This window comes from Corallococcus exiguus, assembly GCF_009909105.1.
GTDB lineage: Bacteria > Myxococcota > Myxococcia > Myxococcales > Myxococcaceae > Corallococcus > Corallococcus exiguus.
On record NZ_JAAAPK010000012.1, the window covers coordinates 278,257 to 319,367 of the forward strand.

Sequence of the window (41,111 nt, forward strand, 5' to 3'; positions counted from 1 at the left end):
CACCAGAACGTGGCCCGCGTGGCGAAGGAGCTGAACGACCTGGGCGTGAGCGTGCAACTGGGCGCGCACGGTCAGCGTGAAGGCCTGGCGGCGCACTGGGAGCTGGCGATGTTCGTGCAGGGCGGCATGTCGCCGATGCAGGCGTTGCGCGCGGGCACGCTGAATGGCGCGCGTCACCTGGGCATGGACAAGGACCTGGGCTCGCTGGAGGTGGGGAAGCTGGCGGACCTGGTGGTGCTGGACAAGAACCCGCTGGAGGACATCTCCAACAGCCGCACGGTGCGCTACACGATGGTGAACGGCCGGCTGTACGACGCGAACACGCTGAACGAAGTGGGCACGCGGCAGCGCACGCGCGCGAAGTTCTACTTCGAGAAGGACGGCAACGAGGGCTGGAGCCCCCGCGCCACCACGCACGCCACGGAGCAGGTCTGCGATTAGGGTTCGTGCTGTTGTTTTGTGGAGCTGTCGCGGGCTGCGCAGGTGGCCCGCGACAGTTCCGGCAGTCCCTGGGCCCTGGGCCCGGGCCGGGCTGCGTCAGCACGGTGGATTGCCAATGCAAGAGCGGCTCGGCGGCGGCGTGCGAGCAAGTGGAGATGATGAAGCCGCCCCGGCCCCGGAATCCGAACCTGTTGCCTCCACCTGGGGCGGACAAGGAACTGGAGAAGACGGAGAAGGAACGGGTCAGGGAGACCTGCACCCAGGACTACGTTCGCTGTGTCGATGCGGGCGGAGACAGCATGCCAGGACGGGTGGAAGGAGAGAGCCGTTGTGACTCGTGTCGGTCTTATTGCATGGCGAACGGGTTCTGGCCTGACGCCGTATATAGCTGGAACGGAATGCCGCTGAGATGCCCGCGAAAATGAGGAACGCGTTCCAGGATCCGCCATTCCGTGACCCGAACTGGCAGGCCTACATCCTGGATGTCGAGGAGACGAGCGCGCTGGCCCCCAGGGACTGGCCGCGCTTCCGTGCGGGACTGAGGCAGGTGGAACGGCGCCATGCGGGACGGGTGCCGTCGGCCTCTCTTCACCGGGATCTCGCCAAGATGGTGTTCTTCTGCGCCGCGCACTGGGGGCAGACCCCACGGATCGTAAGAGGCGCCCTGCGTGCGTACTTGAAGCATCCGGTGGACACCCGGATGTACTCGTACACGGCCGCTGAGTACTGGCAGTGGGCGTTCAAGGTCTCCCCGGCGGACCTGCCCGCCGCGGAGGCCATGCTCGCGGAGGTCCGCGAGTACCTTCCATCCCTGGACGACCACGAGCGCCGCAACACGGAAGGCCTGCTGGCCTTCCTGGAGCGCCAGCGCGGCTGACCTCTCAGCGGGCCGTCGCGGCCACCTGGGCCAGGGCCTGCTGTATCTGCGGCAGTGCGTAGGGCTTCGGCAGCACCACCACGCCCAGCCACTGCTGCGGATCCCCGTCCAGCGCCGCGCGGCCGTGGCCGGACGCGATGATGATGCGCATGGCGGGCTTTCGCAGCGCCACCTCGCGCGCCAGGTCCACGCCGGACATGCCCGGCAGCGTCACGTCCGTGAAGAGCACGTCGAACCGCTCCGCCGCCAGCGCCACCCGCGCCTCCTCCGCGCTCGCCACCGACATCACCGCGTGGCCCAGCAGCCCCAGCAGCTCACCGGCGGACGAGCGGATGTCCTCGTCGTCCTCCACCAGCAGCACGCGCATCCGCCGCGCGGCCTCCTGTGTCGCCGACGTGTCCCCGGCACGAGGCACCTCCGGCCACTGGAGCTTCGGCGTCACCATCCGCTGCTGCCGCTGGTCCAGCAGTGCCCGCACCTTGCGCGCCAGGTCCTCGCGCCGGTACGGCTTGGACAGCAGGCTCACGCCCGGATCCAACCGGCCGCCGTGCACGATGGCGTTCTCCGTGTAGCCGGACGTGAAGAGCACCTCGATGTCCGGCTGCAGCGCCTTCGCCTGCCGCGCCAGCTCCGGACTGCGCACCGGCCCCGGCATCACCACGTCCGTGAAGAGCAGGTCCACCGCCACGCCGCTCTTCAGGATGGACAGCGCGCTCTGGCCGTCCACCGCGCGCAACACGCGGTAGCCCAGCTCCGTCAGCAGTTCCACCACCGTGGCGCGGACCTCCGCGTCGTCCTCCACCGCGAGGATGGTCTCCTTCCCGCCCTCCACGGGCCCCGTCACCACCTCCGTCACCGGCGCCTCCGGCTGGAAGGCGCGCGGCAGGTACACCTTCACCGTCGTGCCGTGACCCAACTCGCTGTAGATCTTCACGTGCCCGCCGGACTGCTTCACGAAGCCGTACACCATGCTCAGCCCCAGGCCCGTGCCCCGGCCCTCCGGCTTCGTGGTGAAGAAGGGCTCGAACGCGCGCTCCATCACCTCCTGCGACATGCCCCCGCCCGTGTCCGACACCGCCAGCAGCACGTACGCCCCGGCCATCACCTCCGGGTGCGCCTGCGCGTAGTGGTCGTCCAGCGACGCGTTGCTCAACTCCAGCGTCAGCTTCCCGGCGCCCCCCATCGCGTCGCGCGCGTTGATGGCCAGGTTGAGGATGACGTTCTCCAACTGGTGCGGATCCGCCATCGTGTTCCACAGCCCGCCGCCGATGACCGTCTCCACCTCCACGTCCTCGCCCAGCGCGCGGCGCAGGAGGTCGTCCATGCCCCGCACCAGCCGGCCCAGGCTCAACGAGCGAGGCTCCAGCGGCTGCCGCCGCGAGAACGCCAGCAACTGCCCGGACAGCCGGGCCCCGCGCTCCACCGCGCCCAGCGCTGACCGAACCCGATTCAAGCCCCGCTCGTTGCCCGCGACATCTCGCTGGAGCAGTTGCAGGTTGCCGCCCACCACCTGGAGCAGGTTGTTGAAGTCGTGCGCCACGCCGCCCGTGAGCTTCCCCACCGCCTCCATCTTCTGCGCCTGCCGCAGCTGCTCCTCTGTCTGCCGCTGCTCGGTGACGTCGCGCCCGCTGGCGTACAGCACGCCGTCCTCCGGCACCGGCACCGCCGTCCAGGAGATGCGCCGGTAGCCGCCGTGCTTGCACCGATAGGAACTCTCGAAGTTCAGCGTGGGATTTCCTCCCTCCAGGCGGTGCACCTCGGAGCGCGTTCGCGAGTAGTCATCCGGGCGCTCCAGCCACTCCGACGTGCGGCCCAGCAGCTCCTCCTCCGTCCACCCCAGCATCTGCGTCCAGGCCGGGTTGACGCTGAGGAACTTCCCCTCCGACAGGCTCCCCACCACCAGCAGGTCCTGGGACACGTTCCACACGCGGTCCCGCTCCCGGGTGCGCTGCGCCACGCGCTGCTCCAGCGTCTCGTTGGCCCGCTTCAGGTCCGACAGCGCCTTGAGCCTGGACAGCGTCGCCCACACGCGGTCGGCGACGTTGCGTGACAGCTCGATCTCCTCCGCGGTCCACGTGCGCGGCTGCACGTCGTGCAGGAACAGCACCGCCACGAACCGGCCGTGCTCCAGCAGCGGGATGTTGAACAGTGCCCGGATGCCTACCTGCTCCAGCGTGGCCGCATGGGGCGCCGTGCGCGGGTCCTTCCGCACGTCCGGGATGGTCACCACCTCGCCCTTCAGGAGGTCTTCCAGGAACACGCCGTAGTCGTGGAAGCGGTGCACGCCCTCCACGCGCGCCACGTCCGGCGAGGCCACCCAGTTCGGGTGCATCAGCACCAGCGCGTGCGCCGCGTCCACCGTGCCGTAGCCCGCGCGCGGCACGTCCAGCATCCGCCCCACCACCTCCATGGCGAGCTTCGCGGCGGCGTCCGGGGACGAGGCCTCGCGCAGCCGGTCCGCCATCTCCAGCAGCGCCGTCTGCCGCAGCTCCGCCCTCTTGCGCGCGTCGATGTCCACCAGCACGCCGGGAAAGCGCAGCGGCGCGCCCTGCGCGGAAAGGTGGCAGTGGCCGCTGGCCTCCACCCACCGGTGCGCGCCGTCGGCGCGGAGCACGCGGTACTCGGAGCGGTACGCACCGCCCGTCTCCAGCACGCGGGCGATGAGCGCTTCCACCCGGGGCCGGTCCTCCGGGTGGATGGCGGCCACGAACTGGGAGATGGGCAGACCTTCGCGCGCCTGCACGGGGTCCAGTGAGAAGGAGTGCGCGAAGCGCTCGTCCGCGACGACGCGGTTGTCGGGCACGTCCCACACCCAGGTGCCAATCATTGCCTCGGCGTTCAGCGCCAATTGCACGCGCTCGTTCGCCTCGCGCAAGGCATCGTCGGCCTGGTGGCGCTCGGTGATGTCCTGGGTGATGCCCACCAGCTGCACCGGCTTGCCGGCCGCGTCGTACACCAGCGACGCGCGCCGGTGGATCCACCGCACGGCCCCGGTGTCATGACGGCGGATGCGGTACTCCACCGACGGCGTGACCCGCCCCGAGGAGCGCGTGCGCGCGTTGGACACGTGGTGCCGGTCCTCCTCCAGCGCGAGCGCCTCGATGACCGATGCGGGCAGCATGTCCGAGACCGGCACGCCGTACAGCCGGCAGAACTCCGGCGTCACCGTCAGCTGGTTGGTGGCGATGTCCAGCGTGAACACGCCAATGCCGCCCGCCTCCTGGGCCAGCCGCAGCTGTTCCTGCCTCACGCGCGCGTCGGCGTTCCCTCCAGGGGGCGCTGGGACGTCGGGGACCGTGCCAGCTCCGTCATCCAGGCCCGCGGCGCGCAGGCGGAATCGCAGACGTTCGACCTCGGCCCTCAGGGCCTGTTCCGTTTCGGAAAGGGGCACGATCATGAGCGGGGGACCGTGGGTCGGGGGGACGACCTCCGGCCGCGGCACTGTCGCCCGGGTCCTCCGGAGGGGGCAACGGAGAATTCCGAAGGAGGCATTCCTCCGGAACCGGAACACCTCCCCGGTGACGGCGTCCGCGCCCGGCTGTTCCAGGTGAACGCCCGAAGGCGCGTCGCCAGTCCCTCGTGCCGGCGCGCGAGCCCCTTTTTCCCGTCGCCTTGACGCAGGGCAGCCAGGGCGTCAGGTCGTCCTGAACCCTGGGGAATACAGCGCGCGGCGGCGTGTCCTGGGCCTCCAGAAGCCGGAAGACGTCACGGGTTACCCAGGGCAAATGCGAGCCATGGGACGTCCCGCGTTGCGGAGAGTCGTGAACACTCACATCACCCGCGGGTCGCAATGCTCACTTCCCGCCTTGACGCTGCCAGGAATTTCTTTAAAGAATGCACGCACGTCCTCTTCTTCTTGGAAGATGGCGTATGTACCGGGCCTCGCGTTCCCCAACCGCGGAACCGGTGCGTGACGTCCCAGTTGAGCCCCGCGCGCCGCGTTCCCCCTCTCGGCGCGCGGTGGCCCCTGGGACTTCCACCCCGCCCCTCCTCACTCATCAAGTCCCCTCGAGGATTCGAGTGTCCACGTCCACCTTCGTCCTGCCCGTCTCGCTGGCCCTGCAGCTGCTCACCTCGGCATCGCCTTCCCCCCAGAACACGGCGACCGCTCCGTCCCAGGAGCCCGCGCCGAAGTCCCCGGCCACGTCGTCGGTGAAGGCCACGCCCCCGGCCGTGACGAAGCTGACCGCCGCGCAGCAGGCCACGGCGGCGAAGCTGGTGGGTCCCGCGCTCGCGGAAGGCCATGCATACGCGCGGCTGGCGGAGCTGACGGATGGCATCGGGCCGCGCCTGTCGGGGTCCGAGTCCGCGGAGGCCGCGGTGCAGTGGGCCCTGCGCAGCTTCCAGGCGGATGGGGTGAAGGCGTGGAAGGAGCCGGTGAAGGTGCCTCGCTGGGTGCGGGGCGAGGAGCACGGCGAAATCCTGGCCTCCGAGCGCACGCGCGGACTGCCACTGGCGCTGCTGGCCCTGGGCGGCAGCGCGCCCACGCCGCCGGAGGGCATCACCGCGGAGGTGGTGGAGGTGAGCTCGCTGGAGGAGCTGGCGGCGCTGGGTGACAAGGTGAAGGGCCGCATCGTGTTCTTCAACCACACCATGTCGGAGGCGGCGGACTACGGCCGCTTCGCGGGGCTGAGAGGCCGGGGTCCGGCGGCGGCGGCGAAGCAGGGCGCGGTGGCCGCGCTGGTGCGCTCGCTGGCCACGGCGTCGCTGCGCACGCCGCACACGGGCTCCACGCGCTTCGACGAAGGCGGCCCGCGCCTGCCCGCGGCGGCGGTGTCGGTGGAGGACGCGCTCACGTTGCACCGGATGCTCCAGGGCGGAGCGGTGAAGGTGCGGCTGGTGCTGGGGTGCTCGGATCTGCCGGACGCGGACTCGTCCAACGTGGTGGCGGAGGTGCGGGGCCGCGAGAAGCCGGACGAGGTGGTGCTCCTGGGCGCGCACCTGGACTCGTGGGACGTGGGCACGGGCGCGCACGACGACGGCGCGGGCGTGGTGATGGTGATGGAGGCCGCGCGGCTCATCGCGAAGCTGCCCCAGGCGCCCCGGCGCACGGTGCGCGTGGTGCTGTTCATGAACGAGGAGAACGGGCTGCGCGGCGGCCGCGCGTACGCGGAGACGCACGCGAAGGAGCTGCCCAAGCACGTGGCCGCGATCGAAATGGACGCGGGTGGCGGGCGGCCCCTGGGCGTGAGCCTGCACGCGGGGCCGGGCGGTGAGGCTCTGATGCGTCCGTGGCTGGCGCCGTTGGAGGGGCTGGGCGCCGCGCAGTTCCTGGTGGGGCACGCGACGGGCGCGGACCTGAGCCCGATGGAGCCCGCGCACGTGCCCTTCGTGGGCGTGCGGGTGGACAGCAGCCGCTACTTCGACGTGCACCACTCCATGGCGGACACGCTGGACAAGGTGGACCCCCAGGACCTGTCGCGCAGCACCGCCGCGGTGACGTGGATGGCGTACGCGCTGGCGGAGTCGCCGGGCACGCTCGTGCGTCCCACCGCGCCGGAGTCGGACACGCCGCCGCCGCCGAAGAAGTAGGCCGCTGCTACGCCTCCGCCGGGGCCTTGCGCGGTCCGCCCCGGCGAAGCGGCAGCTCCGGCAGCAACAGTGTGACGAGCAGGGCCGCCAGCGCGACGAAGATGGCGACGCGGTACACGGCCATCGTCGCGCGGGTGAAGGACTCCTTCATCGCGCGGTCCACGCGGTCCACGGTGGACAGCGCGCGGGCCTCGTCCGCGTCCACTTGCGCGCGGGCTTCGGGCCCTTCTTGCAGGGCCTGCCGCCGCTCCTCGGCGAAACCCTCCCGCAGCTTCGCCTTCACCTGTTCTGGCTGGAACCGCTGGCCCTGCGGCGCGCCTTCTCCTCCGCCCAGGCCCGACGGCGCGGACGCGTGCAATTCCTGTCGTACGTCCGGAGGCAGTCCGCGCGTGGCCTGCTGCGTGCGCGCGTGCATCTCCCGGCCCAGCGTGCCCGCGAACACGGAGCCCAGGAGCGCCACGCCCACCGTCATGCCCAGCTGCCGGAAGAACGTCGTCGCGGACGTGGCCACGCCAATGCGCTGGGGCGGCACGGAGTTCTGCACGGCCACGGTGTAGAGCGGGATGGACGGGCCCAGGCCCAGGCCCACCAGCACCATCTTCACGGTGACCTCGGCCTGGGTGGAGTCGGGCGTCAGCGTGAAGCCCATCACCGCGAAGCCGCCCATGAGGAACAGCAGCGCCCCTACCATCAGCGCCTTGTAGCGGCCCATCCGGGACACCAGCTGCCCGGACAGGACATTGCCCGCCACCACGCCCAGCGTCAGCGGCGTCAGCGTCAGCCCGGAGTGCGTCGCGGACAGCCCCACCACGTTCACCATGAACAGCGGCAGGAAGGTGACGGACGCCAGGAACACCGCGCCAATGGTGAACACCGCCGCGTTGCCCGCGGAGAACGCGCGCAGGCGGAACAGCGACGGCTCCAGGAGCGGCTCCTTCGCACGGCGCTCCCGCCACACGAAGAGCCCCAGCCCCACCGCCGACAGCGCGAACAATCCCAGGATGGGCGCGGAGCCCCACGGGAACCCGCCCGCCCTTGGCGACGCCGCGCCATGGCCCATGCTGAGCGCGAGCAGCAGCGGCACCACGCCCACCGCCAGCGCCACCGCCCCCAACACGTCCAGCTTCCCGCCGTGCACGCCCTCCGGCTTGAGTGGCGGCATGCGCAGGAAGATGAGCGCCAGCGCGAGCGCGCCCACCGGCAGGTTGATGAAGAACACCCAGTGCCAGCCCAGCGAGTCGGTGATGAAGCCGCCGGCCAGCGGGCCAATGACGCTGGACAGGCCGAACACCGCGCCGAACAGGCCCTGGTACTTGCCCCGGTCGCGCGGCGGGAACAGGTCCGCCACCACCGCCAGCGAGCCGGTGAAGAGCGCCGCGCTGCCCAGCCCCTGCACCGCGCGGCACAGGATGAGCACGAGCGTGGAGCGGGCCGCGCCGCACAGGAAGCTGCCGGTGAGGAACACGGCGATGCCCGCCACCAGCACCGCGCGGCGGCCCAGCAGGTCGGACAGCTTGCCCCACACGGGCACCATCATCGTGGACGCCACCAGGTACGCGGTGGTGAGCCACGGGTAGTGCTCCGGCGCGATGTGCAGGTCCGCCTGGATGGTGGGCCCCGCCGTGGCCACGATGGTCTGGTCCAACGCCGCCAGCAGCAATCCCAGCAGCGCTCCCGCCAGCGTGAAGGCCTTCTGTGAGCGGCTGAACCGCTCGGAGGCCGGAGCGGCGCGGGAGTCCAGGGCGGTGTCGGCGGCGGTGTCGGCCATGGCTCGGGCACGCACTCAGGGCGCGCGCATTCGCGCGAATCTGGGGACGGCGTCGGGGGCTGGCCACGTCCGCCTGCCCGGCTGCTCTCCGTCCGGAAGGCAATGCGCCGTCGGGCAGGTGTCGGAAGCACCGTTCATTCAGCAAGGGCCTTTCGGGGAACGGAGCGCGCCGCTCTATCCTGCGCACCCCTTCATGCCGGACATCGGATGCGCTGGGGGCGTGAGCGCGTCCTGCCCAGGAGTGAACATGCGGACCCGTGGAGCGCTGGCCTGCGCCGTGGTGATGTTCCTGACGGCGGGCTGCAAGGACGACCCCAAGCCCCAGCCCGACGCGGGTGTCCCGGACGCGGGCTCTCAAGACGATGCCGGCACCGCCGGGCCCACCCTCTCCGAAACGCCACGCTGGCAGGTGGAAGGCGATGGCCTCGACGCGAAGGAGTGCTTCGGCCGTGGCGTGGCGCTGGGGGACCTCGACGGTGACGGCCGCAAGGACCTGGTGGTGATTTCACCGCCGTGCACCAGCGGCCCCACGAACCCTGGCCGCGTGATGGTGTACTCGGGGCAGGCGTCCTACTTCTCCCAGACACCCGTCACCTCCACGCTGTCGTGGGTGCATCCCAGCCCGCGCACGTCGGGCTACCAGATGACGGTGGGCACGGGCGACGTCGACGGGGACGCGTACGCGGACGTGGTGGTGAAGAGCTACTACGGCGTCAGCGTGTACAAGGGCGGACCGGACCTGTCCCAGGTGTTCGCCCAGCCGCTGTTCCGCGTGCCGGACTCGTCGACCACGCGCTTCGCCATCGGGCGGTTGCTGGACGTGGATGGCGACGGGCTGGACGACCTCATCGTCTCCACCTTCACCGGGAGCACCACGATCTACCGCGCGACGCCCGGCGGGAAGGAGGGCCCCTTCACCAACGTGCGCGTGCTGTCCGGCTACGCGCAGCCCGCGGGAGACACGGACGGGGACGGCGCCCAGGACCTGCTCATCCCCGTGTACGACGAGGAGAACAGCCAGGGCCTCTTCCTGGGCTGCAAGGCGGACAGCACGCGTGTCTGTGATGGACCGCTCACCGCGCAGCCGGTGTGGAAGGGCAAGGCGGAGAGCGTGAGAGGGATTCCGGACCTGAACGGAGACGGCCGTCCGGAGCTGCTCGCGGGGCTGAGGGGCAGCGTGCGCCTGCACCTGTCCGATGCCTCCGTCCAGGGCTACTCCGCCACGCCCGTGTGGACGTTGATGGACGACCCGGCCTTCCCCAGCGTGGCCGCCCAGAGCCTCACCGTGGGCTCCATGGCGGAGGGGAGCACGGGCCACGACTTCGTGCTCGCCTCGCTGGGGCGCGTGTACCTCTTCCGCCCCACGGCGAACGTGTCCGGTCCGCTGGAGCCGGTGTGGTCGTGGCCTCGCGCCAACCGCCTCCTGCCCCAGACGATGCTGGGCTTCACCGTCCCCAGCGTGGCCAGCCCCGGCGACCTGGACGGGGACGGCTACGACGACCTGGTGGTGGGTGTCTCGCAGGAGAGCGACGGCACGCGCGCCCCGGGCCGGGTGCGGGTGTACGGCGGCGGCGTGGTGCCGGACTCGGAGGAGCCCGCGCCCGCGCTGATGCCCACGAAGTCGTGCAACCTCCAGGTGGATCCGGTGAACGGCAAGCCGGACCTCACGGTGGACCGGGACGTCATCGCCCGCTCGCTCTACATCGAACGGCGCTCCTTCGCGGCGGACGCCTGCGAGGTGCGTGAAGGCTGCGTGCCCGCGGGCGGCGAGCGGCGCCTGCTGCGCTTCACCACCTCCATCGTGAACATGGGCACCGCGCCCGCGGTGGTGCCCTCGCCGGAGGAGCGGCCGGACCTCTTCGTCTATGACGAGTGCCACCAGCACGACCACCTGGTGAACTTCGCGGGCTACGACCTCAAGGACGCCTCCGGCAACTCCCTGTCCGTGGGGCGCAAGCAGGGCTTCTACATGATCGACTTCACCCAGTACTGCGCGGACGGCACCCCGTTCGCCTGGTACGACCCGGGCACGGGCATCTCGCCGGGGTGGTCGGACGTCTACACGGCGGACACCGCCTGCCAGTGGCTGGATGTCACCGACACTCCGGACGGCGACTACACCGTGCGGGTGGGCGTGGATGAGAATCACATCATCGACGAGCTCGACGCGCTCCCCAACGAGGCCACCGTCAAGGTGCGCCTGAAGGGGGACACCGTGACCGTGCTGCCCTGAAGCGAAAGGGCGGGCCGAGCGCATCGTTTCACCGCGAAGGGACTCCTGGAGATGGGGCCGGTGCAATGCCGGCCGGCTTCATTCCGGGGAGAACGACACGATGCGGATGCGATTCGCGCGGTCCTGCGCGGTGGTGGGGCTTTGGGTCCTGACGGGCTGCAAGGGTGATCCGAAACCCCAGCCGGATGCGGGCACGCCGGACGCGGGCCCCACCCTCTCCGAAACGCCGCGCTGGCAGGTGACCGGTGACGGCGCGAGCCCCCGCGAGTGCTTCGGCCGCAGCGTGGCGCTGGGCGACGTCAATGGCGACGGGCGCAAGGACCTGCTGGTGACGTCCGCGCCCTGCTCGAGCCTCAAGACGGACCCCGGCCGCGTGATGGTGTACGCGGGCGAGGCGCGCGACTTCTCGAAGACGCCCGTCACCACGACGCTGACGTGGGTGCACCCCAGTCCCCACGCCTCCAGCTACAAGATGACGGTGAGCACGGGCGACATCGACGGGGACGCGTACGCGGACGTGCTCGTCGCCACCTCCTACGGCGTCAGCGTCTTCAAGGGCGGACCGGACCTGTCCCAGGTGCTGACGCAGCCGGTGTTCCGCGCGCCGGACTCCGCCACCCTGCGCTTCAGCGGCGCGCGGCTGGTGGACCTGGACGGGGACGGGAGGCACGAGCTTGCCGTCTCCATCGCCGCCAGGGAACTCACCGTGTACCGGTCGACGCCGGGCGCGCCGGAAGGGGCCTTCACCGCCGTGCGCACGTTGACCGGCATCCCCAGCCCCGCGGGAGACGCCGACGGGGACGGGGTCCAGGACCTGGCCGTGGCCCACAACGACTCCACGGCGGAGCTCTTCCTGGGGTGCAAGCCGGGCAGCGCGCGTGTCTGTGAAGGGCCGCTCACGGCCCAGCCCGTGTGGACGGGCCAGGCCGAGTCCTTCATCGCGCTGCCCGACCTGAACGGAGACGGCCGCTCGGAGGCGCTGCTGCTCCTGGACGGCAGCCAGCGCCTGCACCTGTCCGATGCCGCGAGCCAGGGCTACGCGCAGCAGGTCACCTGGCAGCCCATGGACGACGCGGCCTTCCCTCTCTTCGGACAGTCCTACCTCACCTTCGGCGAGACCGTCGTCTCCGTGGGCGCCATGGTGGAGGGCGGCACGGGCCACGACTTCGTCATCGGCGCCGTGGGCCGCGCGTACCTCTTCCGCCCCACCGCGAACGTGTCCGGCCCGCTGGAGCCGGTGTGGGCGTGGCCGCGCGCCAACCGCCTCCTGCCCCAGATGTCGCTGGGCACCGACTACCTGGGCCTGGCCTCCGCGGGCGACCTGGACGGGGACGGGTACGACGACCTGGTGGTGGGCGTGCCCCCGGGACTCAGCGGCACACCCTCGGGCGCATCTTCGGGAGACGCCGCCCTGGGCCGGGTGATGGTGTTTGGCGGCGGCGCGGTGCCGGACTCGCCGGAGCCCGCCCCCGCGCTGGCGCCCACGAAGTCGTGCAACCTCCAGGTGGATCCGGTGAACGGCAAGCCGGACCTCACGGTGGACCGGGACGTCATTGCCCGCACGCTCTACCTGGAGCGGCGCTCCTTCACGGCGGACTCGTGCGAGGTGCGCGAGGGCTGCGTGCCCGCGGGCGGTGAGCGGCGCCTGCTTCGCTTCACCACCTCCATCATGAACATGGGCACGGGCCCGCTGGTGGTGCCTTCACCCGAGGAGCGGCCGGACCTCTTCGTCTACGACGAGTGCCACGACCACCACCACCTGACGAACTTCGCCGGCTACGACCTGAAGGACGCGGCGGGTAACACCACGTCGGTGGGGCGTAAGCAGGGCTTCTACATGATCGACTTCACCCAGTACTGCGCGGACGGCCAGCCCACCAGCTGGTACGACCCGGGCACGGGCATCTCGCCTGGCTGGTCGGACGTCTACACCGCGGACCTGCCCTGCCAGTGGCTGGACGTCACCGACACCCCGGACGGCGAGTACACCGTGCGCGTGGGCGTGGACGAGAACCACATCGTGGACGAGGCCGACGTCCTGCCCAACGAGGTCTCCGTCAAGGTGCGCTTGACCGGTGACACGGTGACCGTGCTGCCCTGAAACGGGAAAATCCCGCCGTGAAACGCCGTCCGATGAAGGCCGCGTGCAATGGGCGGCCCTCCTGGGCGTAGAGTGCCTGACGCGGCCCGTCCGCCGGGGTCCCTCCCGGTGCGGTGGGCCGCATGGCTTCCATCGTGAAGGGGTGGTTTCGTGAACTTCCGGGTCGACGTGTGGGAGGGCGCGCGCATCGCGCTGACCTCGCTGCGCTCCAACCGGCTGCGGACGGTGCTCACCACGGTGGGCATCGGCGTGGGCGTGTGCACCCTGCTGGCCATCGTCGGCATCATCCAGGGGTTGAACAGCTCCTTCGCGGACCAGCTCAACAAGATTGGCTCCAACACGCTGCAGGTGTCCAAGTTCCCCTGGGTGATGAACGGGGACTGGTGGGCGTACCGCAACCGCAAGACGCTCTCGCTGGACCTGGTGGAGCCCATGCGCGCCGCCTCCGAGCACGTCATCGCGGTGGCCCCCATGATGTTCGTCAACGCGGAGGTGTCCTTCCAGAGCCGGAAGCTCGCCTCCGTGCAGACCATGGGCACCAGCCCCGACTACGCGATGACGTCCTCCGTGGAGATGGGGCAGGGGCGCTTCCTCACGCAGGCGGACGTGGACAACCGCTCCCCCGTCGTGGTGATTGGCGCGGAGGTGGGCAAGGTGCTCTTCCCGGGCATCAACCCGGTGGGCCACCGCATCCTCGTGGACCGTCGCCCCTACCGCGTCGCCGGCGTCATCGTGGAGCGAGGCACGCTGCTGGGGCAGAACGTGGACCTGGTGGTGATGCTGCCGTACACCGCGTTCCAGGGGCACTTCGGCACCCTGCGTGACGTGACCCTGGTGCTCGCGGTGGACCAGCAGGAGAACGTCCCCCGAGTGCAGGACCGGCTCACGGAGACGCTGCGCCGTGAGCGCAACACCAAGCCCGGCGCGCCGGACGACTTCGCCATCAACCGGCCGGATCAGCTGGCCAACATGTACGCGCAGCTCACTGGCGCGCTCTACGGCGCGGCCACCGGCGTCGGGCTCATCACGCTGCTGGTGGGCGGCATCGGCATCATGAACATCATGTTGGTGTCCGTGCGCGAGCGGACGCGCGAGATTGGCGTGAGGCGGGCGCTGGGCGCTCGCAAGAACACCATCATCTTCCAGTTCCTCATGGAGGCGGCCAGCGTGTCCGCGGTGGGCGGCGCGATGGGCACCGCGGTGGGCATGAGCCTCGCGTGGCTGGTGAACTACCTCACGCCCCTGGCGGCGGCGGTACAGCCCATGACGGTGGTGCTGGGCGTGGGCTTCTCCGCGGTGGTGGGCCTGCTGTTCGGCATCTGGCCGGCGGCGCGCGCCGCGAACCTGGACCCCGTGGAAGCGCTCCGCCACGACTAGGCGCGAGCGGGAGACCTGACCATGTGGATGGCTTTCTGGGACACGGTGCGGCTGGCGTTCGGCACGTTCCGCTCCAACCCCCTGCGCTCCTTCCTCACGCTGCTGGGCATCGTCATCGGCGTCACCACGGTGGTGTCCATGATGGCCCTCATCGAGGGCCTCCGGAACCAGGTGAACGAACAGATGTCGGACCTGGGCAGCGACTGCTTCCAGGTGCAGCGGCTGCCCTTCGGCCAGGGTGAGCTGTCCATCGCGGAGCTCGCGCGCCGGCCGCGCTTCACCTACGCGGACCTGGACGCCATCCGCACGCAGCCCTCCATCGCGCAGGCGGCCGGCGAGGACTCCAAGGGCGGCCAGAAGGCCTCCACCGCCGACCGCGAGTCGCGTCCCAACGTGAACGTCTGGGCCGGCACGGCGGAGTACTTCAACACCAACTCGGTGAGCCTCTCCACCGGGCGGCCCTTCACGGACGCGGAGTTCGTGGACGGCCGGCGCGTGGCGGTGATTGGCCAGGACCTGGCGGACACGCTGTGGCCCGGCCTGGACCCCCTGAACCGCGAGTTCCGCCTCCTGGGCCGCACCTTCCAGGTGGTGGGCACGCTCAAGCGCCGGGGCGGGTTCCTGGGCGGCGGCAGCCAGGACAACCAGGCCATGATTCCCCTGTCCACGTTCGCGGGCATGTTCGGCGTGCGCGACTTCCGCATCAGCATCCAGGCGCAGTCCCCGGAGGTGCTCCAGCGGGCCCAGGATGAAGTGACGCTGCTCATGCGCCGCCGCCACGGGCTCAAGCCGACCGACGCGGACGACTTCTTCCTCTACAACAATGCGAGCGCCACGCAGATGTTCAACAGCCTCTCCGCGGCGGTGTCCGCGGCCAGCTTCGGCGTGTGCATCCTGTCGCTGCTGGTGGGCGGCATCGGCATCCTGAACATCATGCTGGTCGCCGTGACGGAGCGGACGCGGGAGATTGGCATCCGCAAGGCGCTGGGGGCCAAGCGCTACCGCATCCTCGCGCAGTTCGCGCTGGAGGCGGTGGTGCTGTCGCTGGTGGGCGGCGCGGTGGGCGTGGCGCTGGGCGTGGGCCTGGCGCACCTGGCGCGGTGGATGATCAACCTGCCCACGGAGGTCCCCATGTGGTCCGTGGTGGTGTCGCTGGTGATGAGCTGCGGGGTGGGGCTGGCGTTCGGCATCTACCCGGCGGCGCGCGCGGCGAAGCTGGACCCCGTGGAGGCGATGCGCTCGGAGTAGCACGCGCACTTCGCGCAGGAAGAAGGCCCCGACCCGGCATGAAGCGGGTGGGGCCTTTTTTCATCACGGTCGTGGCCGGCCCGGGACTACGGGCAGGGGTACGTACAGGTGATCTGCCCGGAGATGGGGTTCTTGAAACACTGGGGCGTGCAGTCCTGCGCGTCGGCGGAGGACGGCGTGGCGGCGATGCCCAGGCCCATCACGGTGGCGGCGGCGGCGAGGACGAAGGCGATGCGACGGACGTGCTTGCGAGCCTGCATGGTGTCGTCTCCCTGCGATGTGTTGGCGCTGCACGGAGCACTCTAGGGACCGGGGCTGACAACGCCACTGGCGAGATTGCAGGTACGCGCGCACGCGCGGAGGGCGGGGTGCCAAGGCGCCGCACGCGGGAAGAAATTTGAAACACCGATGCGGCGAAACAATGCGTCAACGCCTGGGAGTGCGGCTCCACTGATAGCCCACCGTCGCGCCGCTGCCGATGAGCGAGAACGCGAGGTACTGGCGCAGGAAGTCCAGCCGTTCGCTGGAGCCAGCCAGGTGGCGCAGGCCTTCATGCGCGGCGATGCCCAGGAGCATTCCCACGGTCGCGCCGCCGAGTGCGCCCAGGTACGCGTGGCCGCGATCCTGGCTGTCGCCGAAAGCGATCTCGCCCATGCCCCAGGTGCCGAGCGCCGCGATGGGAGGCGTGACGACCATCGCCGCGCCGAACGCGCCCACCTCCAGCTCCATCCACCGTCCTTGCGGATAGGAGGGATGGACGAAGAGGATGCGTCCCGGAAGCGACGCGAGCACGGTGCCCGCGGCGGCCTCCGCGGCGGAGGCGCCCAGGCGCGTGTCACCGCCCACGCGGGTCGCGGCCCAGACGGTGCCCAGGGGCAGCAGCGTGACACCGCCATGCGCGACCCAGGTGCCGGCGGACAAAGGTGCCTCCGTGTCGGGCTCGCCATGCGGAATGAACGGCCGCAGCTGGCGAGGAGGCACGGCGGGAGGCGGAGGATCCGCGTCCAGGAACGGCGCATCCAGGACGGTGGGCCTCAGCGGAGGGGGCGGAGGTTCAGGCTCGGAGGACGGAGGCCGGTCCGAGGGCGAAGCGGAGGACGCAGGCGCATCCGCTTCGCGCGGTCCATCGCGAGGCGCGAGGATGTCGCCAGCCTGTGGCGCGGGCGTGTCCGTCGTGGGCGGCTGCTCATCCCGAGGCGCGGATGAAACATCCCCCGAGGGCGGCACGTCCTGCATCCACACCGAGGCGGACGCGGCCGGTGCCCCCAGCAGGCCCATCCACAGGAGCGCTCTGTACGCGGGTGCCATCCCCTGTCGCCCCATGCCGTGTCCGTCCTCCCCGAGTGTTCGCCGTGAGCACCCAGCAGTGCGCACGCGGCGCGTCCGGCACCACCGGCCTCTCGTGCCACGGGGCTCAAGCGTCGGCGGGTGGACGGTGTTCGTGTCCATCCACGCGCTTCCGCCACTCGGAGACACACGGCGGATGCGGAAGGGCGGGGGCTGCCCTAGCTTCCGGACCGTGCGGCTGGTCTGGCCCATCCTGCTCGCCCTGCTCACCGCGGGGTGTCCCTACCCGAACCACCGACAGGACCTGCGCCTGCGCGCGCTGCCGGAGGACCCGGCGGAGAGGGAGCTCGCCATCGAGCAGACGCTGGGCATCCCGATGGAGCCCGGCAACGGCGTGGAGTTGGTGCAGAACGGCCGGGTCTTCGACGTCATCGAGGAGGAGATCCGCGCCGCGCGCTCCAGCATCCACATCGCCAGCTACATCTGGCGTCCGGGCATCCCGTCGGACCGGTTGCTCATCGCGCTGCGAGAGCGGGCCCCTGGAGTGCAGTGCCGGGTCATCGTGGATCCGCTGGGCAGCGTGAACTTCGAGGTCGTGGCCCCGGTGCTCGCGGACGCGGGCTGCGACGTGCGCATCTACCGTCCCTATCAGGGCGCGGTGACGTCCCTGGACGCGGTGAGGATCCGCGCGCGCATGCACCGCAAGATGGTCATCCGCGACGGCGAGGTCGCGTTGACAGGCGGCTTCGGCATCTGGCGCAGCTGGCTGGGCAACGGCGACGCGGCGGAGACCTGGCGCGACACCAACGTGCGGGTTCGAGGCCCCGTCGTGCGAGGCATGCAGCTCGCCTTCGCGCAGAACTGGCAGGAGGCTGGCGGCGCCTTCCTGCCCCCGGAGTCCTTCCCGGAGCTCGCGCCCGCGGGCAACGCGCGGGCCCTCTTCGTCGCCAGCACGGGGCACCGCTTCCTGTCGGAAGCCACGAAGATGTGGCTGCTGTCCATCGCGTCCGCGAAGCACCGGCTGTGGATCGCCAACTCGTACTTCATCCCGTCGGAAGCCATCAGCGACATGCTCATCCTCAAGGCGCGCGAGGGCGTGGACGTGCGGGTGCTGGTGCCCGGCCGCTACCACGACGTGAAGCCCGTGTTCAACGCGCAGCGGGCGTCCTACGCGAGGCTCCTCGCGGCCGGCGTACGCATCTACGAGTACGAGATCTCGATGATGCATTCCAAGACGCTGGTCGCGGACGACACGCTGAGCATCGTGGGCTCCACCAACCTGGATCCGCTGGCGCTCAGCCACACCGACGAGGGTTCGGTGATGGTGGAGGATCCGGTGCTGGCGGAGGAGTTGGCGAAGTCCTTCGAGGCGGACCTCAAGCACTCGGCGGAGGTCCACTGGCACGGCTGGAAGCGGCGAGGCCTGCTTCAGAGGCTGAGCGATCAGTTGCCGTGGTTCATCGGCGACTTCCTCTGAGCCCACCATCCGAGGCGTAGAGCCCCCGGCCGTCTGCCTGTCCGGCTGACAAGGAACATCCGGGGCGGGAAGGCAGGCGGGGCCGGGTCGCGTTGGTCTCTTCATGCCTTCGATTCGACCGTTCCGTGCCGCCCTGTTGTCGCTGACCGTGGCCCTGCCGGTGTACGCGGCCGGGCCCGCCGTGTGGGGCGAAGGGATGATGGTGAAGGTGCGGCCGGGGACCGCCGCCCGGAGCGCCACCGAGGTGCGGCTCACCGCCGCGCGCAACGAGTTCGTCTCCTTCCAGGTCGCGCTGCAAGGCGGAGACACGGGGCTGAAGGGCGTGCGCGCGAAGCTGCCCGCGCTGGAGGGCCCGGGCTCCACGACGCTGACGGGGCCGGACGTGACGCTGTATCGCGAGGCGCTCGTCACGACGAAGCAGGCGTCGGTGGCGGGAGAGTCCGTGGGTGCGTGGCCGGACGGGCTGGTGCCGGACACGGACGAAATCGCCGGTGAGACGCGAAGCGCCTTCCCCTTCGACGTGCCCGCGAAGGAGGCACGAGCCATCTGGGTGGACGTGCACGTGCCGAAGGACGCGCCGCCCGGGGACTACACGGGCACGGTGACGGTGGAGGCGGACGGAGGCTTCCAGCGGCAGGTGACGGCGAGGCTGACGGTGGTGGACGCGGCATTGCCGAGCACGTCCTCGCTGTCCTCGGCGTTCCTGCTCTGGCCGCCGCACGTATGTCGCGCGCACACGGGCCGCGAGGACTGCACGCCGGAGGAGTTGCAGCCGCTGCTCACGCGCTATCAGCGGATGGCGTTGGAGCACCGCTTCACGCTCTCCAGTCTCTTCCCGCGCAAGCCGTGGCCGCCGGAGTGGAGCACCTTCGACGCGACGTGGGGACCTTACTTGGACGGCACGGCGCCAACGCGGTTGCAGGGCGCGAGGATGACGAGCCTGGAGTACGTGGGTCCGCTCGACGCGGCGAACCTGAAGGACTTCACGGCGCACATGAAGGCGAAGGGCTGGCTGGACCGGGCCTACGTGCAGCTGGGGGACGAGCCGCCCTACGGCACGCCCTTCGCGCAGGTGCGCGCGACGGGAGAGCTGGTGCGCCAGGCGGCGCCCGGGCTGCGCACGGTGCTGACGACGAACTCGCGCGAGCTGAAGGCCAACAACCTGGAGGACGCGGTGGACACGGCGGTGCCGCTGGTGAACCACCTGGACGGCACGGACGCGAACTTCCGGGGCGACCAGCGGGGCACGTACACGAACTTCCTGGAGCGTCCGGGAACAGCGTTGTGGATGTATCAGAGCTGCATGAGCCACGGCTGTGCGTATGGGACCAACGCGCCGGAGAACAAGCCGGGCGCGGGCTGGCCGTCGTACATGCTGGACCGGTCGGCGGCGAAGGCGCGCGCGATGGAGTGGGTGACGTTCCTGGAGGGCGCGACGGGCGAGCTCTACTACCAGTCGGTGGGCATGCTCTCCACGGCATGGACGGACCAGTACCGCTTCAACGGCAACGGGGACGGGACGCTCTTCTACCCGGGTACGCCGCAGGCCATCGGTGGCAAGACGGACGTGCCGGTGGCATCGCTGCGGCTCAAGCTCATCCGCCAGGGCATGCAGGACTACGAGTGGCTCAAGGCGGTGAGTGACGCGGGAGACCCGGACTTCGCGCGCAAGGTGGCCAGGGACCTGATCCCGGCCGCATCGCGAGTGACGGACGACGGCGCCGCGTTCGACGCAGCGAGGCTGAAGCTCATCCAGCGTTACGAGGAACTGACCGCGACCCCGACGCCGGACGCGGGAACGCAGCAGCCGGACGCGGGCACGCAGACGCCGACGGACGGAGGCACGGAGCCCACGCCGGACGAAGCCGCGGGAGGCCCCTCGCAGGGATCACCCGGCTCCACTTCCGATGTGACGCCGGACGCAGTCGATGACGCACAGGCGGGAGGCTGCACCACGGGCGGAGGCGGAACGGCGGCGGTCGCGGGAGGCCTGCTGTTCGCGGCCTGGGCGCTCGGAGGCATGCGCCGTCGTCACGCTCGCGTAACCGTGCCCGCCCGGAGGAGGTAGGCGCACGCGGAGCATGCCCCCACGTGCCTGCCGCAACGCGCCAAGACGGCGAGCCCGCCCTGTCGGAGGCACAGCGCACAAACCTGTCCGACAGTCGGACAGGTTTTGGAGCACCGCGTCCCGGACCCCCGGTCCTGGTAGCCAGGTCGGGCCCGTGTCGGACGGGGGAGGTACAACCCTGGCTGTCTGCCCGGAAGCGCCGCGCGGGCTCCGGGGCGTCATGCTAGAGGGCGGCGCATGAGCACGGACGTGGTGAAGCGAGCCGTCATCCGCGAGGCGCGGCCCGAGGACGACAAGGCAATTGGCGACCTGTTGGTGGAGGCCTACGTCACGCAGTACGCGAAGAAGCTGCCGGAGGTCGTCTACTCCGAGGAGCGCAAGGCGTTCCTGCGCGACGTCGCCTCCAAGCGCAAGGTGTGCACCATCATGGTGGCGGAAGTGGACGGAGAGGTCGCGGGCACGGTGGCCCTGTACCCGCCCGGCGCGCCCGGCACAGAAGCCTGGTTGCCCCGCACAGCGGACCTGCGCGCCCTGGCCACGTCGGTGCGCTACCACGGCCAGGGTCTGGCCCAGCCGCTGCTGGCGGAGGCGGAAGTCCTCGCGAAGCGCTGGGGCGTGGACGCCATCTCCCTCCACGTGCGCCAGGGGGCGTTGGGCGTCGCGCGCATGTACCAGCGCCGGGGCTACCAGCGTACGCCGGAGGGCGACATGGACCGCCGTCCGGACGTGTTCCTCGAGGCGTACCTGCTGCCCCTGAAGTAACGCATGTCAGGTGGGAACGCGTTCATCCGTGGATTGCGCATCCCGTCTGACGCCGGAGGGTCCGCGAAGGCTCGCGTGACCCGGGCACCGGAAGGGATCGCGCGCCGGAGTCGTGGCGTGCGCCCTGCCCCGGAAGGGGCGCCGGTCGGTACGCCGACCCCCACCCCGGTGTTCCCATCATGATGATTCCTGTTCCCGAGCAGTCGCTCGTGCTGCTCCTGGGCCCATCCGGCTCCGGCAAGTCCACCCTCGCGAACACGCACTTCCTCCCCGAGGACGTGCTGCCCGGCACGGGCAATGAAACGAAGCTCCACGACGAGGTGGCGCGAAGGCTCGCGAAGGGCACGCTCACCGTCATCGACGGCGTCCCGCTCAGCGCCGAGTCACGTCGTCACTACGTGACCCTGGCGCGCGAGCACCACGTCGCCCTGGTCGCGGTGGCCATGGACACGCCGGAAGCGCTCTGTCTGGAGCGCAACCGCACGCGCTCCGGGTCGCACGCCAGTCCCCGAGCTCTGCGCAACCAGGTGCAGCAGCTGCAGAACGCGCTGAAGGGGCTGACGAAGGAAGGCATCCGGCACGTGCACGTGCTCACGCCGGAGACGGCGGGCGCGGTGGCCTTCGAGCACCGCCCGCTGCCGTGCCACCGCCAGGACGAGCACGGCCCCTTCGACATCATCGGAGACATCCACGGATGCTTCGACGAGCTGAAGGCCCTGCTGACAGAGCTGGGCTACACGGTCGCGCCGCGAGCGGACGGCAGCCCCGGCTTCGACGTGAGCACGCCCCACGGGCGCAAGGTCGTGTTCCTGGGCGACCTGGTGGACCGTGGGCCCGGCGTGACGGACGTGCTGCGCCTGGTGATGGGAATGGTCGAGGCGGGCACCGCGCTGTGCGCGCCGGGCAATCACGAAATCAAGTTGCTCAAGAAGCTGCGTGGCAAGGACGTGCGCGTGGCGCGCGGGCTCGCGATGACGCTGGAGCAGCTGGAACGTGAGCCGCCCGGATTCTCCCATGCGGTCGCAGACTTCATCGAAGCCCGCTCGCCACACTACGTCCTGGATGACGGTCACCTCGTGGTGGCGCACGCGGGCCTGAAGGAGTCCATGCACGGCCGGGACACCCCGGAGGTGCGCGACTTCGCCCTCTACGGAGAGACCACCGGCGAGGCGGACGCCTACGGTCTGCCGGTGCGAGCCGACTGGGCCCGGGACTACCGTGGACCGGCGACGGTCGTGTACGGCCACACCCCCGTCACGGAAGCCGAATGGGTGAACAACACCCTCTGCGTGGACACAGGCTGTGTGTTCGGAGGGAAGCTGACCGCGCTGCGCTATCCGGAGCGGCAGCTCGTCTCCGTGCCCGCGCAGCGCGAGTACTGGAAGTCACGGAGCCACGCGGCTCCGTGACCGTCCGGGAAGACGTCAGGCCGCCGCCGCGGTGACGCCGCCTACACTCCGGCGCGCCGCCTCCATGCAGTCGTCCAGGAAGCGCAGGTAGCAGTCCAGCCCGCGCGAGCCGAACGCCGCCAGCCGCCGGCCTTCCTCGGGATGGGTGCTCAGCATCCCCTCCATCATCCGCTCGTTGAGCGCGGTGTGGCCCACGTCCACCTCCGCGTGCTCGCGCAGGAAGGTGAGCGTGTCCAGCGTCCCCTGTCCCAGCACCTCGCGCACGCGCGCCAGGATGCGCGGCACCAGCACCACCGCGAGGTAGCCCACCTCGTACTCGATGGCCGCCTGGCCCAGCGGCAGGTCGCCGGTGATGGCCTCGTCGTGCACCTGCCGATACTCACGCATGGCGGCCGTGGGCGCCTGGGCGACCAGTGCATCCGCGTCCAGCTTCTGCGAGTGGCTCGCGTTCCACTGCGCCGTCAGCACGCGAGCGTCCTGGAGGGTCATCAGGTGATGGCCGGCCTCGTGCTTCGCGTGGGTGATGAGCTGCCGGCCCACCTTCTCCTGGCCCAGCGCGATGCAGCGCTCACCGGCGCTGCGGATCCATCCGTCCACGGGCTCGGTCATGTACGCGCCCCGGGCGGACCACTCGATGAGGAAGCGCGCCATCAGGTCCGGCGTGATGTCCGGCGACAGGAGCGTGCGCACGACGGGCTCCGTCTCCAGGCGGGCGCGGGTTTCCATGGCGTGCGGCAGGTACTGCGTCTGGATGAGGCTCATGACAGCTCCTTCTGGGGGTGGGAGAGCGGACGGGGCGCCGTCTGCTCATGGATGTGCTCCAGGAACTCGGGAGCGAGGTCTGCGGGGATGAGCCACAGGTAGGGCTTCGCGTCGGGCGCGGCGTCATGCAGGCCCGCGGCCTCCACGTCGCCAGCCTCTTCGGCCAGGAAGGTGAAGCCGTCGCGGCCCCGTTGGGCGAACCAGCGGCGAGCCCCATCCATCAGCGCCGGATAGGCCTGCCGGGCCCGCGGCGACAGCGCGAACACCCGCACGGAGTCCAGCAGCCCGAAGGGATTGGTGCCGGGAGACCCCGACTCCAGGACGGCCACCGCCACCGGCTTCGCGCCCTCGCGAGCGACCAGCAGATGCCGCTCGCGCTCCAGGCCCACCGCCTGCCAGGCCCGCGTCACGTCCCGCAGGTCCAGCGTCTCCAGGCGCAGGTCCAACGCCTCGGCGTAGCAGGCAGGGCGGGTGAGGGCGATCCGCTCAACGAGCAGCCGCCGCTCCGCCTCCGTCGCGGGCCCCAGCTCCAGCCCCGTCGCCGGCGGGGCAGGGGAATGGCAACACTCGACGTCAATCATTCGCATCGGCAGCATCAGCGTCCGCCCCGTCGCCGCCATGCGGCCGGCGAAGCCGACGTGCGAGCGGTATGTGAAGGGCACGGTCGATTCGATGTACGCCGCGAACCACCGGAACCCGCTGTCCCGCTGCGCGTGCTCCACGCAGTGCACGTACAGCTCACGCAGCATCTGGCCCTTGAGGCGCTCGAACCGCGTGGCGTCCTGGCGCCGCGCCAGCTGGTGCACCATCCACACGGAGCGGTAGGGCTTCATCGCGGAGAGGGTCGCCTCCAAGCCACGCTCGGAAGGCCACACCACCTCGGTGAGGACCGAGCCCATCGAACCAGCCTGGCGGCCCAGCTCGATGAAGCTCCGCCGCCGCGACTCGAAGTCCTCCGCGGACCTGCCCGCCAGGTTGAAGTAGCCGGAGTCGATGAACAGCCGCCACTGCTCCTCCACCCGCGCGCCATCGGTACACGTCGTCGGATGAAGGGCCCGCGCCACCAGCGCCTGCCATCGCTCCGAGTCCTCGGCGGTCAGCGGCGTCACCAGGAGCCCGCACTGGAGCTCCCCATCGGTGCGGTCCGACACATGGCGCACCTCCCCGCGCAGCGACAGGACCTCACCCGCCGCCGTGCGCAGCTCGATGGGCTGGAGCACCCGGCCCGGCGAAAGGCGTTCCCCGGTCCCCAGCCGCAGCGCCATCCCATGCAGGGACACATCCACCGCGTCGCGCTCCCGGCCCAGCCACCCTGGCAGCGGCAGGCGCACGCTCAGGTCCGGAGGCGCGGGAGCACGCCGATGCGCCCGGCGGCGCACCTGGATCAACTGACGAGGCAGCGGCGTCACCCACGTCCCCTGCTCCGCCGGCTCACCGGACAGGAGCATCCGGTAGACGCAGCCATGGCCAAACACCTCCACCTCCCACGCGTCCGCGCCCGGATCCACCGTCAGCCCGGACCAGTGGAGGACTCCGCCTTCCAGCTCCAGCGTCTCCAGCCGCAGCGGCGACGCCATGTCTCCCCGTCGCAGCAGGGCGGACGAGCCCATCGCGGCGGCGGTGGCGAGGATGATGCGGATGCGCTCGGAGTCGGTGACGTCCCACCGGATCCCCCATTCCAGGACCGGTGCCTCGGACAACGGACGCAGCTGTGCGCGAGCGAAAGGCGCTCCCACGGTGGACTCTCCAGATGAATGACGTCGGGGGGCGCGCGAATCCTCCGGGGCTCCCGTGGATCCGCGCTTGAACGGGATACGCAACCGGACCTTGGGTCTGGTCGTTCAATCCCGCCGGAAGCCCTCCTCATCCGAAGGTCACGGGTGGGTCACTTCGATGGAGCCGGCCCCGGCGCGCTCCCGGCGGTCGTCGGCGTGCCGCCCGTGAGACGGAAGATCCGGTGGGGAGAAAGGATGAACTTCCGCTCCGGGCCCTGCGTCTTCAGGGTCCACGCCGCACGCCGGGGAGGGGTGTTCAGCAGCCGCGCCAGCACGGCCCGCGCGGGCTCCCGGGTCACGGCTTCCAGGGTGACCCGGCTCTCCAACGGAAGCCCGGCCGTGCTCCCCAGCTCGACCTGCGTCCCGCTCTGCTTCGAGACCTCCGCGCAGAGGAGCCGGAGGATCTCTCCCAGGGAGCGCTCCTGGCGGGGCAGGGTGAGGGGTGTCTCCAGTGGAGAGCCCTGCTCGGGCGTGACGTGCCAGAGTCCTCCCGCCTGCACCAACCGGAAGCGCGGGGCCTCCTTCCCGGCCTGCTGCGCGAGCAGCCGCGTGAGGACCTCCTCCTGGAGTTTGGCATCCGTCCGGGTGGCGTCCGTGACGGCATAGGTCAGGGTGATGGAGCCCTTCGGCGCGGGCCTGTCGGGCGGCTCCTCATAGGTGATGCCCCACCCCTCGCGGGTCTCCAACTGCTTCACCGCGGCGGCGAGCGGCTGGGGCACGTCCTGGACGGTGAGCTGGACCTCCTCGCTCCAGGCAGTCCTTCCAGCAATGCAGACAGACAGCAGCATGGCGGCGCGAATCCCAGACTTCATCATGGACAGGGGCATGGCCTGACTCCTTTTGGGTGAAAGCTTAGCAATCGCTATGCCGTCTGGAACCCACTGGGATTCCTCGCGGATGGGGTGCCTCCCCGCCTGGGACCGCGACAGTTTGTCATGGTGCGCCCCAGAAGCCTGTCAGATGTGCCCCCAGGCGCCGCGCCGGCTCCCGGAATGCCTTTCCAGCCTCAATCGAAAATCCATACGCAGATGGTAAATTCAGGAAAGATCTTGAAAAGCTTTGAGGCCATTTGGTAGGGATTGTGAATCACTGACAAGTGGGAGGGATTGCCAATGAAGCGGTTGCTGACCGTCGTTGCCTCGATGTGCATGCTGCTGGGTTCCACGACTGTCCTCGCGGAGGGGCCGGCGTCCGGGAGTGGGACGTCGTCGCGGAAGGAGGGGATGGCGGCGCGTGCCCAGGCGCTGCTCGCTCGCATCCAGGCGGAGGGGCTCGTCTCCGTGACCCTGAGGGCCCAGGACCCCGTGGACGTAGGGTTGTTGCGGCTGGTGTCCCAGTTCGATGGGACGCTTCCGGGCACGGCGGAGGCCCGGGCGCTGCTCGCGCTCCGTCCCGTGACGGCCCGTCCGTTGTCCATCCTGGCTGGGGGGACGCCGTCCTCGTCCGGGGCGTTGCTGGAGGACATCTATACGGTGACGGTGCGCAACCTCACCTCGGCGGACTGGTTCGACATCGTCGTCTTCTACAAGCGGGTCGGCCTGTCGGGCGTCGTCTACCTGGAGGCCTTCGATGTGCAGCCGAACGCCGCGCCGGTCTTCCAGATGGGGGTCTGCTCCCAGATGGAGAGCTACGTGGTGGGCTTCTTCATCGGGGATGACCTGGTGGCGCAGATCCCCTCCTCGGGCAACATGACGCCGACGCTGGCGAGCATCTACAACCCGTCGGACATCGAGCCCTGCGCGGACTCGTGGTCCATCGCGGACTGAGGCCGCGGGCCCTGGATGGGTGATGGGCGGCGGCACGCGCTACACAGGTGCCGCCGCGCTTCCCGGGCAAAGGGAGTGCGTCCACCGGACACTCCCCCCTCACGCCAAGGCACTGAAGCCAAGAAACCTCCTGGGTTTCATGTGACAGAAGAGTGCCCCCACGGTGGGAAACGTGCGGATGCCCCGGGTCGGGCTTACCTTGCGGGACCCATGTCCCTCCGCAAGGACTTCATCGAGCGCGCCGCCGAGCAGTTCGCCGCCGCCATCGCCAGCATCCTCAAGGCCCGGAAGGAGAAGCGGTATGGGGACGCACGCAACCACATCCGCGACACCGCCCTCACCGTGCTGGGCATGGAGTACGGCGCGCTCATCCTCGCGGACGCCGAGTCCACCTCGCGCCTGCTCGGCACCGCCTCGCGCGCGCGCATGCTCGCGAAGCTGGTGCGCGAGGACGGCGAGTTGATGCGCGAGCAGGGAGACCCCCTCACCGCCGACTCGCGCTTCCTGCTGTCGCTGGAGCTGTACCTGGAGGCCATCTCGCTCGGCCTCAACCCGGACACTGAGGACGCCACCGCCATCGCGGAGCTGCGCACCCTCACGGACACCTCCGCGCTGTCGGAGCGGCACCAGCGGATGCTCTCCCAGGCCTGACGAGGCGCGGCGCGCACGTTCGCGCACCCGTGCATCGGTCGGGTTTGCGACAGAGCAACATGGGGAGATCCATTGCTTCCGATCAAGCAATGACACGGTGACGCTCCCCGCCTTGCCCTGGCTTCCGGCTTTGCGTCTATCCTTGCCGCCCATTTGTCACGCAACACCGGGGGGGTGCGCGTGTCCTTTGTTCGGTTACCCGAGAGCGTGGTCTCTTGTCGCAACCTCGTGGGCGGAGAGTGGGTCTCTCCGTCCGGAGCGTCCGCGCAGGATGTTCGCAGTCCCTATACCGGCGCGCTCATCGGCCGGGTGCCGCTGACGACCGCGTCTGGTGTCGCCCAGGCCGTGGAGGCCGCGAAGGCCGCCGCGCAAGGCTGGCGCGTCACCCCGCTGCGCGAGCGCACCCAATTCCTGCAACGCTTCCGCACGCTGCTTGAGACGCACCTGGAAAGGCTCGCGCACCTGGCCGCGAGCGAATCCGGCAAGACGGTGGCGGAGGGCCGCGCGGGCCTGCTCAAGGGCATGGAGGTCTGTGATTTCGCCCTGTCGCTCCAGAACCTGGACAGCGGAGCGCACCTGGAGGTGAGCAGGGGCGTCACCTGCGAATACCGCCGCGAGCCCCTGGGCGTCGTCGCCGGCATCACGCCGTTCAACTTCCCCGCGATGGTGCCCCTGTGGCTGTTCCCCATTGCCGTCACGGTGGGCAACGCCTTCATCCTCAAGCCGTCGGAGAAGGTGCCGCTCACCGCGACCGCCATGGGTGAGCTGATGGTGGAGGCGGGCTATCCACCGGGCGTCTTCTCCGTGGTGCACGGCGCGAAGCCCGCGGTGGACGCGCTGCTGGAGCACCCGGACGTGAAGGCCCTGGCCTTCGTGGGCTCGTCCCCGGTCGCGCGGCACGTCTACGTGGAGGGCAGCCGCCACGGCAAGCGCGTGCTGGCGCTGGGCGGCGCGAAGAACCACCTCATCGTCGTGCCGGACGCGGATCCAGAGCTCACGCCGCAGGCGGTGGTGGACTCGTTCACCGGCTGCGCGGGCCAGCGCTGCATGGCGGCCAGCGTGATGCTCGCGGTGGGAGACGTGCAGCCGCTGGTGGACGACATCCTCCGGCGAGCCTCGCGCCTGGAGGTCGGCCCGGGCATGGGAGCGCTCATCGACCGGGGCGCGGTGGATCGGCTGGAGACGGCCATCGCCAAGGCCCAGGCGGACGGAGCGCGAGTGCTCCTGGACGGGCGAGGCAGGCGGCCCGCGGGCGAGGCGTACGCGAACGGCCACTGGCTGGGGCCCACGGTGCTGGACAACGTGCGCCCGGACATGGAGGCCGCGAGGCGCGAGCTGTTCGGCCCGGTGCTGTCCATCGTGAGGGTGCCCACGTTGTCGGCGGCGCTCGCGGTGGAGAACGCGTCGCCCTATGGCAACGCTGCGTCCATCTTCACCACGAACGGCGCGGTGGCCCAGTCGGTGGTGGAGGGCGCCAGGGCCGGCATGGTGGGCGTGAACGTGGGCGTGCCGGTGCCGCGCGAGCCCTTCTCCTTCGGCGGCACGGGCGAGTCGAAGTTCGGCCACGGGGACATCACGGGACCGTCGAGCCTCGACTTCTGGAGCCAGCTCAAGAAGGTAACGCGCAAGTGGTCCGCGCGCACCGACGGCTCGTGGATGAGCTGACGCCGAGCGTCGGCGTCTTTCCATTCCCAGACATCATTCCTCTCCCGCGCCCCCCAAGGAGGGTGCACCCATGGCTGACAAGAAGCCCGTCAATCACATCCGTCTTACGTCCCATCCCGACGGGCAGGCGCCCGGAGTCCCCCTGCGCTGGGGCGAGTCGGAGCCGCTGCGCCGGGGCCCGGTGGTGGCCACGCTCTCCGACCCCGCGAGCCGAAACGTCATCGGCACGCACTCGGGTGCGTACTCCATCTACCGGGCGCTGGCGGTCTCCGCGGGCAAGCTGCCGCAGGACCACAAGGCGGACCTGACCAACACCTCGCCGGCGGCGCAGGTGGGCCCGCATCCGGGGTGGAGCGACCCCAAGCGCATCGTGTCGCTGGACCCCTGGGGAGCGGTGGCATCGCAGGTGTTCCGGGCCTACGCCGAGCAGGGCGTGGACTACCGGCCCACCATCGCCGTCACCCGGGCCCACATCAACATGCCGGAGGTGCGCGAGGCCATGGCCGCCGGGCGCCTCAAGGTGGACGGCGACCTCGTCGCTGCCAACGGTGACGTGAAGGTCGTGAAGGCCGCGGTGGAGCCCGTCTGGTACCTGCCCGGCATCGCCGAACGCTTCGGTCTCACGGAGGGCGCGCTGCGCCGCGGCCTCTTCGAGCACACCGGAGGCATGTACCCGGAGCTCATCACCCGCCCGGACCTGCACGTCTTCCTGCCGCCCATCGGCGGTCTGTCGCTGTATGTGTTTGGAGACATCACCTCGCTCGCGGACCGGAACGTGCCGCTGGCGGCGCGGGTGCATGACGAGTGCAACGGCTCGGACGTCTTCGGCAGCGACATCTGCACCTGCCGGCCCTACCTGGTGCACGGCATCGAGGAGTGCGTGCGGATGGCGCAGCAGGGCGGGGTGGGGCTCATCGTCTACCACCGCAAGGAGGGCCGAGCGCTGGGCGAGGTGACCAAGTTCCTCGTCTACAACGCACGCAAGCGCCAGGAGGGCGGAGACTCCGCGGCCACGTACTTCCACCGCACGGAGTGCGTGGCGGGCGTGCAGGACATGCGCTTCCAGGAGCTGATGCCGGACGTGCTGCACTGGCTGGGCATCACGCGCATCCACCGCTTCATCTCCATGAGCGACATGAAGCACGACGCCATCGTGCGCTCGGGCATCGAGATTCTCGAGCGGGTGCCCATCCCGGACGGACTCATCCCCGCCGACGCGAAGGTGGAGATGGAGGCGAAGAAGGCCGCGGGCTACTTCACGCGAGGGCCGGTGGCGGATGCGGGGGAGCTGGCGCAGGTGAAGGGACGGGACCTCGATGCTTGACGCGATCCGGGTGCAGGAGGTGTCCCCGACGGTGGCATGGCTGCGCAGCCCGGCGGCCATCCGCGAGCGCTGTCATCAGGTGTTGGACCTGGGGCTCGCCGGCCGGCTGGAGTACTTCCGGGTGGAGCCGTCCCGGTTGCCCACGGTGGTGGACCGGGTGCTGGCGGTGACGCACGAGGCATACCCCCGCCTGGACATCCCGGTGCACAGCCGCTGGAGGCACTTCGACGCGGGAGGAGTGCCCAGGCTCGCGCAACTGGAGGCGAAGCTGGCCCCGCTGCCGCCGGAGGAACGAGCCAGGGCGAAGGTGGACCTGGGCGTGGTGAGCGTGCTCTTGGATGCGGGCAGCGGACCCGCGTGGCGCTACCAGGAACCCGGAGGCGCGTCCTACGTGCGCTCGGAGGGACTGGCGGTGGCGTCGCTGCGCATGTTCATGGCGGGCGGCTTCTCGTCGGATCCAGACCGGCCGCTGCGCGCGGACGCGGAGGCCCTGGGCCGCATGACGCGCGAGCAATTGGAGCGAGGCCTCCAGGTGTCGGAGTCCAATCCGCTCCTGGGAGTGGAGGGGCGCCTGCACCTCATGCAGGCGCTGTCGCGAGTGCTGCCCAGGCCGGGGTCGCTGTTCGACATGCTGGCCGCGCACCGCCGCAGCGTGCGAGCGGCGGAGGTCCTGGGCACGCTGCTGGAGGTGCTGGGCCCCATCTGGCCGGGTCGCACGACGGTGGACGGAGTGAACCTGGGGGACGTGTGGCCGCATCCGGCGCTCGGGCCGCCGGGGAGCGCGGACGCGCTGGTGCCCTTCCACAAGTTGTCCCAGTGGCTGGCGTACTCGCTGGTGGAGCCGCTGGCGGAAGCCGGCGTGACGGTGACGGAGCTGGACGCGCTCACCGGCCTGCCGGAGTACCGCAACGGAGGCCTCTTCGTGGACCTGGGCGTGCTGGTGCCGCAGGACCCGCGCCTGACGACGGAGGTCTACGGCCCGGGTGACCCGCCCATCGTGGAGTGGCGTGCGCTGACGGTGGCGCTGCTGGACCGCGTGGCCGCGCTGGTGCGAGGGCGTCTGGAATTGAGCGCGGAGGAGCTGCCGCTGGCGAAGGTGCTCCAGGGCGGCACATGGACGGCGGGGCGCCGGGTGGCGGCGGAGCTGCGCCCCGGAGGCGTTCCGCCCATCCGCATCCGCAGTGACGGCACGGTGTTCTGAAACCCATACAAGGACGGCGACACATGGACTTCCCGAACTGCACGGTGGTGGATCACCCGCTGGTGAAGCACAAGCTGACGGTGATGCGCAGGACGGATACGAGCACGGCGTCCTTCCGGGCGCTGCTGGAGGAGATCTCCCTCATGCTCGGGTACGAGGCGCTGCGAGACCTGAAGCTGCGCGAGGAGGAGATTGAAACGCCCATGGCGCGCACCACGGGCTGGGCGCTGGACGGCAAGAAGCTGGTGCTGGTGCCCATCCTGAGAGCGGGGCAGGGCATCCTGGACGGCCTGCTCCAACTGGTCCCCTCCGCGCGAGTAGGCCACATCGGCCTGTACCGCGACCCGGAGTCCCTGAGCGCGGTGGAGTACTACTACCGCGTGCCCGCCAACCTGGAGGACCGAGACGTCATCGTCTGCGACCCGATGCTCGCGACAGGCAACTCCGCGGTGGCGGCGCTCCAGCGAGTGAAGCGAAGCCGCCCGGGCTCACTGCGTTTCGTGTGTCTGCTCGCGTGTCCGGAGGGCCTGACGAACCTGCGCGAGCACCACCCCGACGTGCGAGTCTTCACCGCCGCCATCGACGAGAAGCTGGACTCGCACGGCTACATCCTGCCCGGCCTGGGCGACGCGGGAGACCGCCTCTTCGGTACGAAGTCGGTGGACTGACTAGTCTCGATTTCCAGGATTGACGGTGAGGCATGAATCCTTCATGCCTCACCGCATGAAGACATCCCGTTTCGCATCCGCGTTGATGGCATTGGGGTTCCTCGCCTGTGGTGGAGAGCCGGATGAGGTAGCTGTCCCCGGTGTCCAGACCCAGGAGCTCATCGGCGGAGGCATCGCTGCCCGGTACGAGCTGCCCCACCAGGTGCGCCTCCACGTGACGGGCGCATTCACCTGCGGAGGCACGCTCCTCCGGGCCGGCTGGGTGGTGACGGCCGCCCACTGCGTCGAGGGCGTCACCCCCGCGTCCATGCGCATCTACGCGGGAGACCTGCGGCTGGGCTCGGTGGAGGCGGACGAGCAGTACCGAGCGGTATCGCGCAAGGTGATGCACCCGTCCTACGACGGGTCGGTCCACGACGTCGCGCTCCTCCAACTCGCCCAGCCCTTCAATCTCTCCCAGGCGGTGCGGACGCTGACGCTGCCGGATGCGCCCGCGCCCCTGGGTGCGCCGTACGTCGCGAGCGGCTGGGGCCGCACCCAGACAGCGCCCACTTCCGATGCGCTCAAGCGAGTGAGCCTGAGCATCACCTCCACGGCCACCTGCCGAGACATGGTGGGAAGCGACTACGTCAACGGCGCGGTGTTGTGCACGGCGCCGAGCGCCACCGCCAACGTCTGCACGAAGGATGACGGCGGACCCCTGGCCTTCAACGGGAAGTTGTATGGGATTGTGAGCGGGTTCGGCTCCAACCAGTGCAACACCTTCTCCTTGTTCACCAACGTGGCCACGTACACGTTATGGATCCGCTCCGTCATCAACGGGACGTGATGCACCGAGCCACGACGGTTTCACGCCTTGGCTCTTGAGAACTGGGAAAGACGGATTTAAACGTTGAACGGTCTAAACGTTTTGTCCATTTCCCGGGAGTCCAGGCATGCGCGCGTCGTGGCGGTCCACCCTGATGGCGGTGATGTTGGGCGCGGTCTTCGCGGAAGGAGTGGAGGCGGCGGAGCCCGGCACGCAGCATTGGACGGAGAATCTTTCCGCCGGAGCAGGCACGTCGGAGCTCGTGGGCACGCGAGACGGGCTGCTCTACGAACCCAACGCCGTGATGCGCCGTCCCGAAGGCCTGAGCCGGCTCACGGGCCTCTTCGAGTTCCCGGCGCGCACGCTCGAGCAGCCCGTGGACACCTTCCGTCCCCAGGTCCAGGCGGCGGTAGGCCTGGGGCAGGGCGTCGAAGTGGACGTACGCGTGAGAACCCCCGGAGGAGCCTGGAGCGAATGGCGCACCGCCACGGGAGACGAAGCCGTACGCCTGCCCCGCTCGGGCACGGAGGTGCAGGTGCGCCTCGCGCTCATCGCGGACGAGCGAGGCCGCGGTCCCGTGGTCCAGACGGTGGGCCTGGAGGGCTGGCGCGAAGGAGGCACGGAGGAGGGGCTCCAGACGCTCGCGCCGCTGACCTACCGCGTCTACGCCACCCGTGAGGGCCTGGTGGGAGGCACGACGGCGAACGGCCACGTCATCAAGACCAACGACCGTTTCGTGGCGCTGCCTTCAAGGCGAGGGCTCGCGTCGAACGGAGGCTCCGAGTACCAGGTACGCGTCTGTTATTCGAAGACAGCGAAGTGCGCGACGACGTCCGTCTGGGACGTGGGCCCGTGGAACACGAAGGACGACTACTGGAACCCGTCCAGCGTGCGCGAGATGTGGAAGACGCTGCCGCAGGGCAAGCCGGAGGCGCAGGCGGCATACCAGGACAACTTCAACGGCGGGTTGGACCAGTTCGGTCGCCGGCCGGCGAACCCCGCGGGCATCGACCTCGCGGACGGGACGTTCTGGTTGGACCTGGGGATGTCGAACAACGACTGGGTGGACGTGACGTACCTGTGGACGTCCGGCGGAGGTTCGTCGACGGGGCTGGTCATCGACAGCAACAACGCGAACAACGACCAGGCCAAGGGCTACATCCAGCTCACGGGCACCAGCTGGGCGTCCTCCACGAACGTGGCGGGCTACTACGGCACCAGCTACCTGGTGTCCCCGGGAGCAGCGGTGTCGGAGCCTGCGACGTTCTGGTTCTACATGGCCGCGGCGGGAACGAAGACGGTGGACGCGTGGTGGACGGCGGCGAGCGACCGCTCCACGGTCGCGCCCTTCATCGTCACGAACGCATCCGGCACGCAGCTGGCGAATGTGAAGGTGAACCAGACGGTCAACGGCGCAAGGTGGAACACGCTCGGCACGTGGAGCTTCCCGGCGGGGTGGAACAAGGTCCAGCTGAGCCGGTGGGTGACGGCGGGGACCTACGTGGTCGCGGACGCCATCCAGGTCCGTTAGGCCTCATGGACGCACGGGTTGTCCGGGCGGTAGAACGGTGCCCCATCTCCGAGGAAGTCATCCATGGCGTCGTTGCGCACCGTGCTCCCGCCTCCCGTGGAGGAGCCACAGCTCTACACCGACCTTGCCGGCTGGTGGCCGTTGTTCTCGCCACCGGAGGAGTACGGGGAGGAGGCGGAGGACCTGCTCCCCATGTTGCATCCGGAGGAGGGCCCGGCGAGCACGATGCTGGAGTTGGGGGCGGGCGGAGGAAGCCTGGCCTTCCACATGAAGAAGCACTTCACGCTGACGCTGACGGACCGCTCGGCGGAGATGGTGGCGGTGAGCCGCAAGGTGAATCCGGAGTGCGAGCACCGGGTGGGGGACATGCGCTCGTTGCGGCTGGGCCGCACGTTCGACCGGGTGATGGTGCACGACGCCATCATGTACGCGGTGGATCGCGAGGATGCGCGAGCCACGGTCCATACGGCTGCTGCGCACTGCCGCCCGGGAGGCCGGGTGGTGCTGTTGCCGGACTGCGTGCGTGAGACCTTCGAGCCCCTCACCGAGTCCGGAGGCCACGACGGGCCGGACGGGCGAGGAATGCGCTATCTCATGTGGACCTGGGATCCGGACCCGGACGACGAGACGTTCGAGACCGCGTTCGCCTATCTGCTGCGCGAAGCGGACGGAACGGTGAGCATGTCGCAGGAGCGACACCGCTTCGGTCTGTTCCGGCGTGAAGACTGGCTCGAATGGATGCGAGAGGCCGGCTGTCCCGCGACGACACGCAGGGACCCCTGGCACCGGGAAGTCTTCATCGGGGTGCGGGAGCAGGACTGATGCGAGGGTGGGGGGCCTTGCTGGTGTTCATCCCGCTGTGGGGGATGGCTGCGCCCGCGCGAGTGGAGCTCGTCTTTGGTGGAGACGTGATTCCGCACGGCGAGGTGAAGTCGGTGGCGAAGGCCCACGCGCGCAGTGGAAACCACGAAGGCTGGGACCACGTCTTCGGCCCGCTGTCGGATGTGTTGCGAACGGCGGACGTGGGCGTGGTGAACCTGGAGACGCCGGTCACGGCCAACACCAAGGCCTTCACGAAGGAGCTGGTCTTCAACGCGCCCCCAGCCATGGTGCAGGCCCTGGTGAACGCCGGAGTGAAGGTGGTGTCCACGGGCAACAACCACGCAAGGGATCAGCACGTGGAAGGCCTGGTGGAGACGCTGGGACACCTGGACGCAGCGGGCCTGCGCCACACGGGAACGGGGACGACAAGAGACGCGGCCTGGGAGCCGGTGTTCATGGAGGTGCGAGGCCTCAAGCTGGGCTTCCTCTCCTTCACGAGGAGCCTGAACGGCTTCAGCAACCCGAAGGAAACGGACGCGCCGCACGTGGCGCTGTTGCCCTACCCGGAGCACGCCTCGAGAAGGGGGCTGAAACCGGAGGAGGCACTGGAGCGGGTGCGAGCAGCGGCAGCGAAGTGTGACGCGCTCTTCGTGATGGGACACTGGGGGCGCGAGTACACGGACACGCCGCACCCGTTGGACAGGGCCCTGGGGCAGTCCTTCCTGGAAGCAGGAGCCTTCGCGGTCATCGGCCACCATCCGCACGTGTTGCAGCCATTGGAGGCATACACGACGAAGTCCGGGCGCCGGGGTTTCATCGCCTACTCATTGGGCAACCTGGTGGCGAACCAGGCGCGCTTCTACCGTCACGTGAAGGGGCAGCTGGGCAAGGACGGAGACAAGAGAGACACACTGCTCCTGCGAGTCGGAGTGACCAGGGCGGAGCCCGGAGCCCCGGTGTCCCTGGCGGATGTTTCAGTGTTGCCGGTCTGGATTGAAAACAACGCCCAGGGCCGCAAGGCGAAAGCAAAGCGGAACATCCAGCCGGTGCTCATCGACCGCGAGATTGAAGAAGTATCGCGAAGGTTGGCCGCGCTGACCCAGCGCACCGCGACGCCCGACAAAACAGCCCGAGCCGAGAAGGCCGCCCTGGAGCAGCGCCTGGCAAGCGCCCGTTACCGCCGCGAACGCATCCTGAGAATGCTGCCCACGGAGTTCCAGGTGGCCACCCCGGAGCTGAGGCGAAGGGACGACAGCGCAGTGGGCCTGACGGCTCAAACAGTGCCCTGAACCTCAGGCAGGAGGATGTACGACGGCGGAGCCTGCCATGGAGTTCATGGTTTCCGGTTCGCCACCCTGTTACCCCTGCGGGGCGCCCGGACCCACGTCTTGCGGCGTACACCCCACTCCAGGTCACACCCCATGATTCCTCTTCTTCGCACCGCCGCGGCCGTCGCGCTGCTGGGCATCGCCATGCCCGCGCTCGCCGAGGACCCGCATCCGTCCCACCCCACCGTGAAGCCCGAAGCGCCGCCGGTCACCTTCCACCGGCTGGAGCAGGGCAACCTGCGCTTCACCAAGGGCGTGGCACGCCACCCCGCGCAGACCCTCGCGGTGCGCCACGCGCTGGCCAACGAGCAGCACCCGCACGCCATCGTCGTCACCTGCAGCGACTCGCGAGTGCCCCCGGAGCTCGTCTTCGACCAGGGCCTGGGTGAGCTCTTCGTCGTGCGCGAGGCCGGCAACGAGCTGGAGCCCCTCGTCGTCGCCAGCATCGAGTACGGCGTCGCCAACCTGGGCGTGCGCCTCATTGTCATCATGGGCCACGAGTCCTGCGGTGCCGTGAAGGCGGGTCTCACCATCCCGGACGGCCAGAGCACCGGTTCGCCCAACCTCGACGCGCTCGTCTCCGCCGTGAAGAGCAACCTCATCGACGCCCACCTCACGGACGCGGACAAGCACGACCCCAAGGTGGTGAAGGCCTCGCACGCGAACGTGGACGCCGTCACCCGCCAGCTCACCGAGCGCTCCCAGCTCCTCAAGGCCAAGGTCGACGCGGGCGAACTCGCGGTCGTCTCCGCCATCTACTCGCTGGACACCGGGCACGTGGAGTTCTGGCACACGGAGGGGCTCGTCCCCTCCAGGTAGCGACCGTCAGCGAGGCGCCTCGGATTCCTTCCGGGGCGCCGCGTGCAGGTCGCGCAACGCGACGATACGGTCCAGCAGAGGCCCGCCCAGCTTCTTCCGGGCGATGCGCTGCGACGGATAGATGCCCCGGTGGCCCGTGAGCAGGTACGCCACCGTGGCGACGATGGCCACGTGAGGCAGCACGGAGGCGCCCACCAGCTCCACCGCCATCAGCGACAGCGCGAGCGGCGTATTGGCGGCCGCCGCGAACAGCGCCGCCATGCCCACCGCCGCGCCCAGGTCCACGGGAAGTCCCAACAGCCGAGCGAGGACATTGCCCAGCGCCGCGCCAATGAAGAACAGCGGAGTCACCTCACCGCCCAGGAACCCCGCGCCCAGCGTCACCACCGTGAACACGAGCTTCCAGGCGAACGTCCCCCAAGGCAGCGACACATCCTCGAACGCGCGAAGGATGCCGGGCACGCCCAGGCCCAGGTAGTCGCTGGTGCCCGCGAGCTTCCAGAGCCCCACCACCCCCAGGCCGCCCAGGGCCATGCGTACGGGAAGCCACGGCACACGGCGCTCCAGGACCCGCTTCAGTCCATGCGTGCCCTCGATGAAGGCCACCGCCACGCCCGCGATGCCCACCGCGAACACCAGCCACTTGCCCAGCACGGGCAACGTCAGCGCCAGTGCCTGAGGCACCGGGTACGCGGTGTGATGGATGCCCAGCCCCCGAGTCACCAGGTCGCCCACGACGGCGGCCGTGAGCGCGGGCAGGAGCGCCTCGTAGCCCAGCCGGCCCACGCACACGACCTCCAGCCCGAACACCGTGCCCGCCAGCGGAGTGCCGAACACCGAACCGAAGCCGCCCGCGATGCCCGCCGCCAGCAGCTCGCGCCGGGTCTCCGGAGCCACGCGGAAGCGCCAGGCAATCTGGTCCGCCAGGCTCGCACCCATCTGCACCGCGGTGCCCTCGCGTCCCGCGCTCCCGCCGAACAGGTGCGTGAGCACCGTGCCCAGCAGCACCATGGGCGCCATGCGAAGGGGAATCACCGCGTCGCCCTCATGCACCGTGTCCAGCACCAGGTTGTTGCCGCCCCGGATGGACGCACCCCACCGGCCATACACCGCGCCCAGGACGAGCCCCGCCAAGGGCAGCGCGTACACCAGCGACTCATGCGCCAGCCGGAACTCCGTGGCCGCCTCAAGCAGCGCGAGGAACACCGCGGACGCCGCGCCGCACACACCCCCCACGATGGCGCCCAACAGCAGCCACTGGCCCAGTGCGCGGGCGCTCCCGGAGATGTTCATGGACGCACTCTAGTCGTGAAACAACGCGTCAACCGGAAGCGCCGCGTCAGAGAAGGGCGTGCGAAAACACCCCTCTGACGCACCATGGCGGAATTCATGTTCAACATGGAATACATAGTGCGGAGTTAATTCAGGTCTGCGGAGTGATTCCTGAATCAAAGCCGTGTACCGTGCGCGGCCTCTCCCCATTGCCGGGGCGGGAACCCCCTACCTCTTCAGGAGCCGGTATGTCCGTTCGTCGCAGCGGGCTGTCCCTCGCCGCCGTCCTCGCCGCCACCACCCTCAGTGGCACCGCGCTGGCCAGCACCATCAACCAGAACACGTCGTGGACCATCAACCGCTCGGCGTCGCAGACGTACCGGGTGGTGGCCTACGGCGACTCCATCTTCGCCGGCTATAACGGCGGAATCTCCAGCGTGGGGCGTCGTGCGGCCCCGGTGGTGGAGGGTGAGTACGCGGCGAAGAAGTGGGGCGCCAACGTGGAGGTCATCCGCCGCACGAAGTCCGGCGCGAAGGCGGACGACATCTACAACAACAAGATCGTCTCCGAGCGCTCCTACATGCAGGACGCCAAGACGCGCGTCGTGATGTTCGAGATGTGCGGCAACGACTACCTGCAGGCCCGCAGCGCGTTCACCGACCAGACCGGCACCTGTAACTACAGCGGCCTGCAGAACGCGCTGGCGACCTGCACCACGTACATGGAACGTGGCATGCAGACCATCAACCAGTACGCGACCACCGCCAAGGTGAAGGTCATCTCCAACATCTATTACCCCGGCTATGACGCGGACAACGTGCTGACGGCCTGCACGGACGCGACGACGGGCCAGAAGGTGAACAAGCAGCAGTACTTCCTGCCGCTGCTGGCGCGCAGCAACTGGCGCGCCTGCAACCTGGCGGCGAAGTACGGCTTCAAGTGCTCGGACGCCTTCGCGGAGATGATGGCGTCGGACTACGACCGCAACGGCGACGGCCAGATTGACTCCGAGGCCATCGCGTACCGCGCCGGCGAGACCGAGGACGCCTACGTGCAGCGCATCAGCGTGACCCTGCGCAGCACCCTGCGCGACGCGAACGGCCACCTGGCGAACAGCAGCACCAGCTACGACTACATCCAGTCGGACAACACGCACCCGACGTACACGGGCTCCACCATCAGCGTGAACATCTTCTCCGGCTCCGGCTCCGGCTCCGGGGCGCCGTCCTACACGGACGCCCAGGTCGTCAACGGCAAGAACCCGGACTGGAACAAGTTCGGCCACGAGCGCATGGGCTGGAGCATCTCCACGTTCGACCCCGCGACACCTTGAGCTGAGGCGGCATCCGTAGGGAGAAAGGGCCTCCGACCTGTCACCGGGTCGGGGGCCTTGTCGTGTCCGGACCAACGGAGCGGCCCGCAGCCAGGCGTTCAGGCTCCTTTTCGTCGGAGCGCCAATGATCAGGCCCTCGCAAACGAGGGTTTGACGTCTTCGGCCCGAAGCGTTAGAGAGTGCCCCCTCCGCGACGACCGGCAGGCCCCTGGGCCTCGGAAGGTCAGCGCGGGGGAAGAAAAGGATCGACGAAGGTTGTTGATCCCGAACGCGGCAAAGAGGTAGAAGCCGCGCCCCTCACCTCGAAGCCCGCGCACTGGCGCGGAAGGCACTTCGGGGAGAGAGCAGCACCGAAAAGAAAATAGGGCAGTCAACCAAGCGAGTTGACAGCGAGCGCGGCGAAGAGATAGAAGCCGCGCCCCACCGAAGAAGCAGCAGTCCGGAAGGCAACACGACGGACGCAAAGCGGTGAGGAAAGCTGACAGCAAGCGGTTGACAGGGAGCGCGGTGCTGAAGTAGAAGCCGCTCCCCTTCGAAAAGAAGCGGCGGAAGTCACTGGACGGCGCCGACGAACTTCGAAGAAGCCTGCAGGACGCAAAAGCGAAGTTGACGCTGACTGCGAACTGAAATAGAAGCTGCAACCCCGTCGGTTGAAAGAAACCGGCAAGCAACAAAGTCGCAACAAGCGGCTCGGTCTTTGAAAACCAAATAGCAAGCCCAAGTAGTAGTGGATTGCGGAAACCCGCAGTCAATTTTTTGAGGGCGCTTCACCTCAAGAGCAGCGCTGAAAAGCGCAGCGAGAGGG

The 41,111-nt window shown here is 69.7% G+C and carries 32 protein-coding genes (1 of these 32 running past the window's edge); 23 read left to right on the top strand and 9 right to left on the bottom strand.

Annotated features, from left to right (window positions below):
- Positions 1-441 carry the 3' portion of an amidohydrolase family protein gene (locus GTZ93_RS35695; RefSeq protein WP_139920377.1) on the top strand. 3,003 nt of this gene lie to the left of the window's left edge, so 441 of the gene's 3,444 nt are visible here — the last part of the coding sequence; the start codon falls outside the window, past its left edge; it ends in the stop codon at positions 439-441.
- Positions 442-862: 421 nt separating this feature from the next.
- Positions 863-1,318, top strand: a complete 456-nt coding sequence (locus tag GTZ93_RS35700) for a hypothetical protein (protein ID WP_139920375.1) — start codon at positions 863-865, stop codon at positions 1,316-1,318.
- A 4-nt stretch (positions 1,319-1,322) separates the two neighbouring features.
- Here GTZ93_RS35700 and GTZ93_RS35705 read toward each other — a convergent pair whose 3' ends face one another.
- Complete coding sequence (locus GTZ93_RS35705) at positions 1,323-4,715, bottom strand: hybrid sensor histidine kinase/response regulator (protein WP_139920373.1); 3,393 nt, start codon at positions 4,713-4,715, stop codon at positions 1,323-1,325.
- 623 nt (positions 4,716-5,338) lie between these two features.
- Here GTZ93_RS35705 and GTZ93_RS35710 point away from each other — a divergent pair.
- Complete coding sequence (locus GTZ93_RS35710) at positions 5,339-6,850, top strand: M20/M25/M40 family metallo-hydrolase (RefSeq protein ID WP_139920371.1); 1,512 nt, start codon at positions 5,339-5,341, stop codon at positions 6,848-6,850.
- Positions 6,851-6,857: 7 nt separating this feature from the next.
- Here GTZ93_RS35710 and GTZ93_RS35715 read toward each other — a convergent pair whose 3' ends face one another.
- Positions 6,858-8,618, bottom strand: a complete 1,761-nt coding sequence (locus GTZ93_RS35715) for an MDR family MFS transporter (protein ID WP_161663255.1) — start codon at positions 8,616-8,618, stop codon at positions 6,858-6,860.
- A 247-nt stretch (positions 8,619-8,865) separates the two neighbouring features.
- Between GTZ93_RS35715 and GTZ93_RS35720 the strand changes: the two genes are divergently transcribed.
- The 4 genes from GTZ93_RS35720 (at position 8,866) to GTZ93_RS35735 (ending at position 15,577) form a co-directional block, all read left to right on the top strand.
- Entirely contained in the window at positions 8,866-10,851 is a 1,986-nt protein-coding gene (locus GTZ93_RS35720; RefSeq protein WP_139917174.1) for a lysyl oxidase family protein, read from the top strand.
- A gap of 100 nt (positions 10,852-10,951) precedes the next feature.
- The gene (locus tag GTZ93_RS35725) at positions 10,952-12,952 is read left to right on the top strand and encodes a lysyl oxidase family protein (RefSeq protein WP_139917172.1); all 2,001 of its coding nucleotides are present in this window, start codon (positions 10,952-10,954) and stop codon (positions 12,950-12,952) included.
- A 150-nt stretch (positions 12,953-13,102) separates the two neighbouring features.
- Positions 13,103-14,329 (top strand): ABC transporter permease, encoded by a 1,227-nt coding sequence (locus GTZ93_RS35730; protein ID WP_120575816.1) that lies wholly within the window; start codon positions 13,103-13,105, stop codon positions 14,327-14,329.
- 21 nt (positions 14,330-14,350) lie between these two features.
- Positions 14,351-15,577, top strand: a complete 1,227-nt coding sequence (locus GTZ93_RS35735) for an ABC transporter permease (protein WP_120575815.1) — start codon at positions 14,351-14,353, stop codon at positions 15,575-15,577.
- An 86-nt stretch (positions 15,578-15,663) separates the two neighbouring features.
- On the opposite strand, the gene GTZ93_RS42215 is transcribed toward GTZ93_RS35735, so the two are convergent.
- Together GTZ93_RS42215 and GTZ93_RS35740 are read right to left on the bottom strand one after the other, a co-directional pair.
- Positions 15,664-15,837 (bottom strand): hypothetical protein, encoded by a 174-nt coding sequence (locus tag GTZ93_RS42215; protein ID WP_167548584.1) that lies wholly within the window; start codon positions 15,835-15,837, stop codon positions 15,664-15,666.
- Between the two features lie 166 nt (positions 15,838-16,003).
- Complete coding sequence (locus GTZ93_RS35740; RefSeq protein WP_139917170.1) at positions 16,004-16,900, bottom strand: hypothetical protein; 897 nt, start codon at positions 16,898-16,900, stop codon at positions 16,004-16,006.
- 196 nt (positions 16,901-17,096) lie between these two features.
- Between GTZ93_RS35740 and GTZ93_RS35745 the strand changes: the two genes are divergently transcribed.
- The 4 genes from GTZ93_RS35745 to GTZ93_RS35760 all read left to right on the top strand — a co-directional run bounded on the left by GTZ93_RS35745 (position 17,097) and on the right by GTZ93_RS35760 (position 22,580).
- Positions 17,097-18,341, top strand: coding sequence for a phospholipase D-like domain-containing protein (locus GTZ93_RS35745; protein WP_139917168.1), 1,245 nt, complete (start codon positions 17,097-17,099; stop codon positions 18,339-18,341).
- A 103-nt stretch (positions 18,342-18,444) separates the two neighbouring features.
- Positions 18,445-20,409: a DUF4091 domain-containing protein gene (locus GTZ93_RS35750; RefSeq protein ID WP_139917166.1), complete on the top strand. Its 1,965-nt coding sequence runs from the start codon at positions 18,445-18,447 to the stop codon at positions 20,407-20,409.
- 237 nt (positions 20,410-20,646) lie between these two features.
- Positions 20,647-21,171, top strand: coding sequence for a GNAT family N-acetyltransferase (locus tag GTZ93_RS35755; RefSeq protein ID WP_121752984.1), 525 nt, complete (start codon positions 20,647-20,649; stop codon positions 21,169-21,171).
- Between the two features lie 179 nt (positions 21,172-21,350).
- Positions 21,351-22,580: an AAA family ATPase gene (locus GTZ93_RS35760; RefSeq protein WP_139917164.1), complete on the top strand. Its 1,230-nt coding sequence runs from the start codon at positions 21,351-21,353 to the stop codon at positions 22,578-22,580.
- A gap of 15 nt (positions 22,581-22,595) precedes the next feature.
- Here GTZ93_RS35760 and GTZ93_RS35765 read toward each other — a convergent pair whose 3' ends face one another.
- From GTZ93_RS35765 to GTZ93_RS35775, 3 genes are all read right to left on the bottom strand, one after another.
- Positions 22,596-23,342, bottom strand: a complete 747-nt coding sequence (locus GTZ93_RS35765; protein ID WP_139917162.1) for a hypothetical protein — start codon at positions 23,340-23,342, stop codon at positions 22,596-22,598.
- Positions 23,339-25,078, bottom strand: coding sequence for a PilZ domain-containing protein (locus GTZ93_RS35770; protein WP_139917160.1), 1,740 nt, complete (start codon positions 25,076-25,078; stop codon positions 23,339-23,341). The genes GTZ93_RS35765 and GTZ93_RS35770 overlap by 4 nt, the downstream gene beginning before the upstream one ends.
- 149 nt (positions 25,079-25,227) lie before the next feature.
- Positions 25,228-25,944 (bottom strand): hypothetical protein, encoded by a 717-nt coding sequence (locus GTZ93_RS35775; protein ID WP_120575807.1) that lies wholly within the window; start codon positions 25,942-25,944, stop codon positions 25,228-25,230.
- A gap of 285 nt (positions 25,945-26,229) precedes the next feature.
- Between GTZ93_RS35775 and GTZ93_RS35780 the strand changes: the two genes are divergently transcribed.
- The 11 genes from GTZ93_RS35780 (at position 26,230) to GTZ93_RS35830 (ending at position 37,700) form a co-directional block, all read left to right on the top strand.
- Positions 26,230-26,883, top strand: a complete 654-nt coding sequence (locus GTZ93_RS35780; protein WP_139917158.1) for a hypothetical protein — start codon at positions 26,230-26,232, stop codon at positions 26,881-26,883.
- A gap of 210 nt (positions 26,884-27,093) precedes the next feature.
- Positions 27,094-27,534: a hypothetical protein gene (locus tag GTZ93_RS35785; protein WP_120575805.1), complete on the top strand. Its 441-nt coding sequence runs from the start codon at positions 27,094-27,096 to the stop codon at positions 27,532-27,534.
- A gap of 180 nt (positions 27,535-27,714) precedes the next feature.
- Positions 27,715-29,199: a CoA-acylating methylmalonate-semialdehyde dehydrogenase gene (gene mmsA / locus GTZ93_RS35790; RefSeq protein ID WP_139917155.1), complete on the top strand. Its 1,485-nt coding sequence runs from the start codon at positions 27,715-27,717 to the stop codon at positions 29,197-29,199.
- A 70-nt stretch (positions 29,200-29,269) separates the two neighbouring features.
- Positions 29,270-30,523 (top strand): GTP cyclohydrolase II, encoded by a 1,254-nt coding sequence (locus GTZ93_RS35795; protein WP_120575804.1) that lies wholly within the window; start codon positions 29,270-29,272, stop codon positions 30,521-30,523.
- On the top strand, positions 30,516-31,724 hold the full coding sequence (locus GTZ93_RS35800) for a URC4/urg3 family protein (protein WP_139917153.1): 1,209 nt from the start codon (positions 30,516-30,518) through the stop codon (positions 31,722-31,724). Before GTZ93_RS35795 ends, GTZ93_RS35800 begins: the two co-directional genes overlap by 8 nt.
- 23 nt (positions 31,725-31,747) lie before the next feature.
- Positions 31,748-32,392, top strand: coding sequence for a uracil phosphoribosyltransferase (gene upp, locus GTZ93_RS35805; protein ID WP_120575802.1), 645 nt, complete (start codon positions 31,748-31,750; stop codon positions 32,390-32,392).
- A gap of 55 nt (positions 32,393-32,447) precedes the next feature.
- On the top strand, positions 32,448-33,221 hold the full coding sequence (locus GTZ93_RS35810; RefSeq protein WP_161663256.1) for a S1 family peptidase: 774 nt from the start codon (positions 32,448-32,450) through the stop codon (positions 33,219-33,221).
- Between the two features lie 106 nt (positions 33,222-33,327).
- Positions 33,328-34,731, top strand: coding sequence for a golvesin C-terminal-like domain-containing protein (locus GTZ93_RS35815; protein ID WP_139917150.1), 1,404 nt, complete (start codon positions 33,328-33,330; stop codon positions 34,729-34,731).
- A 63-nt stretch (positions 34,732-34,794) separates the two neighbouring features.
- Entirely contained in the window at positions 34,795-35,553 is a 759-nt protein-coding gene (locus GTZ93_RS35820; protein ID WP_139917148.1) for a class I SAM-dependent methyltransferase, read from the top strand.
- The gene (locus GTZ93_RS35825; RefSeq protein WP_139917146.1) at positions 35,553-36,842 is read left to right on the top strand and encodes a CapA family protein; all 1,290 of its coding nucleotides are present in this window, start codon (positions 35,553-35,555) and stop codon (positions 36,840-36,842) included. The genes GTZ93_RS35820 and GTZ93_RS35825 overlap by 1 nt, the downstream gene beginning before the upstream one ends.
- 132 nt (positions 36,843-36,974) lie before the next feature.
- Positions 36,975-37,700: a carbonic anhydrase gene (locus tag GTZ93_RS35830; protein WP_161663257.1), complete on the top strand. Its 726-nt coding sequence runs from the start codon at positions 36,975-36,977 to the stop codon at positions 37,698-37,700.
- A gap of 6 nt (positions 37,701-37,706) precedes the next feature.
- Here GTZ93_RS35830 and GTZ93_RS35835 read toward each other — a convergent pair whose 3' ends face one another.
- Positions 37,707-38,993, bottom strand: coding sequence for a chloride channel protein (locus GTZ93_RS35835; RefSeq protein ID WP_139917142.1), 1,287 nt, complete (start codon positions 38,991-38,993; stop codon positions 37,707-37,709).
- Between the two features lie 227 nt (positions 38,994-39,220).
- On the opposite strand from GTZ93_RS35835, the gene GTZ93_RS35840 reads away from it, so the two are divergent.
- Positions 39,221-40,306, top strand: a complete 1,086-nt coding sequence (locus tag GTZ93_RS35840) for an SGNH/GDSL hydrolase family protein (RefSeq protein ID WP_120575795.1) — start codon at positions 39,221-39,223, stop codon at positions 40,304-40,306.
- A 552-nt stretch (positions 40,307-40,858) separates the two neighbouring features.
- Here GTZ93_RS35840 and GTZ93_RS42510 read toward each other — a convergent pair.
- Positions 40,859-41,111 (bottom strand): hypothetical protein (locus GTZ93_RS42510; RefSeq protein WP_222595360.1); only part of this gene is annotated, 253 nt, incomplete at its 5' end.

Bases quoted from the DNA above. Each gene is read 5' to 3' on its own strand.
- GTZ93_RS35700 (WP_139920375.1), top strand. From the start codon at position 863: ATGAGGAACGCGTTCCAGGATCCGCCATTCCGTGACCCGAACTGGCAG.
- GTZ93_RS35705 (WP_139920373.1), bottom strand. From the start codon at position 4,715: ATGATCGTGCCCCTTTCCGAAACGGAACAGGCCCTGAGGGCCGAGGTC.
- GTZ93_RS35715 (WP_161663255.1), bottom strand. From the start codon at position 8,618: ATGGCCGACACCGCCGCCGACACCGCCCTGGACTCCCGCGCCGCTCCG.
- GTZ93_RS35720 (WP_139917174.1), top strand. From the start codon at position 8,866: ATGCGGACCCGTGGAGCGCTGGCCTGCGCCGTGGTGATGTTCCTGACG.
- GTZ93_RS35725 (WP_139917172.1), top strand. From the start codon at position 10,952: ATGCGGATGCGATTCGCGCGGTCCTGCGCGGTGGTGGGGCTTTGGGTC.
- GTZ93_RS35735 (WP_120575815.1), top strand. From the start codon at position 14,351: ATGTGGATGGCTTTCTGGGACACGGTGCGGCTGGCGTTCGGCACGTTC.
- GTZ93_RS42215 (WP_167548584.1), bottom strand. From the start codon at position 15,837: ATGCAGGCTCGCAAGCACGTCCGTCGCATCGCCTTCGTCCTCGCCGCC.
- GTZ93_RS35740 (WP_139917170.1), bottom strand. From the start codon at position 16,900: ATGGGGCGACAGGGGATGGCACCCGCGTACAGAGCGCTCCTGTGGATG.
- GTZ93_RS35750 (WP_139917166.1), top strand. From the start codon at position 18,445: ATGCCTTCGATTCGACCGTTCCGTGCCGCCCTGTTGTCGCTGACCGTG.
- GTZ93_RS35755 (WP_121752984.1), top strand. From the start codon at position 20,647: ATGAGCACGGACGTGGTGAAGCGAGCCGTCATCCGCGAGGCGCGGCCC.
- GTZ93_RS35760 (WP_139917164.1), top strand. From the start codon at position 21,351: ATGATGATTCCTGTTCCCGAGCAGTCGCTCGTGCTGCTCCTGGGCCCA.
- GTZ93_RS35765 (WP_139917162.1), bottom strand. From the start codon at position 23,342: ATGAGCCTCATCCAGACGCAGTACCTGCCGCACGCCATGGAAACCCGC.
- GTZ93_RS35775 (WP_120575807.1), bottom strand. From the start codon at position 25,944: ATGCCCCTGTCCATGATGAAGTCTGGGATTCGCGCCGCCATGCTGCTG.
- GTZ93_RS35780 (WP_139917158.1), top strand. From the start codon at position 26,230: ATGAAGCGGTTGCTGACCGTCGTTGCCTCGATGTGCATGCTGCTGGGT.
- GTZ93_RS35785 (WP_120575805.1), top strand. From the start codon at position 27,094: ATGTCCCTCCGCAAGGACTTCATCGAGCGCGCCGCCGAGCAGTTCGCC.
- GTZ93_RS35795 (WP_120575804.1), top strand. From the start codon at position 29,270: ATGGCTGACAAGAAGCCCGTCAATCACATCCGTCTTACGTCCCATCCC.
- GTZ93_RS35800 (WP_139917153.1), top strand. From the start codon at position 30,516: ATGCTTGACGCGATCCGGGTGCAGGAGGTGTCCCCGACGGTGGCATGG.
- upp (WP_120575802.1), top strand. From the start codon at position 31,748: ATGGACTTCCCGAACTGCACGGTGGTGGATCACCCGCTGGTGAAGCAC.
- GTZ93_RS35810 (WP_161663256.1), top strand. From the start codon at position 32,448: ATGAAGACATCCCGTTTCGCATCCGCGTTGATGGCATTGGGGTTCCTC.
- GTZ93_RS35815 (WP_139917150.1), top strand. From the start codon at position 33,328: ATGCGCGCGTCGTGGCGGTCCACCCTGATGGCGGTGATGTTGGGCGCG.
- GTZ93_RS35820 (WP_139917148.1), top strand. From the start codon at position 34,795: ATGGCGTCGTTGCGCACCGTGCTCCCGCCTCCCGTGGAGGAGCCACAG.
- GTZ93_RS35825 (WP_139917146.1), top strand. From the start codon at position 35,553: ATGCGAGGGTGGGGGGCCTTGCTGGTGTTCATCCCGCTGTGGGGGATG.
- GTZ93_RS35830 (WP_161663257.1), top strand. From the start codon at position 36,975: ATGATTCCTCTTCTTCGCACCGCCGCGGCCGTCGCGCTGCTGGGCATC.
- GTZ93_RS35835 (WP_139917142.1), bottom strand. From the start codon at position 38,993: ATGAACATCTCCGGGAGCGCCCGCGCACTGGGCCAGTGGCTGCTGTTG.
- GTZ93_RS35840 (WP_120575795.1), top strand. From the start codon at position 39,221: ATGTCCGTTCGTCGCAGCGGGCTGTCCCTCGCCGCCGTCCTCGCCGCC.